This window comes from Tenacibaculum agarivorans (assembly GCF_001936575.1).
Classification (GTDB): domain Bacteria; phylum Bacteroidota; class Bacteroidia; order Flavobacteriales; family Flavobacteriaceae; genus Polaribacter; species Polaribacter agarivorans.
Genome location: NZ_MSMP01000028.1, coordinates 1 through 57,671, shown reverse-complemented (window position 1 = coordinate 57,671; position 57,671 = coordinate 1). Strand labels below are relative to the sequence as shown.

Annotated in this window: 52 protein-coding genes and 1 tRNA gene (1 of these 53 running past the window's edge); 25 read left to right on the top strand and 28 right to left on the bottom strand. The window is 31.7% G+C overall.

Features of this window, described 5'->3' with window-relative positions; translation table 11 throughout:
• The 4 genes from BVC87_RS17855 to pdxA form a co-directional block, all read right to left on the bottom strand.
• Positions 1-7, bottom strand: the 5' portion of a protein-coding gene (locus BVC87_RS17855; RefSeq protein WP_075343769.1) for a beta-ketoacyl-ACP synthase III. It extends 989 nt beyond the left edge of the window; the window shows 7 of its 996 coding nt (coding positions 1-7); the start codon lies at positions 5-7; the stop codon falls past the left edge of the window.
• A 135-nt stretch (positions 8-142) separates the two neighbouring features.
• Positions 143-340 carry a 50S ribosomal protein L32 gene (rpmF, locus tag BVC87_RS17850; protein WP_075343768.1) on the bottom strand — a complete coding sequence of 66 codons (198 nt, stop codon included), beginning with the start codon at positions 338-340 and terminating at the stop codon, positions 143-145.
• A gap of 2 nt (positions 341-342) precedes the next feature.
• The gene (locus BVC87_RS17845) at positions 343-888 is read right to left on the bottom strand and encodes a YceD family protein (protein ID WP_075343767.1); all 546 of its coding nucleotides are present in this window, start codon (positions 886-888) and stop codon (positions 343-345) included.
• A gap of 63 nt (positions 889-951) precedes the next feature.
• The gene (gene pdxA, locus BVC87_RS17840) at positions 952-1,986 is read right to left on the bottom strand and encodes a 4-hydroxythreonine-4-phosphate dehydrogenase PdxA (protein ID WP_075343766.1); all 1,035 of its coding nucleotides are present in this window, start codon (positions 1,984-1,986) and stop codon (positions 952-954) included.
• Positions 1,987-2,043: 57 nt separating this feature from the next.
• On the opposite strand from pdxA, the gene BVC87_RS17835 reads away from it, so the two are divergent.
• The gene (locus tag BVC87_RS17835; RefSeq protein ID WP_075343765.1) at positions 2,044-2,637 is read left to right on the top strand and encodes a riboflavin synthase; all 594 of its coding nucleotides are present in this window, start codon (positions 2,044-2,046) and stop codon (positions 2,635-2,637) included.
• A gap of 73 nt (positions 2,638-2,710) precedes the next feature.
• Here BVC87_RS17835 and BVC87_RS17830 read toward each other — a convergent pair whose 3' ends face one another.
• From BVC87_RS17830 to BVC87_RS17795, 12 genes are all read right to left on the bottom strand, one after another.
• On the bottom strand, positions 2,711-2,905 hold the full coding sequence (locus tag BVC87_RS17830; RefSeq protein WP_075343764.1) for a hypothetical protein: 195 nt from the start codon (positions 2,903-2,905) through the stop codon (positions 2,711-2,713).
• Between the two features lie 142 nt (positions 2,906-3,047).
• Positions 3,048-3,269 carry a hypothetical protein gene (locus BVC87_RS17825; RefSeq protein ID WP_075343763.1) on the bottom strand — a complete coding sequence of 74 codons (222 nt, stop codon included), beginning with the start codon at positions 3,267-3,269 and terminating at the stop codon, positions 3,048-3,050.
• Positions 3,270-3,722: 453 nt separating this feature from the next.
• Positions 3,723-3,869, bottom strand: coding sequence for a hypothetical protein (locus tag BVC87_RS23500; protein WP_159439382.1), 147 nt, complete (start codon positions 3,867-3,869; stop codon positions 3,723-3,725).
• A gap of 431 nt (positions 3,870-4,300) precedes the next feature.
• Positions 4,301-4,519: a hypothetical protein gene (locus BVC87_RS17820; RefSeq protein WP_075343762.1), complete on the bottom strand. Its 219-nt coding sequence runs from the start codon at positions 4,517-4,519 to the stop codon at positions 4,301-4,303.
• 209 nt (positions 4,520-4,728) lie between these two features.
• The gene (locus BVC87_RS17815; protein ID WP_143569827.1) at positions 4,729-4,926 is read right to left on the bottom strand and encodes a hypothetical protein; all 198 of its coding nucleotides are present in this window, start codon (positions 4,924-4,926) and stop codon (positions 4,729-4,731) included.
• Positions 4,927-5,002: 76 nt separating this feature from the next.
• Positions 5,003-6,292: an HlyD family secretion protein gene (locus BVC87_RS17810; RefSeq protein WP_075343760.1), complete on the bottom strand. Its 1,290-nt coding sequence runs from the start codon at positions 6,290-6,292 to the stop codon at positions 5,003-5,005.
• 90 nt (positions 6,293-6,382) lie between these two features.
• A complete protein-coding gene (locus BVC87_RS23495) occupies positions 6,383-6,520 on the bottom strand; it encodes a hypothetical protein (RefSeq protein WP_159439381.1) in 138 nt (45 codons plus the stop codon).
• A gap of 35 nt (positions 6,521-6,555) precedes the next feature.
• Complete coding sequence (locus BVC87_RS23250) at positions 6,556-6,744, bottom strand: hypothetical protein (RefSeq protein WP_143569826.1); 189 nt, start codon at positions 6,742-6,744, stop codon at positions 6,556-6,558.
• Positions 6,745-6,746: 2 nt separating this feature from the next.
• Positions 6,747-6,995, bottom strand: a complete 249-nt coding sequence (locus tag BVC87_RS17805; protein WP_075343759.1) for a hypothetical protein — start codon at positions 6,993-6,995, stop codon at positions 6,747-6,749.
• An 82-nt stretch (positions 6,996-7,077) separates the two neighbouring features.
• Positions 7,078-9,264 carry a peptidase domain-containing ABC transporter gene (locus BVC87_RS17800; RefSeq protein WP_075343758.1) on the bottom strand — a complete coding sequence of 729 codons (2,187 nt, stop codon included), beginning with the start codon at positions 9,262-9,264 and terminating at the stop codon, positions 7,078-7,080.
• Between the two features lie 56 nt (positions 9,265-9,320).
• Positions 9,321-9,482, bottom strand: coding sequence for a hypothetical protein (locus BVC87_RS23490; protein ID WP_159439380.1), 162 nt, complete (start codon positions 9,480-9,482; stop codon positions 9,321-9,323).
• Positions 9,483-9,597: 115 nt separating this feature from the next.
• Positions 9,598-11,205: a vitamin K epoxide reductase family protein gene (locus BVC87_RS17795; RefSeq protein WP_075343757.1), complete on the bottom strand. Its 1,608-nt coding sequence runs from the start codon at positions 11,203-11,205 to the stop codon at positions 9,598-9,600.
• Positions 11,206-11,748: 543 nt separating this feature from the next.
• On the opposite strand from BVC87_RS17795, the gene BVC87_RS17790 reads away from it, so the two are divergent.
• From BVC87_RS17790 to BVC87_RS17735, 12 genes are all read left to right on the top strand, one after another.
• Positions 11,749-12,303, top strand: coding sequence for a GNAT family N-acetyltransferase (locus BVC87_RS17790; RefSeq protein WP_075343756.1), 555 nt, complete (start codon positions 11,749-11,751; stop codon positions 12,301-12,303).
• Between the two features lie 314 nt (positions 12,304-12,617).
• Positions 12,618-13,835: a site-specific integrase gene (locus tag BVC87_RS17785; protein WP_075343755.1), complete on the top strand. Its 1,218-nt coding sequence runs from the start codon at positions 12,618-12,620 to the stop codon at positions 13,833-13,835.
• Positions 13,836-13,907: 72 nt separating this feature from the next.
• Complete coding sequence (locus tag BVC87_RS17780; RefSeq protein ID WP_075343754.1) at positions 13,908-15,014, top strand: Fic family protein; 1,107 nt, start codon at positions 13,908-13,910, stop codon at positions 15,012-15,014.
• 627 nt (positions 15,015-15,641) lie between these two features.
• Positions 15,642-16,139: a hypothetical protein gene (locus tag BVC87_RS17775; protein WP_075343753.1), complete on the top strand. Its 498-nt coding sequence runs from the start codon at positions 15,642-15,644 to the stop codon at positions 16,137-16,139.
• Between the two features lie 204 nt (positions 16,140-16,343).
• Entirely contained in the window at positions 16,344-17,633 is a 1,290-nt protein-coding gene (locus tag BVC87_RS17770; RefSeq protein WP_143569825.1) for a hypothetical protein, read from the top strand.
• Between the two features lie 8 nt (positions 17,634-17,641).
• Positions 17,642-18,697: a hypothetical protein gene (locus BVC87_RS17765; RefSeq protein WP_075343782.1), complete on the top strand. Its 1,056-nt coding sequence runs from the start codon at positions 17,642-17,644 to the stop codon at positions 18,695-18,697.
• 6 nt (positions 18,698-18,703) lie between these two features.
• The gene (locus BVC87_RS17760; protein WP_143569824.1) at positions 18,704-19,765 is read left to right on the top strand and encodes a hypothetical protein; all 1,062 of its coding nucleotides are present in this window, start codon (positions 18,704-18,706) and stop codon (positions 19,763-19,765) included.
• Positions 19,766-19,771: 6 nt separating this feature from the next.
• Positions 19,772-20,188, top strand: coding sequence for a hypothetical protein (locus tag BVC87_RS17755; protein WP_075343750.1), 417 nt, complete (start codon positions 19,772-19,774; stop codon positions 20,186-20,188).
• A gap of 715 nt (positions 20,189-20,903) precedes the next feature.
• Positions 20,904-21,881 carry an ABC transporter substrate-binding protein gene (locus tag BVC87_RS17750; protein WP_075343749.1) on the top strand — a complete coding sequence of 326 codons (978 nt, stop codon included), beginning with the start codon at positions 20,904-20,906 and terminating at the stop codon, positions 21,879-21,881.
• Positions 21,881-22,630, top strand: a complete 750-nt coding sequence (locus tag BVC87_RS17745) for an ABC transporter permease (RefSeq protein ID WP_075343748.1) — start codon at positions 21,881-21,883, stop codon at positions 22,628-22,630. Before BVC87_RS17750 ends, BVC87_RS17745 begins: the two co-directional genes overlap by 1 nt.
• Complete coding sequence (locus BVC87_RS17740) at positions 22,627-23,340, top strand: ATP-binding cassette domain-containing protein (protein WP_075343747.1); 714 nt, start codon at positions 22,627-22,629, stop codon at positions 23,338-23,340. The genes BVC87_RS17745 and BVC87_RS17740 overlap by 4 nt, the downstream gene beginning before the upstream one ends.
• Positions 23,333-24,673 carry a hypothetical protein gene (locus BVC87_RS17735; protein ID WP_075343746.1) on the top strand — a complete coding sequence of 447 codons (1,341 nt, stop codon included), beginning with the start codon at positions 23,333-23,335 and terminating at the stop codon, positions 24,671-24,673. The genes BVC87_RS17740 and BVC87_RS17735 overlap by 8 nt, the downstream gene beginning before the upstream one ends.
• Here BVC87_RS17735 and BVC87_RS17730 read toward each other — a convergent pair whose 3' ends face one another.
• Positions 24,674-25,375, bottom strand: coding sequence for a class I SAM-dependent methyltransferase (locus BVC87_RS17730; RefSeq protein ID WP_075343745.1), 702 nt, complete (start codon positions 25,373-25,375; stop codon positions 24,674-24,676).
• A gap of 343 nt (positions 25,376-25,718) precedes the next feature.
• Here BVC87_RS17730 and BVC87_RS17725 point away from each other — a divergent pair, with 343 nt between their 5' ends.
• Positions 25,719-26,642 (top strand): tyrosine-type recombinase/integrase, encoded by a 924-nt coding sequence (locus BVC87_RS17725; RefSeq protein ID WP_075343744.1) that lies wholly within the window; start codon positions 25,719-25,721, stop codon positions 26,640-26,642.
• Here the strand turns inward: BVC87_RS17725 and BVC87_RS17720 are convergent.
• The 3 genes from BVC87_RS17720 to BVC87_RS17710 all read right to left on the bottom strand — a co-directional run bounded on the left by BVC87_RS17720 (position 26,608) and on the right by BVC87_RS17710 (position 28,880).
• The gene (locus BVC87_RS17720) at positions 26,608-27,495 is read right to left on the bottom strand and encodes a tyrosine-type recombinase/integrase (protein ID WP_075343743.1); all 888 of its coding nucleotides are present in this window, start codon (positions 27,493-27,495) and stop codon (positions 26,608-26,610) included. The genes BVC87_RS17725 and BVC87_RS17720 overlap by 35 nt on opposite strands.
• Before the next feature lie 287 nt (positions 27,496-27,782).
• Positions 27,783-27,856: transfer RNA gene (locus BVC87_RS17715), tRNA-Ile, on the bottom strand.
• A 52-nt stretch (positions 27,857-27,908) separates the two neighbouring features.
• Positions 27,909-28,880, bottom strand: coding sequence for a polyprenyl synthetase family protein (locus BVC87_RS17710; RefSeq protein ID WP_083629585.1), 972 nt, complete (start codon positions 28,878-28,880; stop codon positions 27,909-27,911).
• Positions 28,881-29,006: 126 nt separating this feature from the next.
• Here BVC87_RS17710 and BVC87_RS17705 point away from each other — a divergent pair, with 126 nt between their 5' ends.
• The 5 genes from BVC87_RS17705 (at position 29,007) to BVC87_RS17685 (ending at position 36,278) form a co-directional block, all read left to right on the top strand.
• Complete coding sequence (locus tag BVC87_RS17705) at positions 29,007-29,615, top strand: TetR/AcrR family transcriptional regulator (RefSeq protein ID WP_075343741.1); 609 nt, start codon at positions 29,007-29,009, stop codon at positions 29,613-29,615.
• A gap of 6 nt (positions 29,616-29,621) precedes the next feature.
• Complete coding sequence (locus tag BVC87_RS17700; protein ID WP_075343740.1) at positions 29,622-31,028, top strand: TolC family protein; 1,407 nt, start codon at positions 29,622-29,624, stop codon at positions 31,026-31,028.
• A gap of 7 nt (positions 31,029-31,035) precedes the next feature.
• Complete coding sequence (locus BVC87_RS17695) at positions 31,036-32,208, top strand: efflux RND transporter periplasmic adaptor subunit (protein WP_075343781.1); 1,173 nt, start codon at positions 31,036-31,038, stop codon at positions 32,206-32,208.
• Between the two features lie 16 nt (positions 32,209-32,224).
• Positions 32,225-35,734 (top strand): efflux RND transporter permease subunit, encoded by a 3,510-nt coding sequence (locus BVC87_RS17690; protein WP_075343739.1) that lies wholly within the window; start codon positions 32,225-32,227, stop codon positions 35,732-35,734.
• Between the two features lie 70 nt (positions 35,735-35,804).
• Positions 35,805-36,278: a regulatory protein RecX gene (locus BVC87_RS17685; RefSeq protein ID WP_075343738.1), complete on the top strand. Its 474-nt coding sequence runs from the start codon at positions 35,805-35,807 to the stop codon at positions 36,276-36,278.
• A 39-nt stretch (positions 36,279-36,317) separates the two neighbouring features.
• Here BVC87_RS17685 and BVC87_RS17680 read toward each other — a convergent pair whose 3' ends face one another.
• From BVC87_RS17680 to BVC87_RS17670, 3 genes are all read right to left on the bottom strand, one after another.
• Positions 36,318-36,527 (bottom strand): hypothetical protein, encoded by a 210-nt coding sequence (locus BVC87_RS17680; RefSeq protein ID WP_075343737.1) that lies wholly within the window; start codon positions 36,525-36,527, stop codon positions 36,318-36,320.
• 222 nt (positions 36,528-36,749) lie between these two features.
• Positions 36,750-40,181 carry a T9SS type A sorting domain-containing protein gene (locus BVC87_RS17675; RefSeq protein ID WP_075343736.1) on the bottom strand — a complete coding sequence of 1,144 codons (3,432 nt, stop codon included), beginning with the start codon at positions 40,179-40,181 and terminating at the stop codon, positions 36,750-36,752.
• Positions 40,182-40,288: 107 nt separating this feature from the next.
• Positions 40,289-40,870 carry a hypothetical protein gene (locus BVC87_RS17670; RefSeq protein WP_075343735.1) on the bottom strand — a complete coding sequence of 194 codons (582 nt, stop codon included), beginning with the start codon at positions 40,868-40,870 and terminating at the stop codon, positions 40,289-40,291.
• Between the two features lie 180 nt (positions 40,871-41,050).
• On the opposite strand from BVC87_RS17670, the gene BVC87_RS17665 reads away from it, so the two are divergent.
• From BVC87_RS17665 to BVC87_RS17640, 6 genes are all read left to right on the top strand, one after another.
• A complete protein-coding gene (locus tag BVC87_RS17665) occupies positions 41,051-42,019 on the top strand; it encodes an NAD-dependent epimerase/dehydratase family protein (RefSeq protein ID WP_075343734.1) in 969 nt (322 codons plus the stop codon).
• 48 nt (positions 42,020-42,067) lie between these two features.
• Complete coding sequence (locus tag BVC87_RS17660) at positions 42,068-42,655, top strand: thioredoxin family protein (RefSeq protein WP_075343733.1); 588 nt, start codon at positions 42,068-42,070, stop codon at positions 42,653-42,655.
• A gap of 74 nt (positions 42,656-42,729) precedes the next feature.
• On the top strand, positions 42,730-43,206 hold the full coding sequence (locus tag BVC87_RS17655; protein WP_075343732.1) for an ABC transporter ATPase: 477 nt from the start codon (positions 42,730-42,732) through the stop codon (positions 43,204-43,206).
• Positions 43,207-43,324: 118 nt separating this feature from the next.
• Positions 43,325-49,309, top strand: a complete 5,985-nt coding sequence (locus BVC87_RS17650; RefSeq protein WP_075343731.1) for an Ig-like domain-containing protein — start codon at positions 43,325-43,327, stop codon at positions 49,307-49,309.
• A 392-nt stretch (positions 49,310-49,701) separates the two neighbouring features.
• On the top strand, positions 49,702-52,635 hold the full coding sequence (locus BVC87_RS17645) for a SprB repeat-containing protein (protein ID WP_075343730.1): 2,934 nt from the start codon (positions 49,702-49,704) through the stop codon (positions 52,633-52,635).
• A gap of 99 nt (positions 52,636-52,734) precedes the next feature.
• Positions 52,735-53,037, top strand: coding sequence for a hypothetical protein (locus tag BVC87_RS17640; protein ID WP_075343729.1), 303 nt, complete (start codon positions 52,735-52,737; stop codon positions 53,035-53,037).
• Here the strand turns inward: BVC87_RS17640 and truB are convergent.
• The 5 genes from truB to BVC87_RS17615 form a co-directional block, all read right to left on the bottom strand.
• On the bottom strand, positions 53,017-53,718 hold the full coding sequence (gene truB / locus BVC87_RS17635; protein ID WP_075343728.1) for a tRNA pseudouridine(55) synthase TruB: 702 nt from the start codon (positions 53,716-53,718) through the stop codon (positions 53,017-53,019). The two genes, BVC87_RS17640 and truB, sit on opposite strands and share 21 nt — an antisense overlap.
• A gap of 2 nt (positions 53,719-53,720) precedes the next feature.
• Positions 53,721-54,515, bottom strand: coding sequence for an undecaprenyl-diphosphate phosphatase (locus BVC87_RS17630; RefSeq protein ID WP_075343727.1), 795 nt, complete (start codon positions 54,513-54,515; stop codon positions 53,721-53,723).
• Between the two features lie 2 nt (positions 54,516-54,517).
• Positions 54,518-54,769 (bottom strand): DUF3098 domain-containing protein, encoded by a 252-nt coding sequence (locus BVC87_RS17625; protein WP_075343726.1) that lies wholly within the window; start codon positions 54,767-54,769, stop codon positions 54,518-54,520.
• Positions 54,770-54,772: 3 nt separating this feature from the next.
• A complete protein-coding gene (locus tag BVC87_RS17620; RefSeq protein WP_075343725.1) occupies positions 54,773-55,651 on the bottom strand; it encodes a cell division protein FtsX in 879 nt (292 codons plus the stop codon).
• A gap of 214 nt (positions 55,652-55,865) precedes the next feature.
• Positions 55,866-57,209: a hypothetical protein gene (locus BVC87_RS17615; RefSeq protein ID WP_234974694.1), complete on the bottom strand. Its 1,344-nt coding sequence runs from the start codon at positions 57,207-57,209 to the stop codon at positions 55,866-55,868.
• Positions 57,210-57,671 lie beyond the last annotated feature (462 nt).

The following is a 57,671-nucleotide window of genomic DNA, read 5'->3' as shown; positions in this document are numbered from 1 at the left end:
TAGTCATGCTTGTTACTTATAGTAAATTTAGTTTTCAAAAGTAGTGATTTTTTTTTCACTTTTTAACGAAAAAAACGCCAAAAACTAAGGTTTTTGACGTTAAATACGTTAAAGTTTAGAATTTTAAATTCTATTAAAAACTCTAAGCTTCAGCTTCTTCAGTAGAATCGATAACTACCTGACCTCTGTAGTATAGTTTACCTTCGTGCCAGTGAGCTCTGTGGTATAAGTGTGCTTCACCAGTAGTTGGATCTACTGCAATCTGTGGTAAAGTTGCCTTATAGTGAGTTCTTCTTTTATCTCTTCTTGTTTTTGATATTTTTCTCTTAGGATGTGCCATTATTACGTGTTTTTTCCTGTTAGTAAATCTTTTAACTTATCCCATCTTGGGTCAGTCGTACTTTTATTATCAACTGTTTTTTCCTTATTAATTTCTAGTTCTTTTAATTTTTTTAATGTGTCAGATTCCATGGTTCCATTTAAAACATCTGGATGAATTCTTTTAGAAGGAACTGACAGCACTATTAACTCATAAATATATTGTGCAACATTAAGTTGGTACTCTTCATGAGGCAAAATTAAAATTTCATCATCTTCATCATTAAATTCTGGACCAAATTTTACAATCAACTTAAATTTACCTTCTAAGTCTTGGTTATACGGTTCGCTTGTAATATCACAAGGAACATTAACGTAACCATTTGCTGTAAAAATCAATTCCATTAATGTACTTTTTTTAACAAAGTCAATGTGTATGTTCACGTTAGCTTCGTTAAACTCTTCGAATTGAAATTTCGTAAAGAACGTGTTATCAATTTGATATGTAAACTCGTGGTTTCCTTCTTTTAAACCGACAAAAGAAATGTTATATTCTTTTAAATCTTTCATTTACACTATCAATTTGAGGGCGCAAATATAATAAAATGTTTTGTAATACGGAATAAATAAATTTTATTTTGATTTTAATCTATTTGATTCTAACTCAATATTTTCATTTCTGTTTTTGAAAATTTGAAGAGAACTAAACAAAGCTTCTTTAAATGAATCGGTATTCGCTTTATTTTTTCCAGCAATATCAAAACCAGTTCCATGATCAGGGGAAGTTCTTATTTTATCTAAACCTGCGGTAAAATTAACTCCATTTCCAAAAGATAATGCCTTAAAAGGTGCTAAACCTTGATCATGATACATGGCCAAAATACCATCAAATTGCTCGTACGTTTTAGAGCCAAAGAAACCATCAGCAGCGTATGGACCAAAAACCATTTTACCTGTTTTCTTAATTTCTTCTACAGTAGGCCTAATAATTTCATCATCTTCTTTGCCCATTACACCTTTATCACCGCAATGAGGATTCAATCCTAAAATAGCAATCTTAGGTTTTCCAATATTAAAGTCTTGTTTTAAAGACTTGTGCATAATATTTACTTTTTGAGTAATCAATTCTGGAGTGATCGTTTCAGAAATCTTAGATACAGGGATATGTCCAGTAATTAAACCAATACGTAAACCTTCGTTCATTAAAATCATTAAACTTTCTCCTTCCAGCTCAGCCTCTAGAAATTCTGTATGCCCAGGAAAATTAAATTCTTCAGATTGAATATTTTCTTTATTAATAGGTGCCGTAAGTAATAGGTCTATTTTGTTTTCTTTTAAGGCACTTACTGCTTGCGATAGCGATTTAAGCGCGTATTTGCCTCCCAAAGGTGTTGTTTTTCCGATTTCAACCTTTACTTCTTCTTTCCAAATGTTTAACAAGTTTACTTTTCCGTGAACTATTTTATCTAATGATTGAATTCCGTGTATACTTGTATTTACATTAAGCGCTTTTTTATGGAAAGAAATTACTTTATTAGACCCAAAAATAACAGGAGTGCAAAAATCTAACATTCTCTTATCTTCAAATGTTTTTAAAATTACTTCTATTCCTATTCCATTTATATCTCCAATTGAAATACCTGCAATAATTTTATTAGATTTTTCCATATTTAGGTTAGTGATGTTGTATTTTTGATGCTAACAAAAGTAACTAAATTTTAAGGAATGTTCACTGGTATTATTGAAACCCTAGGAGTGGTAACTAAATTGGAAAAAGAACAAGAGAATTTACATATTTCTTTAGAAAGTGAGATTACTCAAGAATTAAAGATAGATCAGAGTGTTGCTCACAATGGTGTATGTTTAACAGTGGTTGGAATTAATGGAAAAGAGTATACAGTTACAGCAATTAAAGAGACTATTGATAAAACGGCTGTAGGTGATTGGGTAGTAGGGGAGCAAGTAAATTTGGAAAGAGCTATGAAGTTAGGAGATCGACTAGACGGGCATATTGTTCAAGGTCATGTCGATGAAACAGGAGTTTGTAAGCGTATTGAAGATGCAGAAGGAAGTACTATTTTTACTTTTGAATATAACTCAAATAGTGAAAACATTACGATTGAAAAAGGGTCAATTACAGTTAACGGAGTAAGTTTAACAGTAGTAAATTCTAAGAAGAACGAATTTAGTGTAGCTATTATACCGTATACTTTAGAACATACCATGTTTAAAAACTTAAAGATAGGAACTATAATTAATCTGGAGTTTGATGTATTAGGTAAATATGTAGCTAGATTACATGGTTTTAAGAGTGCTTAAAATTTGAATATATAAAATAATGTGTATTGAGAAAGAAATGAGGAATTTTGAATTCCTCATTTCATTTTACGGTTTAATAGTTAATCCAACCGCCTTGACCATCACATACTCCTGGACAATGTGGAGGTCCACATTTAATTGTAGTAGTTGCCGTCGGACATACTTCTGAACACAGTCCGATTCTGATAATTAATTCGCGACCTCCAGCGATTTCTAATTGTTCTGCTTTATCTAAAGCTTTTCCAATGGTTAAAATGGATTTTTTCATAAAAACTTAATTTAAGTTGAAAAATTCCTTGAACATTTAAAGACACTCAAGGTTTGTGTCTGTTTTGCGAAAGAATATTGTAGTATTAGTTTATGTATTGTAAACCACTAGTATTTTCTTTTTAATTAAAAAAGAAATTCAACTACGCGTAAATAGGAGTTCCTCCACCGCTACCACCACAGTTTGGATGGTTTGGTATTATTGCAGGAAAATTTAAATAACAATAATTGCCTTGTCCGCCAACTAAAACATAATTTCTTCCATTACAACGGTACCTGCAGAAATTTAAAAGTTCGCCTCCGTTAATTTTTTGTTGTTCTTTCTTATCTAAAGTTTTTCCAATATTTACAATTGATTTTTTCATGATGAAAGTTTAAAAATTGATTAACCCCTTGAACATTTAAAGCACTCAAGGTTTGCGTCTATTTCTCGCGAAAGAATATTGTATAAAGATGTCAATTATTAGGTTTTATAGATATGTTCCTCTAAAACTTGATTTAGTACCATAAGAAGTGAAAAAAAATAATTATGAATTCTTCAGACAGTATAAAAAAGGTTTGTATTGACTGTGTAGAGGAGATAAAACATGGAGTTTGATTTCAAACTCCATGTTTTAAGCTTTATAAGTTTTTAGACTTATATACTAACCTGCAACATAGCAAATACCTATGCCTACAACAATGCAATATTTGTCGTTTATTTTAGGGCAAGAAGGAATTGTACTACATATACCGATGCCACCATTAATTTTTTGTAAATGCTTTTTACTGATCGGTGTACCTAAGTTTAAAATTGACTTTTTCATCATTACACGATTTTAAGTTTCACAATAGCAAGCTGGTCTAAGAATTAAATATTCCCACGTTTGGCAAATAGCGTAAGAACATGGAGGGGTTCCTCCATTAATTGTTTTTTGTTGAGTTTTGTTTAAGGTTTTTCCTAATGTTAAGATTGATTTTTTCATCGTAAAAGATTTAAAAATTGATTAAACCCTCGAACATTTAAAGACACTCAAGGTCTGTGTCTATTTCTCGCGAAAGAATATTTTGCAAACACTTTTGAATAAGTGTCAGATTGTATATAAATACGTTCCTTAATACTATGATTTAGTACTATTTAAAATGATTTGTTTTTGAAATAAATAGTGTTATAATAGAAAAAGCCTCTTTTCAGAGGCTTTGGAATACTTTTAAGAATGGAAGGAGAGTATTCGGGGAAGTTTCGATTACTAATTTATTTATTATTTCTTGTTTAATTCAGAGGAAAAACACCATGTTTTACGAAGTATTAGTAGTAATAACTATTAATTCTTTTAATGATAATGATAATTAAAAATTATATTTTAAAATAAAAAGAGCTGTCTATTTAGACAGCTCTTAAGTATTTTATGTAAGATTATACTGGTTGATTCGATCCTCCAGTAGAGCCGCCTCCACCAGACCCTCCAGATCCTCCACTGCTACAACTACAGTTTAATGGTTTCCAATAAAGTTCTTGTAAATGCGGGCAAGCACACCATTCAAAACATGGTCCTCTAAATACTTGACCTCCATTAATTACCTTTTGCTCTGTTTTATTTAAAGTCTTTCCTAATTTTAAGATTGATTTTTTCATAATTTTTTAAATTTAAAATTGATTAAATTCTTGAATGTTTTAAACACTCAAAATTTATTTTAGAAGCATAGATTTAGTACTAGAGTATCCTAGTCTTAAATCATGTAAATAACTTCTTAATAACAAGTTTCGTTAAAAAGAGTAGTGTATAAATCGTAAGTTGTTGAGAACAATAGAGAAGAAATTAAGCTTCTCTATCGTTTTAAATTTTAGTAGTTATACCAACCGCCGCGTCCATCGCATTCTCCTGGACAATGAGTTCCTCCAGAAACGCATCTTGTTCCAGATTTTGCAGTACGACAAACACTTGAACATTCAGCTATTTGTATAAGCTGTATACTTCCATGTACATTTGATTGTTCATCTTTAGAAAGTACGTTTCCTAAATTTAAAATTGATTTTTTCATAATAAAAGATTTAAAATTGATTAAATCCTTGAACATTTAGAGACACTCAAGGCTTGTGTCTATTCTTCGCGAAAATTTATTTTACGATCTTTTTTAGTTGATAGAAGAAACGTTCAATCAACCTAAGATCTTCTGTTATTATATCTGCATTTCCTTGCATTTCTTGTCTAAACTCTATTTCTTTTTTATACGTTGTTTTTAGTTTTTCTGGCAATTCTACATCAATTAGATAATTTCCTTCTTGATCTGGTATTAATGAGATTGATTTGACTTTTCCATTCAATTCTCCGAATTCATCAGAAGGATAATTTAAAAGTTTGATTTGAACTTTTTGTCCGATTTTTATTTTACCAGAATTTGCTATTGGAGCTTTTATTTTTCCAATGAAATGTTCGCTTTTTTCAGGAATTATAGTAAAAATTAAATCCCCAACTTTTACACTTTGATTTTTATTCCAAAACGATAAAAAAGATACTTTACCATTCATAGATGTTTTTAAAGCGTAGCTTTTTTCCCAATCCTTAATTGCCTTATCAAGATACAAAAAAGATTGTATTGCTTTCTTTTTTAGTCGAATATCATCTTTTGTTTGACGAATAGATGTGTCGTCTAAGTTTTTTGTTGAGTTATTGATGAGTTCTCTTATTTGAGATATAGAGGCATCTAAATTTCGATATGCTCGTTGTGATTGTAGAAATTCTACTTCTTTTTGGCCTTTTTCTTGTTCAGAAATGACCCCCTTTTCAAACATTTTTCTACTTCTGTCTAAATCCTTTTTCTTAAAATCTAATTCTTTTTTATTTAACTCTTTTTGATAGAGCATGTTTTGTAATCTGCTCTTTGCTTCAATCACAGACATTTTATTGGCAAATACTTGTGATTTATAAGGTGTAAGTTCTTTATTTAGTTTGTATTCCTGATAATCATTTTCAAATTGTGCATAAATTTGATTGATATCACCAAGGACTAACGGTTGTAAATTATCGATTGGAAACTCAAAGTCTTCATTATGAATATTAATGGTATCAACAATACTTTTCAGTAATAAAACATCTTTATATGAAGCACTATTTTCAATTACTGCAAGAATTTCATTCTGCTCAACATCACTTCCTTCACTAGCTAAGAGTACTTCAAATTGACCTTCAGACCTCGCATATATTTTTTCAGGAGGAACAGGTGTAGTGACCATAACCTGAGTAGAAATAACATCAGGGTACTTGATAAACCACGATATAAATAGAAGCATTAAGATTAATGCTAAAATTAATAAGTTACCATATCGAATCATCCAATTGGGTACTTTGTTCAGTATTTCTTGAACTTCTTCGCTTCTAATTTCTATATCTTGGTTACTTTGAGGCATAAATTGTATTATAATTAAATATTAGGAAGGTGATGAAATAGCACCTTCCTAATTTAGTTCATTTTAAAACGCTTAAACAGAACGGTTGTTTTAATTTAGAGTCAGTGATAAACTAGGTTCACAGAAAAGTGTTCCATCTTCTAAATAATAACAATTTTCCGCTCCTTTAATTTGTAGTAAATCTTGTTTTTCTAATATGGTTCCTAAATTTAGAATTGATTTTTTCATAATTTATTTAGTTTTATTTTAAGGGTTGATTAATATTAACAATTTCCTATGCATATATTGGAAACACATGTATAGCAAATAACTGAGCCTACAGGGCATCCAGTTCCTTCACAACTCGGGCAATCATGATCAGAATTACAGAATGTAAAACGAAATCCACCACTAATTCTCTTTTGCTGAGTTTTGTTTAGCGATTTTCCTAATTTTAAGATGGATGTTTTCATAATTATTCACAATAAATTCTTACTTCAAAACCAGGAGTTCCAAAATCTGTTATACATGGTACACATCTAGTGCAAGTTGGATTAGCGCCATTTGCAATGGCAGCAGACCAAGCACTATTACATCGTCTTTGAGTGGAGTAACAAGAACTACCTATAAAAGGAGGTCCAGGTATTAGAGAAAATCCACCATTCACTTTTTTTTGCTCAACTTTATTTAAGGCTTTTCCTATGCTTAAAATTGATTTTTTCATAATAAAAGATTTAAAAATTGATTAAATCCCTGAACATTTAAAGACACTCAAGGCTTGTGTCTATTCTTCGCGAAAAAATATATTAACTACCTAGTTCTAATTGATTTTTAACTAGGTTGTAGTAATTTCCTTTTAATTTAATGAGCTCTTCGTGGTTTCCTTGTTCAACAATTTTTCCTTTGTCCAATACTACTATTTGGTGTGCATTTTTAACTGTACTTAATCGGTGGGCAATTACCACAGCCGTTTTATCTTTGAAAAAAGTATTAAGTTTCTCCATAATTACTTTTTCGTTATTAGCATCTAGTGCAGAGGTAGCTTCATCAAAGAATAAAAATTTAGGGTTTTTGTAAACAGATCTGGCAATTAACATTCGTTGTTTTTGTCCTGTACTTAATCCATTTCCTTCACTACCGATCTTAGTATTGTAGCCAAGAGGTAACCCTTCTATATAATCTGAAATATTAGCTACATCAATAGCGTGTGCTAATTTCTCTTTATCTACATAATCTTCTCCAACAGCAATATTTTTTGCTATAGTATCATTAAAAATATATCCCTCTTGCATTACCACTCCGCAGTTTCTTCGCCATTCTTTTTGAGAAATACTTCTAAGATTGAAGTTTCCTACTGTAATATCACCTTCATCAACTTTATAAAAACCGAGTAAAAGTTTCATTAATGTTGTTTTACCACTTCCACTTGCTCCCACAATTGCAGTAGTTTTATTTGCGGGGATTTCTAGAGTTAAATTTTTAATTACAGGATCCAAACCTCCTGTATATCTAAAAGAAATATTGTTTAATAATACAGGTGTATTGGTAGGTATATTTCTTACTTTTTCATCATCAGGATTTTCTTCATCTTCCATGTTGTGGATCTCTCCAAGTCTATCTAGAGAGATTTGAGCATCTTGAACATCTCTCATAAAGTTAATAAGTTGCATGATCGGACCATTAAGCTGACCAACAATATAACTAATAGCCATCATCATACCTAGCGTGATATTTCCATCGATAACGAGTTTAGCAGATAAAATGGTAATGAACATGTTTTTAAGTTCATTAATAAAATTAGATCCAACACTTTGAGTTTGTTCTAGGGCTAAACTTTTAGTAGCAACTTTAAATAGTTGTGCTTGAACATATTCCCAGTTCCAACGCATCCTTCTCTCAGCATTATGCAATTTTATTTCTTGCATTCCATTAATAAGCTCAATAACTTTACTTTGCTCTTTACTTACTTCTGAGAACCTTTTGTAATCTAGCTCTTTTCTCTTTTTGAAAAAGAATAAAACCCATGTAAAATAGAGTAAGCTTCCTAAAACAAAAACGCCAAAAATTTGTAGACTATAATATCCAAGTACAATACTAAATATGATCAGGTTTACAAATGAGAATAAGACAGATAGAGAAGAAGTGGTTAAAATACGTTCAATTCTTTTGTGATCGTTAATTCGTTGTAGTAAGTCTCCTGTCATCCGCACATCAAAATATGAAATCGGTAATTTCATAAGCTTGATGAAGAAATCGGAGATCAGAGAAATGTTTATTCTTGTGCTCAAGTGTAGTAAAATCCAACTTCTAATAATTTCTAAAGAGGCTTTTCCTAAAAAAAGAAAAAGTTGAGCAAAAAGGATAAGGTATACAAAATTAATATCTTGATTTTTAATACCAACATCAACTACACTTTGGGTTAAAAAAGGTAAGATAAGTTGTAATAAACTTCCAGCTAATAAACCTACAGCTAGTTGAATTATAAACTTTTTGTATCGTATCAGGTATTTAAAAATAAATGAAAAACCAAACTTTTCATCTTCTTCAAATTCTTCGCTGTAAAATTTTGCAGTGGGTTCTACCAACAAAGCAATTCCCTCTTCGGTATTTTCGTCCGCATTATTACCAATCCAATGCTTAATAAATTCCTCTTTTGTAAAGGTTATTAATCCGTGAGCAGGATCAGAAATGTAGATTTTATCTCTTTTGATCTTGTAAAGAACAACATAGTGATTTTTATTCCAATGTACAATGCAAGGAAGCGGAGCTTCAGTAATTTTATTAAACGCTAGTTTTATACCTAATGATTTGAATCCTATAGACTCAACAGCTTCACTTAAACCTAGTAAACTACTACCTTCTCGAGTAGTTTCACTTAAGTCTCTTAGTTGTTGAGTGTTAATGTTTTTGCCATAATGTTTGGCAATAATTTTGATGCAAGTAGGTCCGCAATCTTTAGCTTCGGTTTGTTTATAATGTGGAAATTTTTTCAAAGAAAAAAAGGTTAAATTAACTGGAAAACTATAGTTTTCCAGTTAAAGTTAGTTGATTAAGAAAAGCTTTGTAATATAGCGTCAAAATTTATACAAACGCCATCAGAACAAGTTCCTCCAGTTTTGAAGCAGTCTTCAGTACAGTAGCTTGCTCCGTTAATAGCTCTTAATTGGTCTTTTTGTAACGGTTTTCCTAGATTTAAGATTGATGCTTTCATAATTGAAATTTTAAAAGTACATTTGAGGCGAACATTTTAAGACACTCACCGAGTGTGTCTATTCTTCGCGAGAGAATATTGTTCTAAGGTAAAGTCGCATTGCGACTTTACCTGTTTATATTTCTTGTGCTTGTGGAGATGTTAGATTATAATGTTCTTCTAAATCTTCGATAAAAAAGACTAAATCACTTCTTTTATATTCTTTAGGGAAAGATTTTCCGTTAATAAGGATTTCTGGAGTAAAGTTAATAGCATTGCTAACACACCATTCTTTTCCTTTTTTAAGTGTGTCAATGTATTTATTTTCTCCATTATTTATAGCCCATTTCGAGGACCACTTTTCAAATGCTAATCCATCATAAATATCATCCATAGCGTTTTTAGCTTCCTCTTTTTTGTTGCTATGATACAACTCTAATAATGTGTTAGTAACTATAACAGCAGGATTGTCTAAGTTATCTGTAGGAATATTAAAACGTACTATAATTTTTACAGCATTATTGTATTTTTTTAAAGTCTCATTTACTACCTCATGTACTTCTTTACAGTGACCACAAAACGGATTGGTTATAATTGTTATGGCTAAAGGAGAAGATGGGTTACCCAATATCATTTCATTAGCGTTAACAATGTTGGTATCTAAAGTTGGAGATTTTTGAAGTAAACTATTAAAAAGATTAAAGTTTCTTTTGAATTTAACAAATTCTATTTTTTCTCCTTGTAATGTATTCTTTTCACTTACTAGTGGTTTGATATAGTACCAAGCTAAATAAATAGTTAAAAAACTAATACTAGTTACTATAATACTTTCTAAAGTAAAAGAAGAAAAGATTTCGACTATAGTTTGATCAATAAACGCAGTGCTAGCTTGTACCCACAAAATTCCTACTATAGATAAACATAGTAAACACCACGACTTAACAACTTTGTATTGGTAGTATATTGAATATATAGTGATTGGTAAAGCAGCAATACTAATGGCTTTTAAAATACTAATGTCATTAGATAATAATGAAGCTAACAATAGGCCAGAAAAGTAAATGATACTTAAGTCACTAAGTTTATGTCCTTTTATAATTTCTGCTCCTTTAGAGTTTAGAACAGAGTCACAATCTTTCTTCTCATCATTACCAGAGCAAAAAGCATTACCAATAACGGTGCTTTCACCCAATTCTTGTTTTAAAATACTATAACTAGTTACAATACCCAAAACAGATAAAATAATGTAAGAAATATTAGCTATAGACGTATCTCTAACAATAAGCGAAGTAGCTATTAAAGCAACAAGTGCGAGTAATAAACCATAAGCTAAACTATTGTTCGAGCGTTTGATTTCTTGATGTTCAGGTTTTTCAACAGCTACTATAATTCCTGTAAAACGAGTTAAAAACTCACCTTCAGATAGTTTAGTTTCTTTTTTGTTTTCACTATCAAAAATACTGTATAACTTATCTTTTAATTTGCTAACGGTTACTAAATCCTCTCCTTTATCTGTAGTTACTTGAGCTATGAAACTATCAGGAAGTTGTTGTAATGTTTGTGAGTCTGTTGGTACTTCAGCCGCAATATTTTCAATATTGAAGTGATCTAGTACGCCAGTAACAGCATGTAAACTTGGATAAGAAGGGTGGCTTTGAATTTGAAAAGCTAGCTCTTTTTTGTCATGAATAATATCATTCTTAGATAGCAATTTCTGAACTATCAGGAATAGTGGATTTTTCATAGGAGAGTTTTTGGTTGATAATTAGACAACCAAATATATATTTTTTTAGTAAAAAGTTATGTTAAAGTTAATATTTTGTTTGAAAATTAACGATTTTTTTCTAAATATTAAACAAAACAAGTGTGATGTTAAGGATTCTTCAAAAAGATTTTGATTTAAGTATCATAATCATTTAAGTCATTAAATATTGTGATGAACTTTAAAATTTCAGATAATCTAAAGTATTACTAAATAAGGTAGAGGTTAACAGTGATAAAATTTAAACGTTTGTATAAAGTTCATGTTAAACTAATACTATATAGTGATCATTGTTTAGTTAAGTCATTGATAAAAACAAAAAATGAATTTTAAAAATGTATACAAAATAGCAGAGTCTAACATAAAAAGTTAAAGCAATATTAGCCATAGAATTGATTGTTATTGCTTGCTTTTTAAAACTCTTTTGGACTTTCTATTCGGTTTATATTTGCTAAATTAGTTACTCAAAAACTTGACTAACTTTATACAAGTTTGTTAGTAACAACAACGAAAAAAAGAAACAGAATGGTGGTAATTGAAGTTAATTCAGAAATTGAATTGAAACAAATTGAGCTATCGGACTCGAAAGATATTTTTAACGCAATTGACAGTCAAAGAGAGTACCTTGGTAAATGGTTGCCTTTTGTAGCAGTTACCAAAGAAATATCAGACACGGACAAGTTTATAGAATTTATTATAAATGCACCAGAAGACAAAAGAGAATATGTCTTTGTAATTCGCAAACACAATAGATTTATTGGTATGGTGGGTTTTAAAGATACTGATAAAGAAAATCAGAAAACTGAAATTGCATATTGGCTTTCTAAAGAATATCAAAAGCAAGGAATTATAACAAAATCAGTAGATAAACTTTGTTATTTTGCATTCAATGAGCTTGGAATAAACAGAATACAAATTAAGTGTGCTGTTGAAAATAAATCAAGTGGAAAAATCCCCAGACGATTAGATTTTAAATTAGAAGGTGTTGAGCGACAAGGAGAATTACTAACAGGTAATGTCTTCACAGATATAGAAATATACAGTAAGTTGAAAAGTGAAATGGAAAAGAGTAGTAATTAACACTGATAATCTTTGCTGAAGTCAATAATTACATAAAAAAAATAGAAGAAGTACTAGTATAGAGTTTGTAACTTATTGTTAGTGAGTTTGTAAAAACAAAAAAGCTTCACAAAAAGTGAAGCTTTAAAGGTGGTCCCACATGGGCTCGAACCATGGACCCCCTGATTATGAGAAGGGGGCTTTTTGTATTCAAATAATCCTATTACCTTTGTTTTAAAGGGTTTGAGAACTTTTAAAATTCATTTAACCCCATAAAAAGACATATAAATTCAATATTTGCGTGCAAATTGAGTGCAAATTTTTAAACCTCCGAAATGGCGACAAACATAGTGCTGACAATAGATAAACGAAGAAAACGAAAAGATAATACCTATCCAATAATATTACGACTGAGCCATAATCGTAAAACCACAGCTATTTCTGTTGGGTATTTTATAGAACCAAATTACTGGGACGATAGTAAAAGAATGGTAAAGTCCAGCTACAAGGGGACGCAATCTGTTAAGAGGCTCAATAATCACTTTCAGAAAAAACGCACCGATGCCCTCGATATCATCACCAAACTAGATGAAAGGGGTGAACTAAACCGACTTTCTATTACCCAGCTCAAAGAGCGTATTGTAAACACCAGTCAAAAAATGTCGTTTTATACCTATGGTGAAAAACTCATAGAAGAACTGCAAAAAACCAACCGCCTTGGTACAGCTCGTTCTTATCGAGAAACTCTCAGAATGCTTAAAAAGTATAATACAGAGAAAGATTTTTCTCTCGAAGAACTCAATTATGACTTTCTCCAAAAATTGGAGGTTAAATTTCTTGGTGCAGGCAATACACTAAATGGTTTGGCGGTTTATACCAGAACCATTCGGGCTATTTACAACAAAGCCATAAAAGAAGGATATATCGGGAAAGAATTTTATCCATTTCAGAACTACAAGATTAAAACCACCACAACACAAAAAAGAACCCTCAGCATAGATTCATTAAGTCGGATAAAAGAGCTTCATTTACCCGAAAAACATGTGTGCTTTCACGCTAAAAATTACTTTTTGGCTAGTTTTTATATGATGGGTATTTCTTTTATAGACTTAGCGTTTTTAAAGATGAGTAATATTGTAGATGGGCGCATAATTTACACCCGAAAAAAGACCCACAAACCCTATAATATAAAAATATCAGATGCTTTGGATGAAATTCTATCGCATTATACTACAGACAAGAAAAAGAATGATTTTGTGTTCCCTATTCTCAAACCAGATACCCTAGAAAACCAGTACAAAAGGCTCAAAGAATCAAGAAAACGCTACAATAAGAAACTCAAAAAACTTGCAGAGCTTGTCGAAATAGACGAACAACTGACCAGTTATGTAAGCCGTCATACGTTTGCATCACTTGCCAATAATAAAGGAATTCCTGTTTCTGCTATTTCTGAAATGCTCGGACACGAGAGCCTGAAAACTACACAAATCTATCTCAATAGTCTTTCAAACAACGTTTTAGACCATTATAATGATATGATTATTGATATATGAGCCGAAAAAACCTTGCTATCGGCTCACAATTAGTTTATATTTGAGCCAATAAATAAAGTTAATCGGCTCACCATGTATAATTGGCAACAACAAGACTGGACACAATTTAGCTATAAAATAGATGAGATAGAAGATAAATTATATGCTTTTAGAGAAAAAATAGGGTACTTACAGGGGGTATTAAAACTTTTGCCTCAAAAGTACCACACACAAACCTTACAAGATATTCTCGTTGCCGAAGCTATTAAAACCTCTGAGATTGAAGGAGAATATTTAAGCCGAAAAGATGTACTTTCTTCTATTAAAAATAATCTTGGTATTACCGAAAAAAAAGAAGAAGTTCGAGACGTACATGCTAAGGGTATTGCTAATATGGTCACCAATGCGAGAGCAACTTTTCAACAACCGCTTACGAAAGAGGTGTTGTTTGAATGGCATGAGATGATTTTTCCTACTGCTACAAAAATAACGGTAGGGCAATGGAGAAATCATTCTGAGCCCATGCAGGTAGTTTCTGGAGCTATGGGGAAAGAAAAAGTACATTTTGAAGCCCCACCATCAACACAAGTTCCGAAAGAAATGGAGGCGTTTATTACTTGGTTTAATGATACTGCTCCAAATGGGAAAAATCCTATAAAACATGCTCCTATACGTTCTGCTATTGCTCATTTATATTTTGAAACTATCCACCCTTTTGAAGATGGAAATGGACGTATTGGACGAACTATTGCCGAAAAAGCACTGTTACAAACATTAAACATGCCATTACTTATAAGTCTTTCTCATAGTATTGAATCTGAGAAAAACTTGTATTATGATGCTCTGAAAGAAGGACAAAAGAGTAATCATATTACCAACTGGATACTGTATTTTGTAGATGTTATTTTAAAATCTCAAACGCATTCCGAAGAACTTATTCATTTTATCCTTCAAAAAACAAAACTCTTTGATATCTACAAAGACCAGTTAAACGAAAGACAAACGAAGGTTATCAATAGGATGCTTAAAGAAGGGGTTAAAGGTTTTGAGGGAGGAATGACAGCAAAAAAATACATGAGTATTGCCAAGACTTCTAAACCTACGGCTACGAGAGATTTACAAAAGCTTCTTCAACTTGGTGTTTTTGTGGTTTCTGGAACAGGACGAAATACATCGTATCAAATTCAATTCCCTGAGTAGTTTTGGGTCAAAAGCTTGAAAGCGTTTTGAGCAAGTAAGCGTGATACTGGATGTCAGAGGGTAAACCCGTCAGAATCCAGTCTATCACGCAACTTGTGGGAGAGTGCCTCTCCTCAACCTACGCTTTTAAAACTAGGAGTTCTTTTAGTGATATCCAGTATCAAAAAAACTGATGTCCAGTAAGTTTTTACTGGATGTCAGTGAGAAACATTATATAAATTACAGATAAAAATATTCTCTGTTTTAAAAAACCTCATTCTTACTAGAATGAGGTTTTCTTATTTATGTTTATTAGGTTGTTCCATAAATTAATTATATTTGAGATCAAATTTTTAATAAACAACAGATTATAAGAAAATAAACTTATAACATACATACAAGCGTTTAAAAGCGTATGCTTTTTCCCTAAGTAAAATCGGCAAAATTTTAAAAAAGGAGGAAATAGTGACGTAACATATCTTTTTGGGTATGTTCCAATATTCTATTTCAGTCCTTTTGAGCTTTGCCGAGCTTTACTTAGCTGATTTGGTGAGGTTCATATCCTTTTATTTTGCTTCTTTTTCATCTAAATACATTTAATCAATTCGCTTTTTTAGAACCTCAAAAAAGCAACAAAAAACTTTTATTATGAAGAATTATTATTCGTATGCTAAAATTTTCATTTTGTTTATCAGCGTTTCTTTTTTCTCTTGTAAGAAAATAGACTGCAAAAAATGTAAGGGATCGGGAAAAATAACGAAACAAATTACTACAGAAGAGATGTACGATGAACCTGTAGACTACTATGTTAGCTCTACCTGTAGCAAATGTAGAGGAAGAGGACAAAGAAATTGCATGTATCAATTTACAAATACTGGTTTTCTTTCTATTACAGAATATGAATGCGATCGAGGAAGGTATAGAGCTATGGATGGTGGTGGAATGAATGTAGGACAATTATCAGGGCAAAGGTGTGGTCAATGTGGAGGTTCTGGGTATGTAAACTGCAGAAGCTGTAAAGGGTATGGAACACGAAAAATAAAAAAGACTAAAATAGAGAAGAAAACAAGGAAGGTTAAAAAAGACACATTAGTTATAGATAGTTATTGTAAGGGGAAAGGAAAAGTCTTTGAAATATTTGAATAGTCTCCATTTTGAAAGAGCCTTATTATGAGGCTCTTTAGTTGATTTAATTATAAAAACTAAACAGAAAACTTTGAAAAAATATTTCTATCTTTATAGCAAAATTATTGCAAATGATATAAAAAAGAAAATCCACTTATGAAATACCTCCCGACCTACCTACTCCTTTTTTGGGGTACTTTTTGCTATTCACAATCTATAGAAGTTGTGCAAATTCCAACATTAGAAAATCCAAATGGGCGATTTAAAAAATCTCATTTAGGAAAGAATAATGTTTTACACAGTCAAGCACTTGACGAAAAACAACGATCCGAAAAAATCCTCCTCAATACACAAAAATCATTTCATTCCTATGAGCAAGACCGATTAAGAGCTGAAAAGGAAGCAAAAGAAAGAGAATTAGTACGCAGAAGGATTCAGAGAGAATATGGAACGAAACTTCATTTGGAAATTCCAAGCCGAGCAACAGAAGAAGAAAGACAGTATTATCGAAAGGCTTTTGAGAAGCTTTTACAAATGCACACTGATAGTTTTTCGGTAAAAAAAGCGACATTTATAGTAGAGAATGCTTTTTATGATGAAAAGCAGGACTTTAAAAAGTTTGATAAAATTATAAAACGAACAGGTTCTTTTTTGAAAGAGAAGATGAAAGAAAAAAACTATGATCCTCATAGTAACCTTACTAAGAACCTTATTCTTTTTCAGTTTTTTGCCGACACTTTAGAAATAAAATCTAAAGGATTGAAGCACCTCCCGTTGAAGTATGATTTTGATGACTACATTGGAAAAAAGGATTGGGGAAAAATGTTTGTAAGTAAACTTCTTGCTACTGGAAAAGGACAGTGTCATTCCTTACCACTTTTGTATCTGATGTTAGCCGATGAAATTGGTGCAAAAGCCTCTTTATCTCTGTCTCCGAATCATTCTTATATTAAGTTTCAGGATGAGAAAAAAAAGTGGTATAACGTCGAACTTACCAACGGTATGTTTACCACAGATACCTATATTTTACAGAGTGGTTATATAACATCAGAAGCCTTACAGAATGGTATTTATATGCAAGAATTGACCAAAAAACAGTTGTTGTCGCAAACACTCAACGATTTAGCTTTGGGATATACAAGAAAATTTGGCTATGATAGTTTCTTGAAAAAGATTATAGACAAATCATTAGAGCTAGATTCTAAAAGCATACACACCAATATTCTGCTTGAAAATTACCTGACGGTTCAGTTTGAGTATATTACCAGAAATTGCTTAGGTATTAACCCAAGGAATCATCAAGAGTTACAACAAATAGGCAGGTTTCCAGAGTTAGTAGACCTTTTGAAAAAAATAAACGAAGTACAGCAAAAAGTTGATGATTTGGGCTATAAAACTATGCCTGATGAAATATACCAAAAATGGCTGGGGTCTTTACAGCAAAAGAAACAACAACAAGACGATAAAGAGCTAAAAGAAAAATTTAGAATAAACCTTAAAACAATGAAAAATTGATACGAAAAATGATACCACTTGCCCTTACATTGATGTGGGGATTGCCAATAAAGGCACAGAATGCTTTTTTTGAACAAAGCTATAAAACGCTTACAAATATGCTCAAAAACCCACATACTTATAATTTTAAGGATGCGGTTTTGAGTGTTGAAAACGCTTATTATGACGGAGGGTTAAATGTTAACGATGTAGATAATCAAATCCAAATACTAAAAGAACTTTCCCAGAATGTAAAGAAGTCTAGAACGCTTAAATATAATGAAAGGGATAAAAAAAGAATCAATACTTATGCTTCTGTGTTTACTATTTTTAAAGATAGCATTGCAGTGTATTTGAACCATGAAAAACTCATGTATTATCCTTTTACCTATAATTTTGATGACCCATTTGGAAGAAAAAACTGGGATAATATGTTCGTGTCCAAATTACTCACTAAAAAGTCAGGAAATTGTCATTCTTTACCCTATCTCTATAAGATTTTAGTAGAAGAAATGGGAGAAACAGCACATTTGGCTTTAGCTCCAAATCACATTTATATCAAACAAAGAAGCAAAAAAGATGGCTGGTACAATACAGAACTTACCAGTGGTATTTTCCCAATTGATGCTTGGCTGATGGCTTCAGGGTATATTCACTTAGACGCGATAAAAAATAGTGTCTATATGAAAGCTCTCAACAATCAAGAAAGCATCGCTTTGTGCTTGGTAGATTTAGCACAAGCCTACAATAAAAGGTTTCCGTATAACGATGGAAAATTTGTTTTACGGTGCTGTAATACTGCTTTGAAGTACTTCCCGAAGTTTATAAATGCCATGCTGGTAAAGAGTGAAGCGAAGAGAAAACAAATAGAGCAATTTTTGAGTAATAAAAGAGCTTCTTTTCCCGAAGATATTTTTAAATATGAAGAAAGCACTTTTTTATTCAAGGATATGCAGAAACAGATAAAAGAGATTCATAGTCTCGGCTACCGAAAAATGCCAGAACAGATGTATCTAGATTGGTTGGTCTCTTTGAAAAAAGAAAAAACAAAATATAGCAATACAAAAATTAACACCTTAGATTAAAATCAAATGAAAAAGACAAGAATATTTATGCTACTGATGTCATTCACCGTTTTAGGGAATATTTATGCTCAAAAAGAAGATGCTTTAAGCCCAGAAGAAAAAGCAAAACGTGAGAAAAACATACAAGCAGGAAATCCGTTTAAAAAATTCGGTTACAAGCCCAAAATAGCCACGTTAAGTAAAGGAAAGTATTTAGAGCTCCATGATTTAGACAGCATCGTACCTATTGGTTCTGTGATGTATAATGTAAATACGCAGAAAATAGTTTCCTTTAAACAAATAGATACATTGGGGCTTTCGGAAGCGACATTAGAACCAGAGGTAATTAGTCGTTGGTTTTCTCCTGACCCTTTGGCCGAAGAATTCCCTGATAAATCACCCTATAACTTTGTAAATAATAATCCAATTCGGTTTGTTGACCCAACTGGGTTAGCACCTGAAGATATTATAATACATTTTACAGATGCAGATGGTAATAAACAGACTCATACATACCAGTTTGGTCAAGAATATAAAGGGGATAATGCATTCGTAAAGGATGTATATACAGCCTTGAACCATATAGTAAATAATGGAGCAGATGAGACAGGTGTAATTAAGGGGTTAGCAACTGATAGTTCAAAAAATGTAAACCTTTTTGAAGATACTCCTGAAAATAATATAGAGCATGGAAAACTAAATAGAAACAGCTATTTTAAGAGAGAAGGACAAAATACAGGAAAGCCCGAAGTTATATGGGATTCTAAAGGGGGTACAAAATTTACGAACATAAAAGGGTTTATATCATGGATAAGTGGAAATGGATATTCTGAAGATGGTATTGTATCTCCTTCTGAAGTTTTATTGCATGAATTAGGGCATGCTGAAAGTCACTTAAAAGATGCTAAACAACATTACAAAGACTCAAAAACAAACTTTGGAATATACAATACAAGAGAAGAACATGATGTAATAACTACAATTGAAAACCCTGCTTCTAAAAAATTAGGAAACGTTCAAAGACAAGGACATTATGGTTTTTTCATAAAAGTAAAGTCACCAACTTCTACCACACCAGTAAAAAAGTAATTAGCAATGAATAGACATATTATATTTTTAGTTTTAACATTATTGTTTTTAACAAATTGTACTGATTGTAAAAAAAATCAAAATTTAACAGATATAAAAAGTATAGAGTTTTATTTTACACCTCTAGATATATTATCTCCTGTTGATGGGTTTGATGAAAAATCAATAACTACAACTTTTAAGCACTCAATTACAGAGAAAACAAGAATAGATGAGATATTAAAGTTAATAAAGTCTTTAGAAGTTTCAAATGATGAACTTATTAAAAAAGGTATTTATCTAAGAGCGGACTTTATTAATGAAAAAGGAGTTAGAAAAATCCTTTTATTTGATAAAATGACATTTAAACTAGGAAACTGTTCTTATAAAGATGATGATAGATTATTTCAAACTATAACAAGAGGTTTCAAATGGGGTGGTTAATTTAGGAGTAATAAGGTAAAGTTTTTGATGATTATTCTAAAAATTATATGTAATGAAGAATATAATTAAATTGATATTATTTTTCGTATTTGTATCCTGTTTTTCTCAGGAAGACATAATTGGTTTGAACGGTTGTCTAATTCGTCTTGTGAATAAGCACTCCCTTTTGGTGCGATAATATTTTAAATTTTGAGGTTACATCTAAAGATCAATATTTTCAAAATATTATGAAAGAAATATCCGATAGCTTCGCTTGAATTTTTGTGCGCTCTATAAAATGTTGCGCGGACGATAGTCTACATATCAAAGATACTTATGTAATGAGTAGACTATACAAGTAAGGGATTTGTATTACACACAATAAATTGTTTGTGCAATTCTAAATCCCGTACTTGTGAGAAGGCTCTTCGCCCTCTCAACTCCCAGCTTGTATGAAAAAGAAATATTCATTGTGTAATACAATTTTCCTGTAAAAGTATAGAGTTGTGTACATACACAGTTTATTATTCGTTTCAATTTAAAAGGGTGTCAAGAGGGATTTCCCTTTTGCAAGATGCCTTTGTGTTTTCAGTTGTTTTCAACTGTTAAATACAACAGGCTATCTTGCTTTGAAAAAATTATAGTTTTTCAAATGTATTTTATCCTACAAAAAAGTAATTGAATAATGTATAGTAAAAATGAAATAATTATATTTAGCTTTCTAAATACCAGATAAATGAAAAAAAATCACCTCGCTTTATTATTACTTATTCTAATTACTGTAATAAGTATCTATTTTTTCACTTACAAAAAAACTGAAAAAACTCTGAAATATGCATATACAACAGCTTTAGTAGATGCGCCAAGTATGATTGCTAAAAATATATTACAACAAAATCAAATAGAGCCAGTTCAGTTTTCTACAGGAAGAGAGACAACACAAGCTTTATTAGGTAATGCAACGAATGTAGCAACTCTGGCAGAGTGGCCTTTTTTATTAGCATCTGATAAAAGAGATGATTTACAAATTGTGGCTGTAATAACTTCTGCTAAAAGTATGGGAATAATTGCCAACAAAGATAAAGGAATTGACTCTATTATTCAGTTAAAAGACAAACGTGTTGGTTTTCCACAAGGAACAACTGCTCAATATGTTTTTGAATTGTTAGCGAAAAAAAATAATATTTCAGGAGAGGTAAAGACTATAAATCTAACTCCTCCAAATCTTCAACCATCGTTAATAAGAGGAGATATAGATGCTATGGTAGTTTGGCAACCTTTTTTGGAAAAAGCTAGGTTAGAAAATACAGAAAAATTCATATACCTTCCAACTTCACAAGATGCATTTAGAGTAGTTTACTGTGTAGTATCTACAAAGGAGAATATTAAAAATAATCCAGAAGGAATAAAACAAATTATTACATCTCTCATAGAAGCAGAAGAAAAGATCAACAATGGAGATAAAGAAACTTTAGCTCAACTCAGTAAAGAGGTGGGGTTAGATACAAATACTTTGAGCGAACTATTGCCCTTATTCAGGTTTCAGGTTACTTTAGATGATGAGGTAGTAAATACATTAGAAACATTAGCTGTTTGGGCTCATGATTCTGGTTTAACTACTTCTTCGGACATACTAACCAGAGATTGGAAAGATTATATACATACAAAAACATTAGAAGAAATTAGCCCCGAACGTGTTAGACTAAGCCAATAATGAAACCTTTAAAATACCTCCTTACATTTATTATCCTTTTATGTTTATTGTATCTTGTTGATACAATAGTTTCACCTACCAAAAGCATAGGAGAAGGTCTATTACAGGTGTTAAATAGTTTTAAACAATGGGCTAAAAATGGTCTTTTACTAGATGCTATTTATACCTTGTATAGGGTTATGTTAGGTTTTTTATTAGCTTTAGGATTAGGCATTATAATAGGGATGTTAACAGGAAGATATAATAAAGTGTCTTCTGGTGTAGTAAATATTTTTAATTATCTAAGAGCAATAACACCAGTTGCACTTGCTCCATTTTTCCTTGTTTCTTTTGGTATTTCTGAAACTTCAAAAATTCTTTTAATTACTTGGGGAGCATTTTTTCCTATTTGGATCAGTGGACATTTAGGAATTAAAGCATTGTCCGAAGAACTCATTGCTAGTGCTAAATTACAAGGTTTATCGGGTTTTAATTTAATCAAACACTTTTACCTACCCGCCACATTCCTTAGTGCTTATACAGGTGCTCGTGTAGCTATTGGAATCTCATTTATTCTGGTTTATATAAGTGAAACTTTAGGGGCAGATTATGGTATTGGTTATCAATTAAAAGTTTCTTATGATACTTTTCAGATTGATAAAATGACTGTTGCATTATTGCTTTTGGGTGCGTTTGGTCTTTTGTTGGATAGAATTTTCGTCGTTGTAGTAAGAGTTTTAGTGCCTTGGGTAAATTTTGATAAAGCATGAGTATGAAGATTCAAGATATGAGTTTTAGTTTCGGTAAAACGAAAGTGTTTGATAATTTGAGTTTTTCGATCAAACAAAATCAAGTAACCGCAATTTTGGGGGTTTCTGGTTGTGGAAAATCAACACTTATAAAATTACTAGCAAATCTATACGAACCAACGGAAGGACAAATATTGTATACAAATCAAGAAAAACCTAGCGAAAAAGAAAAAGCTATTATTTTTCAAGATTCAACTTTATTTCCTTGGAAGACTGTTAAGCAAAATATAGTGTTAGCCAATGAAGGAAATTTTATCGCTGTCGAGTCTATTGCAAAAGAAGTAGGTTTATTTGAGGCTTTAGATTATTATCCTAATCAGCTTTCTGGGGGAATGAAACAAAGAGCTGAATTTGGTCGAGTTTTAGCAAAGTCTCCTCATTTTTTATTTATGGATGAGCCATTTAGTAAGTTAGATGTACAATTCAGAGAACATTTGCAAGATACTTTTCTGAAAATTCAGAATAAGACGAAGCCGACTACAGTTTTTGTAACTCATGATATTAGAGAAGCTATAAAAGTTGCTTCAAACATAAAAGTATTAATAGGAACTCCAGTCTCTGAAGTAAGGGAATATAATGTTAAGAATTATGAAGTAAAGGAGCTAATAAAAGAAGTAAGCAATATTTTAAAAAAAGATTTTGAAATGAGGATAAAAGATTTATATGGATGATAAAAATTCTAAATATAAGAATGATTTAAAAGTACTATTAGAAGTTATTGGTTTTGTGACAATTTGCGGCATATCTTTTGTCGTGACTGAATCTGCCGCTAGTATTGTGAAGAAATGGAGTAACGGATCTGAAATCTTATACTATGGTATTGGAGGAATAGTATTTGCAATATGTTTTCAATTAATAGGAGTAGCTTTAAGTTATATAACTAATAAAAGTGTAATAATAAAGATTAGATTGGTAGAAGAGAAATTAACAAGAGTAACAAATGAGTTAACTAATTTTGTTTTTGGAGAAGGAAATAAAGATGGGATTCAATCTGTTCTTTTACAAATGAATGAATATTTAAACAAAGAGCATGAAATTAAAAATATAGATAAAATTATTTTATCAGGAGATTACTATGAATTACAAAGAAAATTTATAGAGTATGCAGAATTGGAGAAAAAAAAGCAAAACTTATATATAGTTGGCACTATGTTGGGTACATTTGATAATGATAATAAATATTCTGATAGTGTATTAATAGCAGACCAATTGATTAGCTTATCAAAAAAATCATATGAAAATAAAAGGCCTTTTCAAACTATCTATTTTGCAACTTTAGGGCATAGACAAAATAAAGGTAAAAAAATAGAGCAAAATTCTAGAGCTTTATATCCTTTTTCAAGCCGAGTAACAGCAGGCGAAATATTAATAAATTTTTTTGATTTTTGGTATGATAAATTTGATGAGACTATACGATCTCAGGAAGATATTGAGATTAGAATTACTTTTCTTGAAAGAATAGATATTTTTCCAGCTATTCAATTATGGGGAGATCAGGCTATGATGATGATTTGTTCTACAGGAATAACTGATAGGTATGATAAACCTGATACCAAAAAAATAAGATCAATAACTAAAGCAATGCCAGTTGCTCTTGTTATGAAAAATAAAGAATATCAACTTTTTGGAAAGGACAAATATTGTGATTTAGGAAATTCTTTAAGCAGGATAGAAGAGCATATTCAGCTGGATTATTTTAGGATAAAGAAAGGTGTAACAAAGCCAAAAACAGGAGTTTTAAGTGATGAAATTTGGAAGTTAAGGGTTGAAGGTAAGGGTAAAAATAATAGAATCTCAATTGAAAATTATAAAAAATTATTAGAACAAGAAGAATTACTTAAGTTAGTTAATCTTCACAAGATTGAAGATGTTGAGGTGAATGATTTAAAAAATGATTTGAAAATTTTGGAGCAAAGCAAGACAAAACCTATTGATATAGATCAATTCAAAGAGATAATAAAAAAAATAAAATATATAATTAATGAAATAATAATAAATCCTTAATTATACTTTTTCAGCTTTAAAAGTGTACATAACTCCTTGAGATTTATTTTCTATTTCTTGAATGTCTCGAAATCCATTTTTTATAAGTATATTTTTAGCTTCTTCTTTTGTCATAAGAGACTTCGACCTATTATTAGCGGTCATTAACAAATTACTACAAACTTCATCAAATTCATCTCTTAATTTATTAAATAAACCTTTTGATTTCAATGACCTTTCAGCTATATCAACTAATAAAGATTGATTTCCATTAATATCTCGTGCAGTAATAACAAAAGTTCCTTCAGACTTTAATACCCGGTAACTTTCTTTAATGTGTCCTTCAAAATTTTTGACTAAATGGGCTGCTATCATTGAATTCACACCTTCATAACTATTAGAGGGTATATTTACTAAATCTGTCATGTCTCCCTGAATACATTTCAAACCACCTTCAAGTTTTATTTTTATTGCTTTTTCTTTCAAGAACTCTAGCGAATCTAAGCTCTTATCCAAAGCAGTAACTTTTTTTCGGTGTTTTAAAAATTCAATTGTAGATGCACCAGAACCACAACCTAAGTCTAGGATAGATTCACAATGTTTTAGTGCTTCCACATGGTTTTTTAAAATACTAACGTAATGTTCCGAGTTAGATAGAATAAGATCATAAGATGATAAAAAAGATTTCTCATCAAATAGATTTTTCGGTGATGCTAAAATCATATTTTATTAAAATTATAGTTTAAATGTAATTATTATAAATATATTATCAAATATTTTGCCAGTAATATTTAGTTGACATTCTGCTAAACCACGTCTATATTTCCAAGTGCCCGAACGTTATTGAAAATAATACTTTAAACAATCATAAAACTAAAATTAATTGCTTAAAAAAGCTAAATAATAAAGTTTTACACTGAACGGGAATTCTCATAACCCGAAGGTCGCAGGTTCAAATCCTGCCTCCGCAACCAATCACCTTTCACAGAAAGGCATAAGAGGATTTCAGAACAGCGAAAAAGTGATTCAATGACATAAGGGCGTAGCCTTTAGTCCATTGAGACACATGAATAATATCCTCATTTTACACCAACAATACTGTGATTACTCCTTAACCTTTAGGGGGCTTTCTTCGCGTACGCTCAGAAACGAATACTATGTATTTCGGCAGTTTGTAAACCACACCAAGCTAAACCATCCGCAAGAAATTACCAAATCTATTGTCGAGCGATACATCACTGAGAAAAAAATCTATCATAATTGTAGTGCCAAGACTATTAAAAATACACTCCAAGCTTTTAATAATTTCTTTAAGTTCTACGTTTCACAAGGATACGGAACAGTAAACCCTGTAAAAGATATACCAAAACCACGTCTTCCAAAGAGACTTCCAAAATACATTCCCAAAGATGATGCTCTTAAACTTATAGAGTGGACTTACGTTGCTAAATTCAGGTACAAATTTGAAAAAATACGAGCTAGAACCATTATTGCGACGTTTTTATTTACGGGTGTTCGACAAGGTGAACTTTTAGGGTTGAAAATGTCAGATATAAGACTGCATGAAAAAGTTTTGAGGGTAGAGAACGGTAAAGGAGGGAAAGATCGTTTAATTCCGTTAAATACTCGCTTGGTTCAGATATTACAAGAATATTTACACGAACGAGAGAAACGAGAAAAGATGTCGATATACTTTTTTACCTCGCTACGGTTTGATAAACAAATGAGTCAGTCTGTTATTAAGCGACTATTTTTACGTCTCCAAAAAGATGTTGGCTTTAAAGTACATCCACACTTATTACGTCATACGTTTGCCACTCTCATGCTCCAAGGTAATTGTGATTTATATTCACTCTCTAATATGATGGGGCACAGCGATATTAAAACCACTACTATATACCTATCTCTGACCACAGGACATTTAACCGAGAAGATAAATAAACATCCACTTAGTTTTACACCAATACAGCCTCCGAGAACGACTTTTTAAGTGTATTTTTCGCAATACTCAAATATATTTCTGTAGTAGATACGCTCGCATGCCCCAATATTTCTTTTGTTTGATATAATCCAAGTCCAGAATTCATGCAGCCACGTGCAAATGAATGTCGTAGATTATGAGGGGTAAATTTTACCCCAGATGCCTTGCTGATTTTCTTACAAATAATGTGAATTGTTTTTGGGGTTATTTGCGTTGGGAGTTTTAAGCTTTGGAAAAACCATATAGACTGATTTTTACATCTCTTTCTCTCTTTGAGGTATCTTTTGAGCTGAGGTAATAATTTATGATGTATCGGCACAATTCGTTCCTTCTTCCCTTTTCCTTTTTTAATGATTATTTCCTGTTCTTCGATATTTACATCTGTAAGTTGAAGGTTTAAAAGTTCGCTTAGTCGCATTCCTGTAAAAAGAAAGGTGCTGATAATGGCATTATTTCTGGTTCTTTCTACTTCGTATCTCCAAGGATAGAGTTCTGTATGGGCTATGATAAAAAGCAAATCTTGTGTTTTTATAAACCGAGGTGTGGTTTTGGGAAGTTTCGGCTTACCTATTTTTTCTACTGGATTTTTTGAAATATATTCATGAGATACACAATAATCAAAAAAGCTTTTTAGGTGTTGTCTTTTATTGCGAAATGTTTTTGCTGTCCACAACCTTTGTTCTTTTTGGTCATACAGATAGCCACGTATAATATCCGTTGTTATATCTTTTAGATTTTCAATATTTGTTACTTCAAAAAGTTTTTTGGTGCTGTTTATAATACTCTGTGTTGCTTTTGGGGTAATTTCTTTTTCATATAGAGCGTAACGTTTGAATCCAATGAGGTAGTTTTCAGAAAGCATAAAGAAGGTATGAGAGAATAACGAAAATTCTTATAACACAGCTTTTTCAAATACCTGAAATTTAAAACGGAAAGAAACCTTCTCAGGTTTCTGCCTTTGTACGACTCATAAACAAGTTTATTTCGTCCTACAAAGGTTAAAAAAGTAGCTGAAGTACTTTTTTAGACGTTTTGTAAAGTGAAGAAATTCTTTCTTTGCTTTATAAAATGTAATATTTTGCGTGCAAATTGAGTGCAAATAAAAAAGCTTTGAAAGTTTTTAACCTCTCAAAGCCTTGATTTTAAAGGTGGTCCCACATGGGCTCGAACCATGGACCCCCTGATTATGAGTCAGGTGCTCTAACCAACTGAGCTATAGGACCAGTAAAATGGTTTGCAAAAATAAAAACTTTTTTGAAAATCTAAAGGATTTTTTTAAACTTTTCTGGTCATTAAATACTTTCCAAATCCAATAAGATTTTGTTTCGCTGATTCAGAGATGTTTAGCTTATGAAGATGTTCGAAAGATTCTTCTGTATATTTTTGAATTAATCCCTGAATTAAGTTAGGAATGTCATTACGTTCGAAAATACGAGTGACTTCATCAATTTTAATTGAGTTGTCTTCTAACTTCTGATTAAAGAAAAACTGTAACTTTTCTTTGTCTTCATTATTGGCCACTTCTAAACACTTTAAATACAAATAGGTTTTTTTGTTCTCAATAATATCTCCTCCGATTTGTTTCCCAAATGTCTCAGGATTACCAAATGTATCTAGATAGTCATCCTGAAGTTGGAAAGCGATTCCTAAATTCAAACCAAAGTCATATAAATGATCGGCTTCAGTTTCACTTGAGTTGGCCACAATAGCTCCCATTTTTAAAGCAGCAGCGACCAAAACAGAAGTTTTTAATGTGATCATTTTGATGTATTCTTCAATAGTAACATCATTTCTAGTTTCAAAATCAACATCTAGCTGTTGTCCATCACAAACTTCCAAAGCGGTTTTACTAAATAGCTTAGCCAGCTTTTGAAATACTATAGGTTCATAATTTTCAAAATACTGATACGCTAAAATTAACATGGCATCTCCCGATAGAATTCCTGTGTTAACATCCCATTTATGATGTACCGTTTCCTTTCCACGTCGTAAAGGAGCTTCGTCCATAATATCATCATGTACCAAAGTGAAGTTATGAAAAGTTTCTACGGCCATAGCAGCTGGTAAAGCCTCAGAAAAAGAGTTAGTCATAGCATCACAAGCTATTAATGTCAAAATAGGTCGAAGTCTTTTCCCTCCTAGTTGTAGAATATAATCTACTGGCGCATATAAATTCTTAGGTTCTCGGTTAAAATCTTGTTGCTCAAGATATTTTAAAAATGATTGTTGATACTTAGCTAAATCCAAATGTGAAATTTTTACACAAAAATAAATGAATTAAAATTACTGAGTAGTCTCAATGTTAAAAAATCATTAAAACTCGGGAAACTTTTTTTGTTTCTAAAGTTTCCTTACGTACATTTGCAAAGAATTATGAGAGAAAAAATTATAAATAAAGCAGGAGAATTGTTCTTAAACTTAGGTTTTAAGAGCGTTACAATGGACGATATATCTAGTGAGTTGGGCATATCTAAGAAAACATTGTATAAGTATTTTTCTAATAAAGTTTCCTTGGTAAGAGCATCTTGTGCTTCAATTCATGAAGTAATTGAGCATGGTATAGATACTATTAAGGAGAAAAAATACAATGCAATAGAAGAGGAGTTTGCCATTAAAGCCATTTTTAAAGAGATGTTTAAAAATGCAAAAGGTTCTCCAATGCATCAATTGAAAAAATACTATCCAGAAATTTATACAGATCTTATGGATAGAGAAGTGTGTATGTTCAGAGATTGTAATAGAGATAATTTAGAAAATGGTATAGCACAAGGTTTGTATAGAGCGGACATTGATTTAAGTTTAATTACCAATTTCTATTTCACTTTGATTTTTGGAATTTTTGAATCAGAAATGTATAGTAAAAGTGTACAAGAATTTGTGGAAACGGAATATAAGATATTAGAATATCACGTAAGAGCTATTGCTACTGAAAAAGGAATAAAAGAGTTAGAAAAACAATTGAAAATAATTAATCAAAATTAGAAAGTAATGAAAAGATACCTTTTAGGTGTATTTGTTTTATTTCTTGTGAGTTCTGTTGGAGCTCAAGAAAAAGTGTTACGATTGTCAATGCAAGAGGCTATTGATTATGCTATTAAAAACAACTACGACAACAAAGTCGCAGCTAAAAATATAGATGCGGCTAAGGAAAAGAAGTGGGAAACAACCACTATTGGTCTACCTCAAATCAATGGAAAAGTAGACTATCAATATTGGCTAAAACAGCAGGTTTCGTTATTGCCAGCTGCAGCTTTTGACAACAGAGAATCTGTAATCCAAACGGTAGAAGATTTTTTTGGTCTCACAGCAAACGGCTCGCCAGTGCCTCCTGAGGGATTTATTCCTTTAGTTTTTGGAACAAAACAGAGTGTAAATGCAGCTGTAACGTTAAGTCAATTAATTTTTGATGGTTCTTATTTGGTAGGTTTACAATCTGCTAAAACGTATTTAAAAATTTCTGAACAAGCAAAAGAGAAAACAGAGTTAGCTACTAGAGAAGCTGTTGTTAATGCGTATGGAAATGTTTTAGTAGCAGAAAAAACGCTAGAAATTCTAAATAATAACAAAAGAATCTTATCGAAGAATTTAAACGAAACTCAAAAGATTTTTGATAATGGTTTAACGGAAGAAGAAAATGTAGAGCAATTACAGATTACTTTAGGTAATTTAGAAAGTAACATAAGTAATACCAAAAGATTAAAGAAGATTGCTTACCAGATGTTAAACATAGCTTTAGGAGAAGATATTGAAAAACAATTGGAGTTATCAGACAATCTAGAGAACTTAGTATTTGAAAATACAGATTTAGAGCTTTTATCTAAAACCTTTAATTTAGAGAAACACATCGATTATAGAATAGCAAGGAATAATAAAACAGCTAATGAACTATTGGTTAAGTTAGAAAAAAGTAAGGCATTACCGTCGCTTAGTGCATTTCTTAATTATGGAGCAAATGCCAATTCAGATAGTTTTACATTTTTTGATGGCGACCAACAATGGTTTGATTATTCTTTACTAGGGGTGTCGTTAAACATACCTATCTTTAGTAGTTTTGGAAGAAGATCTAGAACAGAACAAGCAAAAATAGAACTAGAAAATACAGAAATAAGACTCAAGGAAATTACTCAAAAATTGAATTTGCAAGCGCAAACAGCAAGGAGTGAGTATCAACTTAGTATCGAGAATTATCAAACTGCTAAGAAAAATTTACAGTTAGCAGAACGTATTGAGAAAAAACAACAACTGAAATTTTTCGAAGGAATTTCAACAAGTTTTGACTTATCTCAAGCACAGAATCAACTTTATACACAACAAGCCAATTATGTACAATCTATGTTAAACGTAATTGCTAAAAAAGCACAATTAGATAACGCATTAAATGTACCAGTTAAATAGTCAACTAATGAGAAAGATATTTATACTAACCGTAACTTCAGTTATTTTATTTTCTTGTGGAAATAAAGAACAAACAGTAGAAGCAGTTTTAGCTTCAAATGACCTTAAACAAATTAGAGCAAAAAAGGATGAATTAAGTACGAAGTCGCAAGATATAGCGAATCAATTGAAGCAATTAGACGCTGCAATTGCAAAACTAGATACCAATAAAAAAATACCTCTAATTACAACAATTACTGCTAATACTAATGAATTTATACATTATTTAGAATTACAAGGTAATGTACAAACTAAGAAAAATGTTTTGGTATATCCAGAGGTTCCAGGGCAATTAGTTAGTGTTTTTGTAAAAGAGGGACAGAAAGTTGCTAAAGGACAATCCTTAGCAAGAATAGATGATGGAGGTATGTCTAATCAATTAGCACAGTTAGAAGCTAATGCAGCTTTAGCAAAAACAACATATGAGCGTCAAAAACGTTTATGGGATCAGAAAATTGGATCTGAGATTCAATATTTACAAGCAAAAACAAATTTTGAGGCTCAAAAGAATGCGGTAACTAATCTTCGTAAAAGTATTGGTAAATATACAATAAGAGCACCTTTTACGGGAATTGTAGATGATGTAATTAAAGAGCAAGGTACTGTAGTTTCTCCAGGTCCAGGTGCAGAAATTTTTAGGATTGTAAACTTAGGGAATATGTATATAGAAACAGATGTGCCTGAAAGTTATATCAGTTCTGTTAAGAAAGGTAAAGATGTTGCTGTTGAGTTTCCAATTTTAGGAAAACAATTAGATTCTAAAATCCGTCAAGCAGGAAACTTTATTAATCCGGCGAATAGAACATTTAAAGTTGAAATAGGCGTACCTAATAAAGATGGAGATATAAAACCTAATTTAACAGCTAAACTGAAAATTAATGATTACACTAACCCAAAAGCTATTTTAATACCTCAGAGTATTATTTCTGAAAATGCTAAAGGAGAGCAATATGTGTATATAGTGGAAAAAGAAGGAGATAAAACAGTAGCAAAACAAGTAATAATCAAAACAGGAAAAACGCAAGGAGATATTATTGAAGTTACTGAAGGAATTACTGATGGTATGCAAATCGTTAACGAAGGAGCAAGAAGTGTTAAGGATAAGCAAGAAGTTAAAATATTACAACTAGCCAAAAAATAATAAAAAATAGAGTCTGATGACAGAACAACAAAAGAAAGTAGATAAAGAGTTTGGTTTATCTTCTTGGGCAATAAACAATAAAACGACCATCTATGTTTTAATGGTGATTATATTGTTTGCTGGAATCTCAGCTTTCCTTGGAATGCCAAGAGAAAACTTCCCAGAAATAAAGGAAACTAAAATATATATAAGTTCAGTGTATTTTGGAAATACAGCTGAAGATATAGAGAAACTAATTACTGATCCGTTAGAAGAAAAATTAAAAACAGTAAGTAATGTAAATAAAATTAATTCTACATCTCAGGAAAGTGTATCAATGATCACCGTTGAATTTGATGAGGATATTACTGTAGAAGAAGCGAAACAAAAGGTAAAGGATGAGGTAGATGAAAAAGTATCTGGTGAAGATTGGCCAACGTTTAATGGAGCTAAAGTAGAACCTAATGTATTTGAATTAAATATTTCTGAAGAAACACCAATTCTTAACATTAATATTTCTGGAGATTATACCGTTGATCAATTAAAGAAATATGCGGAATACCTTCAAGATGAAATTGAAGATTTAGAAGAGATTAAAAAGGCTGACATCAGAGGTGCTGAAGATAAAGAAGTTGAGGTAGCTGTTGATATTTATAAAATGATGGCAGCTCAAGTAAGCTTTGGAGATGTTATTCAATCTATTAGTAATGGAAATACTACGGTTTCTGCTGGTAATATTGTAGCTAGTGGTCAAAGACGTACCATTAGAGTATTAGGAGAGATTGAAAAACCTGCTGAGTTAGATAACTTTGTGGTGAAGTCAGAAAGAGGAAACTCGATTTACTTAAAAGATATCGCTGAAGTTACGTTTAAAGATAAAGATAAAACAACTTATGCAAGAGAAAATGCTGAATCTGTAGTAATGCTAGACGTTAAAAAACGTTCAGGTAAAAATATGGTGGAAGCAACTGAGAAGATTAGAGAGTTGGTTAAGGAAGCGAAAGCAAATGTGTTTCCAAGTAATTTAACAGTAACTTTAGCGAATGACCAATCTTCTAAAACTGTAGGTCAGGTAGATGATTTAGTAAATAATATCATTTTTGGGGTAATCTTAGTAGTTACCGTTTTAATGTTTTTCTTAGGTTTAAGAAATGCTCTATTTGTTGGTTTTGCTATTCCAATGTCTATGTTCATGTCTTTAATGATCCTAAATTTTATGGGATATACCATGAATACCATGATTTTATTTGGTTTAATTATGGGATTAGGAATGTTAGTAGATAATGGTATTGTGGTTGTAGAAAATGTATACCGCTTGATGGATGAAGAAGGTATGAGTAGGTTAGAAGCGGCTAAAAAGGGTATTGGAGAAATTGCTTTCCCAATTATTATTTCAACAGCAACTACAGTAGCAGCATTTATTCCTTTAGGAATGTGGCCTGGAGTAATGGGGCAATTCATGATTTATTTCCCGATTACGTTGTCAGTTGTATTAGGTTCTTCATTATTTGTGGCTATCTTCTTTAACTCTGTATTGGTATCTCAATTCATGAGTACAGAAGATAAAAATATGCCGTTAAAGAGAATTATCCGACTAACAGTTGTATTAGGAGTAGTAGGAATTTTAATTTTATTATTTGGTGGATCGTTACGACCATTAGGTACATTAATGGTATTTGCTGCTGCAAACTTTTGGATTTATAGATACATTATGCGTCCAGCAGCCAATGGATTCCAAGCTAAAATTTTACCAAAATGGGAGAGTGGTTATGAAAGAATAATTACTAGTGTTTTAAAAGGATGGAAACCTCAGGTAATTACTATAGTAACTTTTGTTTTATTGATTTTTGCATTTATGGGATTTGGGGCTTCTGTAGGATCTCAAAGAACCAAAGTAGAATTTTTCCCAGACAATACACCTAATCAGGTAATTGTTTATGTTGAATATCCTCAAGGAACAGATATTGAAAAAACAAATCTTATTATGAAAGATTTGGAGGAGCGTGTTACTAAAATCATTAACTCTTCTCAATACTTAGAAGGAGATCATAATTTCTTAGTAGAAAGTTCTATTGCTCAAGTAGGGGCAGGTTCAGGAAATCCGCAAACAGATGGAGGATCTACTGCTGAAATGCCGCATAGAGGAAAGATAGTAGCTTCTATGCGTGAATATAAGTATAGAAAAGGAGCAGATAGTAAAGTGTTGAAAAAAGCAATTACTGAAGAATTACAAGGAGTGTATCCAGGGTTGTCGATTTCTGTTGAAAAAGATCCTGTAGGACCACCAGCAGGATATCCAATCAATATTGAATTGGAAGGGAAGGATTATGCGGAGTTAATAAACGTTGCTGAAAAAATGCGTGATTTTATCAACACAAAATCTATTCCTGGAATTGCAGAGCTTAAGATTGACGTTAATAAGTCTAAACCAACAATGTTGGTAGATGTGGATAGAAAAAAAGCAGGAGAATTAGGAGTAAGTGCAGCGCAAGTAGGAAGTCAGTTACGTAATTCTATTTTTGGAGCCAAAGCAGGAGTGTATAAAGAAGATGGCGAAGATTATGACATTTATGTGCGTTTCAATAAAGAAAATAGATACAATACAAGTGCTATTTTTAATCAAAATATTACGTTCAGAGATCCTTCAAACGGACAAATTAAGTCGATTCCTGTATCTGCGTTAGCAAAACAAAAAAATACTTCAGGTTTTAGTGCCATCAAGCATAAAGATGGAAAACGTGTAGTGACGGTATATTCTGCCTTAGCTCCAGGTTTTACAGATGCAGGTGCTATTGTATCTAAAATTCAGAATGAAATGAAGAGTTTTACTGAATTGCCAGAGACTATTAAAGTGGATTATACAGGTCAGATCGAAGAGCAAAATAAGCAAATGGCATTTTTAATGGGGGCTTTCTTTTCAGGACTAGGTTTAATCTTTTTAATCTTGATTTATCAATTCAATTCTATTTCTAAGCCAGCAATTATTATGCTTGCAATCTTCTTAAGTTTGATAGGTGTATTTGGTGGAATTGTAATGTCTGGATCTTCTTTTGTGATTATGATGACCATGATGGGAATTATATCTCTAGCGGGTATTGTGGTGAATAATGGTGTGGTACTTCTGGATTATACCCAATTATTGATAGATAGAAGGAAAGTAGCTTTAGGTTTGGAAGAGGATGAATATGTTGCTATTCCAGATTTAAAAGAGAGTATTATTAAAGGAGGAAAAGCACGTTTACGTCCTGTATTACTTACCGCAATTACTACAATTTTAGGGTTGATTCCTTTAGCTACAGGTTTAAACATTAATTTCTATACGTTAGTGTCTGAGTTAAATCCACATATTTATGTTGGAGGAGATAATGTAATTTTCTGGGGACCTTTAGCATGGACAGTAATCTATGGGTTATTTGTAGCAACTTTCTTAACGTTAATCGTAGTTCCTATTCTATTTTATTTAATTACTAAGTTTAAAATGTGGATTAAAAGCAAATCAAGTGTACAACAAGAATCGTATACTGAAATAGCAGAAATAGGAAACTAAGACATATAAATTATATATTTTAAAGAGTTAGCAGTTATATATTGCTAACTCTTTTGTTTTTTTGCAGTGTATGAATAAAAAGACTGTAGTAAGTGTAGAGGAGGTAAAGCGAAAATTAGAGCGTTATTGTGTGTATCAAGATCGATGTCATAAAGAAGTAGAGGATAAGTTGAAAACATTTCATCTTATTCCTGAAGCTAGAGAACTAATTTTATTGCATTTATTGGAGCATAATTTTTTAAATGAAGAACGATTTGCTAAAAGTTTCGCTAGAGGAAAGTTTAATATTAAAAAGTGGGGGAGAGTACGAATAACTAGAGAGTTAAAATCTAGAAATATATCAGCGTATAATATAAAATCTGCTTTAAAAGAGATTGAAGAAGAAAAATATACGCAAACGCTTCAAGAAATTACTGAAAAAAAGAACTCATTGATTAGAGAAGAGGATCGTTTTAAAAGAAGGAAAAAGCTGTTTGATTTTCTAAATTATCGTGGATATGAAATTGGTTTGATAAATGACGTACTAAATGAGATCATAAAATAAAACCCTCTATATAATTGTATATAGAGAGTTGAATAGTGTTTAAGAGTTGCAAATATCGGGTAATACATCACAAATATCTTCTAATGGAGGCACAGGATGTTGGCATCCACCCTCACAAGGTAAATTTATTTTATTTCCATATTGATCACATTCGCAAGCAGGATAGTAATAGCCTCCATTACTACCATTAATTTCTTTTTGTTCAGTTCTGGTTAATACTTTACCTAGATTTAAAATTGGTTTTTTCATAATTTAAAAATTTTAACTAGTGTCTAAATTATGTAGAAACTAGGCTTTTAATTAAGCAAAGCCAGATGTGGTTTTAAAGAATATATATTTGCTAGTATTCATGTTTTTTTCGTAATTCATATCTAGTAATGAGGTTTATAATTAATACAAGAGAAATAATTATAATAAAAAAGGATCTTCATCAGAAGATCCTTTTTTATTATATAGTTAACTAATAATTGATTAGTTTAAAACTAATTTTTTAGTAGCTGATTTTCCTTGAGAGAACATCTGTAAGAAATAAATACCACTAGAATGTTTACTTAAATCAAGAGCAACTTCGGTATCGGTTATATTCTTTTTAGTTAAGATTTGCTTCCCTGCAATGTCAAATACTTTGATCGTTAATTCTTCAGAAGTGTTTCTATTAATGGTAAAAATATCTTCAGAAGGGTTAGGGAATACAGCAACTCCTTTTAAAAAGTTTTCTTCATTAACTGATAAAACTCCTCCAACAGCAAGGTTATCAATAATTGCACCTTGGCCATTTACAGCTTGATCTGAAAAAAGCTTAAATCTGAAAATTACATTGGTTTGATTTGCTATAGCAGATAAGTCGTTTCTATACTCTCTAATACTAGCATTAGTTCTTAAATCAGTAGGATTTCTATCCGTACCCACACCAGTCCATTGATTTCCTGGTAATGAATTTACTTGAGCATTACTGTTGTACCAGTTAGGATCAGATGCGCTACCTAAAATAGTCCAAGTTTTTCCTTGGTCTACGGTGTATTCCACTACTAAATAATCATAATCATTTTCAATATCAAATCCCATATCAAATTTTAGTACAGGATTAGAAATTTGAGATAAGTTATAACAATCAGTATATAAATAACCTATTGATTGATCTGGGTAATTCAAAAGCCCAGTAGTGTATGCTCTAGATCCTGAAGGAATAGATAATGAAGATTTATCGGCTGAAGTAATAACCCAAACTTGTCTATTAGTAGTATCTGTTAATAATTCATCAGCACTATTCTCAAATGAATTTACAGTTGTTGGTGCGCTATTACTACTATTAATAATAAATTTCGACTCTAAGGAGTTGTTATCATAAGCATCATTAGTAATTACCGTTTCAACTTGTAATGTTTGTGCTCCTTTGTTTATTGCAATTTCAGGTAATACGATGTTAGTACTTTCTGTTGAAGGTAAAGCACCAGTCCAATTGTATGTTTTAGAAACACCATCTACAGTATAATTAACTGTTACATTATTTATGGTTTGCGTACCTTGATTTTGAATGGTAATCTCAGGCATTATATTTTCACCACAATTGATAAGGTTGTCTAAGTCATTTATAGATAATAATCTAATGTCATTAGGAGGAAGAACTCTTGGGATATCTGTTGAAAAGATTCCTCTACCATAAGTGGCTGCATATAATTTTGCTTCGTTTTCGTTAATATCTAAATCTCTTACTTGAGTATTAGGTAAATTAGTGTCAAAATTCTGCCATTCAGTTAAACCATCATTAATGAAGTATACACCTAGATTAGTCCCTAAGTAAATCGTATTATTACCACTTCTAGCATGGTGTTTTAAAACAATTTTACTTTCAGAAGGTAAATTACCAGTAATATTAGTAAAAGAAACTGAAGAGCTTGATAATGTTGTTGATTTGTATACTCTATTACGAGTTACTACCCATCCTATATTAGAATCATTATTATTGATTTCTATAGATGTAATAATTTCATTTGTAAAAGTCGCTATTTCAGCAAAAGTTTGACCTCTATCTGTACTTTTGTATAATACTTCACCATTTTTAGCACTATCAAAAGTAGATACATAAATGATGTCATTATTATTTGGATCAATTTCAATGTTTCTTAAATCGTTTCCAAAAGAAGTAGATGTTTTTACCCAATTATTATTTTCCAATTTATAAAGGTGGCTATACCCTGAAAATAATTCTCCATCGCTGTTGATGCTTAAAGGAGTAATCCAACGTCCACCACTATCGTTATTTGCTCTATCGGTTTCTTCGCTAGGAGCGCCTATAGAACTTGAATTTTTTCCTTGATCTTGAGTAATATTTAAAGAACCTCCAAATTGAGTAAATCCATAAAAAATGTTTGAGTTTTTACTATCAACAACACCTTCCATACCATCACCTCCGTGGTAGTTTCTCCATTGCGATCCATCATAACCAAATCCACCATTATCTTGAAGTCCTCCTGCTATAACGTCTAATTTAGCATTAGAAACCGAAATTCTATAAAACTGACTAATCGCTAAATTTTCTGTTAAATCTGTAAAAGCAGTACCATCATTGGTAGATCTATAAATACCACCATCAGTACCAGCGAAAAGTGTTCCATTAAAGTATCTCAAAAAGTGGATGTCAGCATGTGTGTAAGATGCTTGTCTAGGGTTAAACCAATTGTTAATTCTAGTGAAAGAATCTCCACCATTGGTAGATCTCCAAATATCAATTACTCCAACAAAAACAATATCTTCATTAGTGTCAGATACTGTAATAGCTAAATCGTACCAAGCTTGAGTACTATCGAAAATATCTTGAGTTTCTGCAGTTTTTGTGAAAGAAGCTCCACTATCAGTAGATTTATAAACACCATTAAAGGCAGATCCTACACCTGCGCTAACAAAATAAACACAATTAGGATTAGCAGGAGTTACATCCATCATCATTCTTGTTGATCCAGAAAAACCAGAGATTGTTACTGGCGAAAAATTTTCACCAGAATCAGTAGATCTGAAAAAAATACTTTCAGATGTAGCGTACCAAACCGTAGGATCTCCTGGTTTCATTTTTAGATCAATGATTTTAGAAGTTAGTTTTCTTGCCCACGTACTTCCTCCATTTACAGATTTATATACTCCACTGGTCGTAGCTACTAAAACAGTTTCAGTATTGGTAGGGTGAATGTAAATCTCATTCATTCTTGTAGAACCTCCAAACGGTAGTCCAGTGTCAGTCCACGTACTTCCTCCGTCTGTAGATTTCCATACTCCAGCAGTAAAAGAATCATCAGCATCATCATCACCTGTAGCAATGTATATGATATTAGAATTATCAGGATTTATAGCAATACCAGATACGCCAATATGTGGTAAATAATCGGTAAGTGGAGACCAGTTTAAACCAGCATCTGTAGATTTCCATATACCACCAGCAGGAGCACCAATATAGTAAGTGTTCGAATTATTTGGGTCTACAGCAATAGCATTAATTCTTCCTTGTCCGGTTTGTTTTAAATCAGATGTGTTATAAGTATTAGAGTTGTTATAAGGCCCTAATGGTTTCCAGTCACTTGTATTGCTACTTGTAGATTTAGCTGCTAAAGCTTGTTTCTCTGACCATGCTTTCTGTAGGTCTTCAAAAGTAGATATAGTTCCGTCAGGCTTTACATAAAAAGATCTATTATATTCCCATCTTTTAAAAGGCTTATATCCGCTACCTTTCTTATTGATATCAATATTTTTGAAATATGCTTCTGCTCTTTTCGAAATATCCGCTAAGGTCTCTTTACTTCCTTTATTTTGCTTTAAAAAATCAACGTTTTGATTCCAAGGTGCATTCGTTTGAATCTGACCATTTGCTATACAAAAAGTAAGAATAGCAACAATAGTGTAAAACTGCTTCATATAATGAATTAGGGTTAAAAATGGGCGTAAAAATAACAATGATTAACGAAGTATTATAAATTTTAACATATTGGGAGAGTGTTTTTTAACACTAACTTACTCGTTAATTATTGTAATTCGAGAGGTTTGGGTAGCTTTTTTTGAGAGTTATCTGGCTGTTTTTCCTCTAATTTAAAAAAATCATCTAGGTTAATTTCCTTGTCAAATTCCTCTTTACTATATATAGTATTTATTTTTATAGTGTAGCTACTAAAAATGAGTAAAACCTTATCAATTTGTTGGTTTACTTCTTGTGCTTTAATTGCTGGTATATGAGACATGTCATACAAACGTAACACCTCATTTCTAAATACATTAGAACGGGCTTTTAAAGCATCAGTTTTTAAGGCGTCAATTTTTAAGCTATCACTTAAGTATTGAGCAAGATCTTTTAATTCATTAGAAGTTTGTAAAGCTTCATTTGGAGTAATAGAGTTAAAACGAGATAAAAACTCTTTAACGTCATTGTATTCTTGCCAATCTCCCACATTTTGTTTGGCTAAATTGGAAAGTTCAGCTACTTTTTTATGAGAAGTAGCTGTACTCATATCAGATTTTATAGTTACTTCTTCAAGCTTTTTTTGTTGTTTTTTACAGCTTGAACATAGTAAAACTCCTAGAATTAAAAATATATGGATAGACTTAATCATTACCAATAAAATTTTGGTAAAAATACATTTTTTAAACTCTTGTTTTCTTAAACAAAAGGTAAAGCTTATAAATCAGTTTTTTAAAGCTTTGTTTTGATGATAGTTAAAAAATAACAAAAATATTTTATGAATTTGTGAATTTACTACCTTTGTAGAGCGGGTAAAATAAATTTTTTATAAATGAGTGATAAGATTTTAATTCTAGGAGCTAGTGGGCAGATTGGAACGGAACTTACCTTAAAGTTGCGTGAAGTGTATGGGAATGAGAATGTGATAGCTTCTGATATTAGAGAAGGAAGTGAAGAATTAGTACATTCCGGGCCTTTTGAAATTATTAATGCAATGGATAGAGGTAGGATAGTTGAAGTTGTTGAAAAATATGGTGTGACTCAAATTTATCTTATGGCGGCGATGCTTTCTGCTACTTCAGAAAAAATGCCATCTAAAGCTTGGGATTTAAATATGCAATCACTTCTTATCGTTTTAGATCTAGCTAAAGAAAAATATATACAAAGAGTATATTGGCCAAGTTCAATAGCTGTGTTTGGAGCTACTTCTCCTAAAGTAGATACACCACAACAAACTATAATGGAACCTTCTACGGTATATGGTATAAGCAAAATTGCGGGTGAACACTGGTGCAATTATTATCATAACAAATACGGTGTAGATGTTAGAAGTTTACGATATCCTGGAATTATCAGCTGGAAAACAAAACCAGGAGGAGGAACCACAGATTACGCTGTAGATATCTATTTCAAAGCCAAGGAAGAAGGAAATTATACTTGTTTCTTAAAAGAAGATACACGTTTGCCTATGATGTTTATGGAAGATGCTATTGATGCAACTATTCAATTAATGCAAGCAGAGGAGGATAAAATCAAAGTGCGAACCTCATATAATTTGGGAGCAATAAGTTTTACTCCTTCAGAAATAGCAGAAGAAATAAAGAAACATATTCCTGATTTCACAATTTCTTATGCACCTGATTTTAGGCAAGAAATAGCCGATAGTTGGCCTCAAATTATAGATGATTCAAATGCTAGATTAGATTGGAATTGGAATCATTCTTTTGATTTAAAAACGATGACCAAAGAAATGTTGAAGAATATTCAATCAGAAAATAATGAGGTTGTAAAGGTTTTGTAAGTTGTTAAATTCTTTTTCGTCATAATCAGTGTAAATTGATTAAATAGTATGAAAGCAGTAATAGAAAATAGTCTTAAAAAAGCAATAACTTATTCAGAATATAGAACTTTAGTTTCAGATTTATTAACAAAAAATAAATCAACAGGAGAGCATCAGTCAGAAGCATTATATAAATATAGTTTTCTGAATGATAGAAGAATGAAGCGTTTAGATAAAACATCTAAATTGCAAGAGGAAGTTGTAGAGAAAATTAAAGCAGTTGAAAAACCTCAAAAATGGATTGTATTAACTGAAGGTTGGTGTGGGGATGCAGCTCATAATATTCCTGTGCTAAATAAAATGGCTCAAGAAAACTCAAATATAGATTTACAAGTAGTGTTGAGAGATGAGAATTTAGAATTAATGGATAATTTTCTTACTAATGGAGGAAGATCTATACCTAAATTGATTGCTGTAGATGAGAACAATGATGTTCTATTTACTTGGGGACCTCGACCTTCATTTGCTACTAAAATGATAGCAGATTATAAGGAAGCAAATGGAGTTGTAGATGCTAAAGTAAAGGAAGATCTACAAGTTTGGTATAATAAAAACAAAGGAAGTAATGTACAGGAAGATATTGTAGCATTATTATAAAATATATCGTAAACCCAATATTTAGAAAGGCGCTAGGTACATATATCTAGTGCCTTTATTTATATTTGCAACCTATGATTGTAGATTTTGAAAAATTATCAGAAGAGGCAAAAGTTTGGATTTATCCATCGAGCAGAAAGTTTTATCCTCAAGAAATAGAACCTTTAAAGGAAAAGTTAGAAGCTTTTATAATAGAGTGGAAAGAAAATGCAGAGGATGCTGTCTCATATCAATTATTGTATAATAGATTTATTATTTTTTCTGCGGAAGAAAATGTAGAAATTACTAATCAAGACTTAGATCGTCAGGTTGCTTTTATTTTAGAATTACAAACAGCTTATGAAATAGAACTTCTAGATAAAATGAATGTCTGCTTTAAACAAGGTGAATTTATTCAATATAAGGAAGTTGCAGCATTTAAAAAGATGATCAAAAGTAAATCGGTAAATGCTAAAACCATTGTGTTTGATAATTTGGTGCAAACTAAGTATGATTTAGAACATTTTTGGGAAGTGCCAATTACTGAAAGCTGGTATAATAGATTTTTGTAGTAGTTTATAAATATCATTTACAATTTATTAATATGATATAATGAATTAAAAAGTTGATTGTTAAGGATAATATTTTAAATTTGCATTGCTAAAAAAAATTAACCTTAAAAAATTAACTATGAGAAAAACACTACTCTCTACCCTATTTTTTATTTTTTCATTAACGTATTTATTTGCCCAAGACGTACCTTTTACCCAAAGACTACAAGCTGGAGGAGTTACGCTTAGAGGTGATATTACCTTTATTGGAAATAATATTTTAAATCGAGATACTCAGAAAACAGGAGATCTTGCTAAACAAAATCCAAATGGTTCATTTTCTATTTTTACTGGAAATGAGAATCCAAATGTACCCTATGATTCCGATTTGTTTTTACCATCTTTTTTTGGAGGTACAGTTGTTAATGCCTCTGTAGCCAATAATGGTAATTTGTTTATGGATTATATAGATATTGATGATATAGAAGGAATATCAGGAAGTTCTGAAACTTTTTCATCATCAAAATCACAATTAAATTTACCATCTTGTTCTAAAGTTGTCTATGCAGGATTGTATTGGACAGCAGTTTATCCATTTGATACTTGGGAAACAGAAGGAGCTAGATCTGGTGATTACAGAAATATTAAGTTTAAATTGCCTGGTGAGAGTTATCAAGATATTACTAGTGATGAAGTAATATATGATGCTGGAATAGCAACACAACGTCCTTATTTATGTTATAAGGATATTACCACTATGGTAAATAACTTATCGAATCCTAATGGAGATTATTTTGCTGGAAATATTAGAGCTACTACAGGTTTAGATATTAATTATGGTTTAGGTGGTGCAGCAGGATGGACAATGGTTGTTATTTATGAAAATAGTATAGAATCAACCAAAAGTATTTCTGTTTTTGATGGTTTTTCTACTATAGATGGTGCTAATGCAACTGATGTTACTTTTGACGGATTTATGACTGTGCCTTCTGGACCAGTAAGAGCTCAGTTTTTAACGGCTGCTTTAGAAGGTGATACTTACATTCAAGGAGATGCTTTTCAAATTAAAAATACATCTGGAAATTATGTAGATATTAGTACACCTACCACCAATACTAGCACAAATTTTTTTAATGGAAGTATTACTCAATATGATAATTATGTAACAAATAGAAATCCTGATAGTGAAAATACATTAGGGTTTGATATTGATTTATTTGAAATTAATAATCCAGGAAATACTGTAATCTCAAATAATCAAACATCAATAAATGCTCGATTTACCACTAGTGGCGATGTATACTGGGCTTTTTTAAATGCTATTTCTGTTGAGGTTTCTACTTCAGAGATTCAATTGGTAAAAACAATAGATGATAACTCAGGTAATGATTTAGCAGGAGCAGCAGTTGGACTTGGAAGTGATGTGTGGTATAACTTGAGTTTTCAAAATATAGGTTCTGATGATGCTACTAATACTGTTATTACAGATGAACTACCAAAAAATGTAAATCTAATTACTTCGGATATAGTGTTACCAGTAGGAGTATCATTATCTAGTTATGATCCACCTGCAATAGCTAATGATTTTAGAGGAGCATTAACTTTTACGGTTGATGATACTTTAGTTCAAGAAACTGGAGCTGTTCATAGTATTCGCTATCATACACAAGTAGATAGTGATTGTACTAACTTTACAGATGCTTGTGCTAGCTCTGCTAGTACTGCAGCGTCAATAGATTATACAGGAATAAATAGTGGTATCCAAATAGTTGACCAATCTAGTTTTTCAGGTATTGATGCTTGTAATATTGGAATTGAAGGTCCTACCTATTTTTTAATAGATATTTCTTCTTGTAATATTGAACAAAATGTGGAGTTGTGTGGAGCTTCTGTTACATTAACTGCTGGTTCAGGTTTTGGATCGTACGAGTGGAGAGACAGTTCAGGAGCTGTATTAGGAACTACACAAAGTCTAGTAGTAACTTCTGTAGGGAAATATACAGTTTCAAAAGTTAATACAACAGGAACTTCAGCAGCATGTATTGCATTAGACGAAACATTTAATGTAACTACATCGTCTACTTCAGGATTAAATCCTTTAGTAAACCTTGCTGATAGCATCTCAACATGCCCTAATGACCCTAATTTAATATTGTATGAAATGTATGTTTGTGGTGTTACAGGTTCAAGAAATATAGCAACAGGTATAGTTTCACCATCAATAGTAACTTGGCAACAATTACAAACATCTTCTAATCCACAACCTGATAATAGTTGTCCTGATGTAAATGGAACTTGGGTTGATGTAGCAACGAATGCAAATAGTCCAACTAGAAATTTTTCAGAAGAAGGACAGTATAGATTAGTTATTGAAAGTGAAGGGGGTTGTCAAACGGTTCATTATTTCAATATTATAAGACAAGAAGTTAATGCAGCAATAGCAGTTGTGGATAAGGTATGTAATATTGAAGGAAGTATAATTGTAAGTAATGTTCCTGCAGGTTATGAGTATGCTGTAGCTCAGAGTGGAGTTATTCCAGTGGCTTCTGACTATCAAGTATCAAATATTTTTTCGATAGCTAATGAAGGTTCTTATGATGTATATGTGAGAAATAGTGCAACATTATGTACTTCTACGTATTATAATATAATTGTAAACAAAGCCGAGGAGTTCGAATCTGTAACAGTTTCTCAAGTTGAGGCTTTAAACTGTATTAATAATGGTGAATTTATTTTCATAGAATATGCATCTAATGATCCAACTACTGTTGCTGACGTTCACATTAAAGATAGTTCAGGAAATCTTATTGAAACTATAACAGGAGTTAGTAGAGATACAAGTGTAAGGAATACCGATTATTTACCAGTAGGTACCTATACAATAACTGTTGAAAGTCAATATACGGGTTGTGAAAAAAGTGTTAACTATGAAGTACAACCAATTGTTGATTATATAGCTGATGTTATTGTAGCATCACCAGTAATTTGTCTTGGAGATAGTAATGGTAGTGTAGAACTCACTATTAATGCAAGTACTCCTTATACAGGTTCATATGGGTATACATTATTTAATACTGATACAGGTAGTGGAGGTGTCTTTGGAGAAGGAGTTGGCAATACACCAACTACCATTACAGATGTAAGTGCAGGGAGTTATTATGCTGAAATTACGCAAAATGAATTTCCATTCTGTACAATAAGAACAAATAATTTTGTAGTTGATGGCCCGTCTTCACCATTGTTTGTTACTGCAGATGTTTTTAATAGTGATTCTATTTTGGCCACAGGTATAGGAGGAACAGCTCCATATGAATACAGTATAGATGGAGGACTTACATTTAGCACTAGCAATATTTTCTCAGGATTAGCTTCAGGAACATATATAGTAACAATAAGAGATGCTAATGGATGTGTATTTACATCAACAGAAGTAAATTTAAACGCTACTTTAGCTACTACATTTGTAACTACACCGATAAATTGTTTTGGCTTAAATGATGGAACGGTAACAATAGCAGTGACAGGAGGTACACCGCCTTATAGTTATGAATTAACAGATCCAATAGGTACTGTTATTGTTAAAGACAATAATGTTGATAATAGTTACGTATTTGCAGGATTAACTGCTGGAAATTATATAGCAAAAGTTGTAGATAGCGCAGGACAAGAAGTAGTAGTTACATTTGATATTGTTGAGCCTGCACCAATACAATACACTGCTTCTGTAACGCAATCAGTCAATTGTTTTCAAAAAGGAGAAATAATCTTCGGTCAACCTACTGGAGGAACTCCACCATATGAGTATGGGATTAATGGAACGTTTACTTCAGATTTAATTAAAGGGAATTTAGAAGCGGGAGTATATGATTTGTCAGTTAGAGATGCTAATGGATGCGAGTCAACATTAAGTGCAGTTGTTATATCTGAAGATCAACCTCTAGCATTATTTATTACTTCTGATAGAGATAGAATAACAGGTACAATTACAGGTGGACTTCCACCATATAATTATATGATAAATAGCACTAATGAAACAATGATTGGAGGTGATACATTTACTGAAATATTAGCTCCAGGAACATACGATATCTTAGTGCAAGATGCTAATGGTTGTATTACTTCTGAAATTGTTACAATAGCGGATCCAACTCCTTTTGCTAATGATGATGTCTTTACAGTTGATGAGAATGCAACTATTGACATTGATGTGCTAGCCAATGATGTTATTTCTACAGAAAGTTCAGTAACGTATACTAACCCTGCAAATGGTCAGTTGACTATTAATGACTCTGGTACAGCAGATATTGCTGATGATATAGTAACGTACATTCCAGATGCAAACTTTGTGGGAGTAGATAGTTTTACGTATTCAATTTGTGCAGACTATGAAAACTCGAATTATTGTGATACAGCTACGGTTACTATAACGGTAAATCCGAGTTCTAATCTAGATGTAAGCTTTACTATTTTTCCAATTACTTGTTCAAGTTCAAATGATGGGGCTGTTGAAGTTCTTGTAAACGGAGGAACTCCTCCTTATAGCTATACATTATTAGATAATACTGGCGTTAATGTTATACATACAAGTTCAGATAACTCTTTTACAAATCTAGCTCCTGGTCATTATACTGTTAAAGTTACAGATAGTAATGGATTTGAAGCATTAAATTCATTTGTTGTTAACGAGCCAGCTCCTGTAGCGCTAACTACAGATTTTATTGCAGTAGACTCTTTTATTGTTACTGCAACTGGAGGAATCCCTCCTTATCAGTATAGTATTGATGGAGGAAATAGTTTTACAACTGATAATGTATTTAACAGTTTAGCTTCAGGAACATATAGTGTTATTGCAAAGGATGCTAACGGATGTATATCTTCTCCAGCTGTGGTTACTATAAATCCAAAACCGGATTTAGAAGCTAGCGTGGTTATCAATAATATTACATGTAATGGAAAAGCAAACGGAATAATTGAGATGATTGCAACTGGGGGAACTCCTCCTTACAGATATCTTTTAGATGATAGAAATACAGGTCTAGTAGTGATGGAAAATACTTCAGGTGTATTTTCTAATGTAGAAGCAGGAAATTATAATGTTATAGTTAGAGATAATGCAGGAGGACAAGTAATTTTAAACGCTGTATTAGAGGAGCCTGAAGCAATTGAAATCACTACAATAACTACAAATGTGAGTTGTAATGGCTCAAATGATGGGATAGTTACGGTAAATGCTATTGGAGGAACAGGTTCATTAGTATATGAAATTAGTTCTCAGCTTGGAAAATTCCAAACAGAAAATACATTTACAGATTTAGCTCCAGGTAATTATAGTATTACTGTTTTAGATACTGCAGGATGTATTGCAACAACAACTGTTGAAATTAAAGAACCTGAATCATTATTTATCAATTCAATAGATATACGAGCTACAGGGAAACACCCAAGTGGAAGAATAAAAATAGGAGCAGAAGGCGGGACTCCAAAATACAAATACAGTATAAATAACGGACCATTTAAGAGGTCTAATCGCTTTTTAGATTTAGCTGATGGTTCATATACAGTAATTGTACAAGATGATAATGGATGTTTATCTAATTCATTAACAGTTACTATTGATAAGATTGAAATTGAAAATACAGTTGAACAAATTGCTAATATTTTAGAAGCCTTATTTAAAAATGCTAATGCATATCAATGGATTGATGTAGATAATGATGTTAGAATAGCAGGAGCTACTAAACCTACCTATAAGCCAACGAAGTCAGGTAGATATCAGGTAGAAATGATATTAGGAGGATCGTCTACAACAGTATCTAATAAAACTGTAATTAGAAAGAATAATACTCAAGTAGTGTTATCTCCAGTTATTGAATATGATGCTGGTGTTTTAAGTGTAGAAGAAGAAACAGAAAAAATCTTTAAGCTATATCCTAATCCAGCTGATGAGTATTTAAATATACCGTTAGACATCTTAAATAAAGAGTATACTATCTATTCTATTCATGGTAAAGAAGTTTTAACGGGTAGTTTAATTCATGAGAGATTAATAGTTGAAAGTTTAGCAAAAGGAGTGTACGTTCTGTATGTAGAAGGATATAAGCCTATACGATTTATGAAAAAATAGAAATTAAATTATATAATCATTTAAAAGTTCCATTCTACAAGAGTGGAACTTTTTTTTATAACAAAAAATTATCTCTTGGTATTTTAGAAAAAGGATTAATACAAATAATGATTAATTTTTTCGTGTATATCAGTTCTAGTATTTTTTACGAAGTGTTAACGTAGTAAGAAATGTATCGAGAACTAACCGAGCTACTTCTCGACAGTCGAAATACATAATTATATTCTAAAGATGGGTAATACGTGTTTAGGAGATCGTTTCTACTAGTGTCTTGTGTCAGTAAAATACTTATTTTCACTGAATATAGGGTAGTTGCAGGACTTCTATATTTCTAATTTTGTTTGTCTTAATTGAGTAATTAATTTGTTACAAGCATTCAAAAAAATAGAAATATGAAATTCAAAATAAGATTATGGTTAGTACTTTGTATTACGTTGACGTTCCATGTTAGCTTTTCACAAATAATACTTAGTGGTTATACAAGAACAGAAATCAAGAGCTTTGCTTCACAATCTTCAACACTTAGCATTACATTAACCGCTACCGATGTTTCATGTTCAGGTTCAAGTGATGGAAGAATTGATAGTGCAGTATCAGGAGGAAATGATCCTTATACATATGAATTATTCGATAATGATACAGGTACCATTTTTGCGTCAGGTTTTAATAATAGTTTTGAAAATTTACAAGCAGGAAACTATAAAGTAGAAGTTACTGATGTTAATGGATTAAAAGACAGTCAAGAAATAATAGTTTCAGAACCTTTACCTTTAAGTACTACAGCAGCGTTAATTACTTCAAATGAAATTATAGTAACCAGTACAGGAGGAATAGCTCCTTATGAATATAGTATAAATGGAGGTGTTTTTCAAACAAGTGATATTTTTACGAATTTAGTACCAGGTTCATATACAGTTCAATCAAGAGATGCTAATGGGTGTGTAGCAGAATCATCTATGATTACTGTTGTTCCTGAGCTGGTATTAACATTAGTTGCTACCGATGTTTCATGTTCAGGTTCAAGTGATGGAAGAATTGATAGTGCAGTATCAGGAGGAAACCAACCTTATACGTATGAATTATTCGATAATGATACAGGTACCATTTTTGCGTCAGGTTTTAATAATAGTTTTGAAAATTTACAAGCAGGAAACTATAAATTAGAAGTTACTGATGCTAATGGAGTAAAAGAGAGTCAAGAAATAAAGGTCTCAGAACCTTCCCCCTTAAGCATTACTACGGCATTAATTGCTTCAGATGAAATCGCGGTAACTAGTACTGGTGGAACAGCACCTTATGAATACAGTATAAATGGAGGTGTTTTTCAAACAAATGATGTTTTTACCAATTTAGTACCAGGTTCATACACAATTCAAGTCAGAGATGCTAATGGTTGTATAGCAAGTTCATCTACTATTACTATTGTTCCTGAATTAGTAGTAACACTAGTTGCTACTGATGTTTCATGTTCAGGTTCAAGTGATGGAAGAATTGATAGTACAGTATCAGGAGGAAATGATCCTTATAACTATGAGTTAATAGATGATACAGGTACCATTTTTGCATCTGGTTTTAATAGTAGTTTCGAAAATTTACAAGCAGGAAATTATAAAGTAGAAGTTACTGACGCTAATGGATTAAAAGACAGTCAAGAAATAACGGTCTCAGAGCCTTCCCCCTTAAGCATTACTACAGCATTAATTGATTCAGATGAAATCGCGGTAACTAGTACTGGCGGAACAGCACCTTATGAATACAGTATAAATGGAAGTGTTTTTCAATCAAGTGATATTTTCACGAATTTAGTACCAGGTTCATACACAGTTCAATCTAGAGATGCTAATGGTTGTATAGCAAGTTCATCTACGATTACTATTGTTCCTGAGTTAGTAGTAACATTAGTTGCTACTGATGTTTCATGTTCAGGTTCAACTAATGGAAGAATTGATAGTGCAGTATCGGGAGGACAGCAACCTTATAACTATGAGTTAATAGATGATACAGGTACCATTTTTGCGTCTGGTTTTAATAGTAGTTTTGAAAATTTACCAGCAGGAAATTATAAAGTAGAAGTTACAGATGCTAATGGAGTAAAAGACAGTCAAGAAATAACAGTTTCAGAACCTTTACCCTTAAGTAGTACGGCAACGTTAATTACTTCAAATGAAATTATAGCAACTAGTACTGGGGGAACAGCTCCTTATGAATATAGTATAAATGGAGGTGTTTTTCAAACAAATGATGTTTTTACCAATTTAGTACCAGGTTCATACACAGTTCAATCTAGAGATGCTAATGGATGTATAGCGAATTCATCTACTATTGCTATTGTTCCTGAGTTAGTAGTAACATTAGTTGCTACTGATGTTTCATGTTCAGGTTCAACTGATGGAAGAATTGATAGTGCGGTATCTGGAGGGCAGCAACCCTATAATTATGAGTTAAGAGACAATACGGGAACAATTTTAGCATCAGGTGGTAATAGTATCTTTGAAAGTTTAAGCTCAGGAGAATATATTGTAATAGTAACAGATGATCAATCTAATCAGGTTACTGATCAAATAACAATAAGTGAACCCAATCCAATAACTATAACAGTACTAAATACTATTTCAACAGGAGATAAACCTAGTGGACAAATAGAAATAGAAGTTATTGGTGGAGTAGGAGCTTATGAATATAGTTATGATGGAGTTAATTTTTTCACGAATAATACTGGGAATATCGTAATTAATGATTTAGAAGAAGGAGTGTATACTGTAACCATCAATGACAGTAATAATTGTATAGCCAATTCACAAGAGATCACTATAGATACTATAATGATAAATAATGAAGTGATAGTTCAAAACAGCTCAACATTAGCGGTTAGTTTTAAAGGAGCTTCTTCATATCAATGGATCAATGTAGATACAAAAGAAAGAATTTCTGGAGCTACAAAACCTACTTATGAGCCAACCGTATCAGGTAGATATCAAGTAGAAATGATAGTCGAAGAATCTTCTAGAATTATATATAACAAAAGTATAATAAAGAAAAGCACCGCTCAAGTAGTCCTGTCTCCTGTTGTTGAATATGATGCTGGAGTTTTAAGTGTAGAAGAAGAAACAAGTAAAATCTTTAAGCTATATCCGAATCCAGCAGAAGAGTATTTGAATGTCCCTATACCTGCAGTATATAGTGTATATGGTATTTACTCTATTCATGGCAAAGAACTTGTAACAGGTACTTTATTGAATGAGCAATTAACTGTCGAAAGTTTAGCAAAAGGAGTGTATGTTTTATATGTTAGAGGATATAAACCTGTACGATTTGTAAAAAAATAAGATCATATCATAAAATCAATTTAAAAGTTCCATTCTATCTGAGTGGAACTTTTTTTTGTAACAAAAGTTATATTTCTGCATCTAATAAAATAAAAAACTATGGGAGGAAGTGGTAGTATACAACCAATTTTAGATAACAATAAGAATTTATTACGAAAGAAAAGTCTGTTTAGAGATTTGAAGCATGAAATTACAGGCGATTATAATACCAATCTTAAATTTAAAGAGGTAGATACAGAAGAATTAGAAAAAATTAAAGAAAGTATCAGAGTTAAAGCAAAAAGAGATGAAAAAAGAACTGTACTAGTATCATTTTTAATATGTGTAGTTTCAGCTGCTTTTCTATATCTTTTGCTTCATGATTTTTCGATAGATTTTAAACTATTTGCTAGAAGAATTTAAAGCTTCTACAAATTCATCGATACTTTGTGCATTACCTACTGAAAAGTCTCCAATTTTAGTACGTCTTAAAACAGATAAATGTGCGCCAGATTGTAAAGCTTGACCAAAATCGTGAGCTAGAGAACGAATATAAGTCCCTTTACTACATACTACTCTGAATTCTAAATTGGGTAAATTGATCTTTGTAATTTCAAAATCAAAAATTTCAATTTCTCTAGATTGTATTTCGGTAGTTTTTCCTTGGCGAGCCAATTCATACAAACGTTTTCCGTCTTTTTTAATCGCTGAAAAAATAGGCGGTTTTTGTTGGATTTTACCAGTGAATTGTTGTGTAGTGTTATGAATTAATTCCTCAGTAATATGATCAGTAGGAAATGTTTCATTAATTTCAGTTTCTAAATCGTAACTCGGAGTAGTTGAGCCGATAACAAAAGTACCAGTGTACTCCTTTAACTGTCCTTGGTAGGTTTCAATGCTTTTGGTTTGTTTTCCAGTACATATGATTAACAATCCTGTTGCTAAAGGATCTAAGGTGCCAGCATGACCGACTTTTATTTTTTTTATGTCGAATTGTTTACGAATATGCCATCTCAATTTATTTACTACTTGAAATGAGGTCCATTCTAAAGGTTTGTCAATTAATAAAACCTTTCCTTCTTTAAAATCTTCAACAGTACTCATAATTATTGTAATAAAGAATATCCAATAGCTATTATACCTACAACAGCACAATAGATAGAAAAATAAGAAAGCTTACTCTTTTTAACTAAAGCAATCATCCATTGACAAGCTAATAAACCTGCTACGAAAGCAGCAATAAAACCTGCGGATATTGGTATGATTTCTGAAGATTGGAAATTGATATCACCACCTAAAATATCCTTTGCAATTTTTCCAAAAATTAAAGGGACTACCATTAAAAATGAAAAACGAGCCGCTTTGGTTCTGTCAATGCCTAACAAAACAGAAGTAGAGATTGTAGCGCCAGATCTAGAAATACCTGGTAACATTGCTATAGCTTGCGATATTCCGATGATCAAAGAATTTGAAAACGAAACATTTTTGTCTGTATGTTTTGCTTTATCAGCTAACAGAAGTAATACAGCAGTAATTAAAAGCATAGCACCAACAAATAGTATTTTACCACCAAAAAAAGCTTCCAATTGCTCTTCAAATAACAAACCTACAATTACAGCTGGAATCATAGAGATTACAATTTTCAATGAAAACTCAAACTGTTCATTCCATTTGAATTGAAACAGGCCTTTAAAAATTTCGGCAACTTCTTTTCTAAAAATAACTAAGGTACTTAATGCTGTAGCAAAGTGTAAAACAACCGTAAATGTAAGGCTTTCTTCGGGTACTGAACTGTCTCCTAAAATAGCTTTAGCTAGTTCTAAATGGCCACTTGAAGAAACAGGTAAAAACTCCGTTAACCCTTGAATAATTCCAAGGATAATAGCTTCTATAATATTCATGCTTATTTTTTAGGATTAGGGTTTGTTAAAATGGCATAGATTTCAATACCTAGACCAATAATAACTAAGGTAGGAGCCAAACGGATTCTTCTCCAACTGTATAAATCAGGATTAAATACATTTGGATCATCACTTCCACCACCTGCCATTAGAATAAATCCTAATGCAATTACAGCTAAACCAATTAGCATAATCATGTAATTTCTTTTACCGAATAAAAATTCTGGTTGATTTGAATTTTTATTTTTCTTCATAGTTTAATAATATAAATCGTTGGTTTGTAGATTCAAGAATCGTTGTGTAGCAAAATACGTACTTATCCAAGAAATGATAAATGAAGCTACTAATATTCCTGTTGCTAAGTAAATTAATGAAATATAATCTTTAATTAATTCTAAAGCAGGTATGTTTTTGTCTATATAATATATCATAAGACCAAGTCCTATTAAAGCAACAAAAGCTCCAATAAAACCTAGACGTATACTTTGCCAAATAAAAGGCTTTCTAATAAAACTTTTAGTAGCGCCAACCATTTGCATAGTTTTAATATTAAAACGTTTTGCGTAAATAGAAAGACGGATAGAACTATTAATAAGTATAACAGAAACACCTGCAAAAAATCCACTTAATACCAATAACCACAAGCTGATTTTCCGAATGTTTTTCGTCAATTGTTCTACCAAAGGTTTATCATAAGAAACATCACCTATGAATGCATTTTTACTAAATTCAGTTTTAAGTTCCTCCATTTTTTCTGGAGTTACAAAATCAGCATTCAAATATAAATCGATTCCGTTTTTTAATGGGTTAGTTCCTAAAAATTCTAAGAAATCTTCTCCAAGATCTTTACTGTAAATTTTAGCCGCTTCTTCTTTAGAAATAAAATATAACAAGCGAGTATATTCTTTTTCTGATAATGACTCTCTAAAGGTTTCAATTTGATCTTTAGTAACATTGTCTTTAAAAAAAAGAGACATAACAACCTCTTGTTTAAAATGATTGGCAACTTTAGTAGATTTTAGTAAAACTAAACCAAGTATACCTACCATAAATAAAACAAGAGCAATACTAATAACTACTGAAGCATATGAAGATCGTAATCGTCTTTTTTGAAAAGAATCAAAAGAATTCGTCATTAATACAATGTTTGTTGTGCAAGGTACAAATTATTGCTATAAAGTGATAATTATTATAGGTATAGAAGTAGGTTTTAGTAAATTATTATAAAATCAAAAAGAGAAGTAGTAAAGTACTACCTCTCTTTTATAGGGTGAATAATAAATAAAAGTGTTTAACATTAGTAAAACAATTGAGTGTTAAAATTCCCTACCCTATGTTTTAAAAAAAAAATTAATAATTTCTTGGTAATCCAATCTGAGTTCCAATTACACTATCTTCAGGTTGCGTAATAACTGGACAGTTGATAATAGCTCCTGTAGCCGTTAATAAATCAGATAATGAGTTTTCTAAAGGAGTTGCATTAACGTTTCCTCTAAAAGGAACTAAAGTCCCATTCGCTAATAACTCATTAATTTGATCGAAACTTCTTAAGATTGGGCGCTCATTTTCTGGAACAGTAAATTCAGTTACATGAGCATCCCACATTGGAGCGTATCGTACATCAAACGGATCTATTGGAAAAGTGTTAGTTGGATCCTGTACCTGTCTTGGGCTTAAAGAAGCTGTATTTAATCCTTGTACCCCAAATCCATCAGTATCTGTAGTTCTACCATTAGCTGTAGGACTAAAAGGTAACATAGACCCTCCTGGGAATAATCCAAATGTTGGTAAGTTTGCTAATCTTGGGGCAAAAACACCTAATTCAATAGCAGCAGGTCCTGGGTCAGAAGTATCTGTTACAATATGGAAATAGAATTTTCTATTGTCATGCCATCCATCTAAAAGTTGCATTACCACTGCAGCTTGACCGATACCTAAGTTAGGATTGTTTAAATCATCCTCTTGCTCAGGGCCATTTCCTGCAGGATTAGGAATTCTATCATGAATACCAGTAGCATTAGCAACCATTTGTGCATTAATTACTACCCCACTCGGTAATACTACATACGATGACCATTCAGGACTAGCAACGGCACCAGCAGTTACTGAAGCAGGAGGGAATCCAGCCAATAATCCATCAGGTTGACCAGGAGTTAAGGTTCTTTTCGGAGAAAAATCTACAGATCCTTCAAAAATCAATCTTCCTTTTCTAAAATATCCACGTTGTTCACCACCAGAACCAATAGAAGCAGCCATTCTAGGTGAAAAAATAACACCTAATTTTTTTGCCATAGCTTCATTAGAGGCTTCTGTAATGATGTAGTAACATTTTCTTAGTCCGTTAGGTGTAGTTTCCCAACCCTGAAACATTGGAAGTCGTACTGTTGGACCCGCAGGTACAACTGATCTGTCTATTCTATAATCGATTCCTAAAACACTAGGTAAAAACACATTTTGAGCAGTAGTAAAGGAAAGTGCTGGCCTTTTAGCATTAAATGGAATACCTCCATCGGCTTTTATACTTTTTAATAACCAAAAAGCTTCTTTTAACGCTTTAAACGTTTGGTTTTTAAAACCTCGAGAGGCTATTTCAGTATCATTTGTTGTGTTTTCTGGTAAAGTGTCTTCAGTACTACATGCAGTAATAAGAGCTGCTGATAATAGGGGTAAGACGAATCGTTTTAAATTTGTCATTATAAAAGTTTTTAGAAAAAAACAACTGGCCAATCGTTTTCAAGTGTTAATAAAAGGTTTAATTACAAATTCAGACGATAGCTAGATTTAGTACTTACGAAAAAAAAGAAGAATACATAGTAGAATTCGAAAAAATAGGAGGTAAAAATGATAAAACTCCCAATGTTTAAAGGAGTTTTAGTGTTGTTGTTAAAAAAAGTTAAATCATGTGTAACGTGAATTTTGGATAAAAAAAATCGTGCCAATTTGAATGATTTTTTCGAATGAAGTGAAGAAAAATTGTATTGAATCAAGTTAGGTAGAGCTATCAAAAATAAGAATTTTAACTTCTAGATAGTCTTGATATACTTTTTAGCTTGGCAAGCTATCTTCAACCAAAATATATTTTGATTTCACTAATCTCAAAAGTACTCTTATACGATTTTTGGAATATAAATTCGCATAAATACTTTTGTCACTTCT

Bases quoted from the DNA above. Each gene is read 5' to 3' on its own strand.
- BVC87_RS17725 (WP_075343744.1), top strand. From the start codon at position 25,719: ATGAATAATATCCTCATTTTACACCAACAATACTGTGATTACTCCTTA.
- BVC87_RS17820 (WP_075343762.1), bottom strand. From the start codon at position 4,519: ATGAAAAAATCAATCTTAAAATTAGGAAAGACTTTAAATAAAACAGAG.
- BVC87_RS17620 (WP_075343725.1), bottom strand. From the start codon at position 55,651: ATGACGAATTCTTTTGATTCTTTTCAAAAAAGACGATTACGATCTTCA.
- BVC87_RS17675 (WP_075343736.1), bottom strand. From the start codon at position 40,181: ATGAAGCAGTTTTACACTATTGTTGCTATTCTTACTTTTTGTATAGCA.
- BVC87_RS17760 (WP_143569824.1), top strand. From the start codon at position 18,704: ATGAAAAAGACAAGAATATTTATGCTACTGATGTCATTCACCGTTTTA.
- BVC87_RS17790 (WP_075343756.1), top strand. From the start codon at position 11,749: ATGGTGGTAATTGAAGTTAATTCAGAAATTGAATTGAAACAAATTGAG.
- BVC87_RS17845 (WP_075343767.1), bottom strand. From the start codon at position 888: ATGAAAGATTTAAAAGAATATAACATTTCTTTTGTCGGTTTAAAAGAA.
- BVC87_RS17685 (WP_075343738.1), top strand. From the start codon at position 35,805: ATGAATAAAAAGACTGTAGTAAGTGTAGAGGAGGTAAAGCGAAAATTA.
- BVC87_RS17690 (WP_075343739.1), top strand. From the start codon at position 32,225: ATGACAGAACAACAAAAGAAAGTAGATAAAGAGTTTGGTTTATCTTCT.
- BVC87_RS17775 (WP_075343753.1), top strand. From the start codon at position 15,642: ATGAAGAATTATTATTCGTATGCTAAAATTTTCATTTTGTTTATCAGC.
- BVC87_RS17650 (WP_075343731.1), top strand. From the start codon at position 43,325: ATGAGAAAAACACTACTCTCTACCCTATTTTTTATTTTTTCATTAACG.
- truB (WP_075343728.1), bottom strand. From the start codon at position 53,718: ATGAGTACTGTTGAAGATTTTAAAGAAGGAAAGGTTTTATTAATTGAC.
- BVC87_RS17705 (WP_075343741.1), top strand. From the start codon at position 29,007: ATGAGAGAAAAAATTATAAATAAAGCAGGAGAATTGTTCTTAAACTTA.
- BVC87_RS17745 (WP_075343748.1), top strand. From the start codon at position 21,881: ATGAAACCTTTAAAATACCTCCTTACATTTATTATCCTTTTATGTTTA.
- BVC87_RS17830 (WP_075343764.1), bottom strand. From the start codon at position 2,905: ATGAAAAAATCCATTTTAACCATTGGAAAAGCTTTAGATAAAGCAGAA.
- BVC87_RS17625 (WP_075343726.1), bottom strand. From the start codon at position 54,769: ATGAAGAAAAATAAAAATTCAAATCAACCAGAATTTTTATTCGGTAAA.
- BVC87_RS17655 (WP_075343732.1), top strand. From the start codon at position 42,730: ATGATTGTAGATTTTGAAAAATTATCAGAAGAGGCAAAAGTTTGGATT.
- BVC87_RS23250 (WP_143569826.1), bottom strand. From the start codon at position 6,744: ATGAAAACATCCATCTTAAAATTAGGAAAATCGCTAAACAAAACTCAG.
- BVC87_RS17750 (WP_075343749.1), top strand. From the start codon at position 20,904: ATGAAAAAAAATCACCTCGCTTTATTATTACTTATTCTAATTACTGTA.
- BVC87_RS17755 (WP_075343750.1), top strand. From the start codon at position 19,772: ATGAATAGACATATTATATTTTTAGTTTTAACATTATTGTTTTTAACA.
- BVC87_RS17835 (WP_075343765.1), top strand. From the start codon at position 2,044: ATGTTCACTGGTATTATTGAAACCCTAGGAGTGGTAACTAAATTGGAA.
- BVC87_RS17695 (WP_075343781.1), top strand. From the start codon at position 31,036: ATGAGAAAGATATTTATACTAACCGTAACTTCAGTTATTTTATTTTCT.
- BVC87_RS17780 (WP_075343754.1), top strand. From the start codon at position 13,908: ATGTATAATTGGCAACAACAAGACTGGACACAATTTAGCTATAAAATA.
- rpmF (WP_075343768.1), bottom strand. From the start codon at position 340: ATGGCACATCCTAAGAGAAAAATATCAAAAACAAGAAGAGATAAAAGA.
- BVC87_RS17680 (WP_075343737.1), bottom strand. From the start codon at position 36,527: ATGAAAAAACCAATTTTAAATCTAGGTAAAGTATTAACCAGAACTGAA.
- BVC87_RS17740 (WP_075343747.1), top strand. From the start codon at position 22,627: ATGAGTATGAAGATTCAAGATATGAGTTTTAGTTTCGGTAAAACGAAA.
- BVC87_RS23495 (WP_159439381.1), bottom strand. From the start codon at position 6,520: ATGAAAAAATCAATTCTAAATTTAGGAACCATATTAGAAAAACAAGAT.
- BVC87_RS17660 (WP_075343733.1), top strand. From the start codon at position 42,068: ATGAAAGCAGTAATAGAAAATAGTCTTAAAAAAGCAATAACTTATTCA.
- BVC87_RS17665 (WP_075343734.1), top strand. From the start codon at position 41,051: ATGAGTGATAAGATTTTAATTCTAGGAGCTAGTGGGCAGATTGGAACG.
- BVC87_RS17645 (WP_075343730.1), top strand. From the start codon at position 49,702: ATGAAATTCAAAATAAGATTATGGTTAGTACTTTGTATTACGTTGACG.
- BVC87_RS23490 (WP_159439380.1), bottom strand. From the start codon at position 9,482: ATGAAAGCATCAATCTTAAATCTAGGAAAACCGTTACAAAAAGACCAA.
- BVC87_RS17720 (WP_075343743.1), bottom strand. From the start codon at position 27,495: ATGCTTTCTGAAAACTACCTCATTGGATTCAAACGTTACGCTCTATAT.
- BVC87_RS17805 (WP_075343759.1), bottom strand. From the start codon at position 6,995: ATGAAAAAATCAATTTTAAGCATAGGAAAAGCCTTAAATAAAGTTGAG.
- BVC87_RS17795 (WP_075343757.1), bottom strand. From the start codon at position 11,205: ATGAAAAATCCACTATTCCTGATAGTTCAGAAATTGCTATCTAAGAAT.
- BVC87_RS17810 (WP_075343760.1), bottom strand. From the start codon at position 6,292: ATGCCTCAAAGTAACCAAGATATAGAAATTAGAAGCGAAGAAGTTCAA.
- BVC87_RS23500 (WP_159439382.1), bottom strand. From the start codon at position 3,869: ATGAAAAAATCAATCTTAACATTAGGAAAAACCTTAAACAAAACTCAA.
- BVC87_RS17785 (WP_075343755.1), top strand. From the start codon at position 12,618: ATGGCGACAAACATAGTGCTGACAATAGATAAACGAAGAAAACGAAAA.
- BVC87_RS17640 (WP_075343729.1), top strand. From the start codon at position 52,735: ATGGGAGGAAGTGGTAGTATACAACCAATTTTAGATAACAATAAGAAT.
- BVC87_RS17825 (WP_075343763.1), bottom strand. From the start codon at position 3,269: ATGAAAAAATCAATTGTAAATATTGGAAAAACTTTAGATAAGAAAGAA.
- pdxA (WP_075343766.1), bottom strand. From the start codon at position 1,986: ATGGAAAAATCTAATAAAATTATTGCAGGTATTTCAATTGGAGATATA.
- BVC87_RS17670 (WP_075343735.1), bottom strand. From the start codon at position 40,870: ATGATTAAGTCTATCCATATATTTTTAATTCTAGGAGTTTTACTATGT.
- BVC87_RS17630 (WP_075343727.1), bottom strand. From the start codon at position 54,515: ATGAATATTATAGAAGCTATTATCCTTGGAATTATTCAAGGGTTAACG.
- BVC87_RS17615 (WP_234974694.1), bottom strand. From the start codon at position 57,209: ATGACAAATTTAAAACGATTCGTCTTACCCCTATTATCAGCAGCTCTT.
- BVC87_RS17700 (WP_075343740.1), top strand. From the start codon at position 29,622: ATGAAAAGATACCTTTTAGGTGTATTTGTTTTATTTCTTGTGAGTTCT.
- BVC87_RS17730 (WP_075343745.1), bottom strand. From the start codon at position 25,375: ATGATTTTAGCATCACCGAAAAATCTATTTGATGAGAAATCTTTTTTA.
- BVC87_RS17765 (WP_075343782.1), top strand. From the start codon at position 17,642: ATGATACCACTTGCCCTTACATTGATGTGGGGATTGCCAATAAAGGCA.
- BVC87_RS17815 (WP_143569827.1), bottom strand. From the start codon at position 4,926: ATGAAAAAATCAATTTTAAATTTAGGAAACGTACTTTCTAAAGATGAA.
- BVC87_RS17735 (WP_075343746.1), top strand. From the start codon at position 23,333: ATGGATGATAAAAATTCTAAATATAAGAATGATTTAAAAGTACTATTA.